The organism is Paenibacillus sp. SRL342, from assembly GCF_984798905.1.
The window spans coordinates 4,842,719-4,900,389 of record NZ_OZ481790.1 but is presented as its reverse complement, the minus strand read 5'-3'; the positions used below and the strand labels follow the sequence as shown (position 1 = coordinate 4,900,389).

At 46.3% G+C, this 57,671-nt stretch carries 53 protein-coding genes, 3 tRNA genes, 1 pseudogene and 1 other annotated feature (2 of these 58 running past the window's edge); of the genes and pseudogenes, 51 read left to right on the top strand and 6 right to left on the bottom strand.

Going from position 1 to position 57,671, the window contains the following annotated elements; translation table 11 throughout:
- From ftsZ to AC4E8D_RS21550, 13 genes are all read left to right on the top strand, one after another.
- Positions 1-825, top strand: partial view of a cell division protein FtsZ gene (gene ftsZ / locus AC4E8D_RS21610; protein ID WP_017687306.1) — the 3' portion only. 291 nt of this gene lie to the left of the window's left edge; only the last 825 of its 1,116 coding nucleotides appear in the window; its start codon lies beyond the left edge, outside the window; it ends in the stop codon at positions 823-825.
- A gap of 261 nt (positions 826-1,086) precedes the next feature.
- The gene (gene spoIIGA, locus AC4E8D_RS21605) at positions 1,087-2,067 is read left to right on the top strand and encodes a sigma-E processing peptidase SpoIIGA (protein ID WP_017687307.1); all 981 of its coding nucleotides are present in this window, start codon (positions 1,087-1,089) and stop codon (positions 2,065-2,067) included.
- Between the two features lie 11 nt (positions 2,068-2,078).
- Positions 2,079-2,801: an RNA polymerase sporulation sigma factor SigE gene (gene sigE, locus AC4E8D_RS21600; protein WP_017687308.1), complete on the top strand. Its 723-nt coding sequence runs from the start codon at positions 2,079-2,081 to the stop codon at positions 2,799-2,801.
- Between the two features lie 111 nt (positions 2,802-2,912).
- On the top strand, positions 2,913-3,695 hold the full coding sequence (gene sigG, locus AC4E8D_RS21595; protein WP_017687309.1) for an RNA polymerase sporulation sigma factor SigG: 783 nt from the start codon (positions 2,913-2,915) through the stop codon (positions 3,693-3,695).
- Between the two features lie 174 nt (positions 3,696-3,869).
- Positions 3,870-4,262 (top strand): YlmC/YmxH family sporulation protein, encoded by a 393-nt coding sequence (locus AC4E8D_RS21590; protein ID WP_017687310.1) that lies wholly within the window; start codon positions 3,870-3,872, stop codon positions 4,260-4,262.
- A gap of 51 nt (positions 4,263-4,313) precedes the next feature.
- Positions 4,314-5,213, top strand: a complete 900-nt coding sequence (gene pgeF, locus AC4E8D_RS21585) for a peptidoglycan editing factor PgeF (protein ID WP_490205204.1) — start codon at positions 4,314-4,316, stop codon at positions 5,211-5,213.
- Positions 5,214-5,219: 6 nt separating this feature from the next.
- The gene (locus AC4E8D_RS21580) at positions 5,220-5,921 is read left to right on the top strand and encodes a YggS family pyridoxal phosphate-dependent enzyme (RefSeq protein WP_490205203.1); all 702 of its coding nucleotides are present in this window, start codon (positions 5,220-5,222) and stop codon (positions 5,919-5,921) included.
- On the top strand, positions 5,912-6,379 hold the full coding sequence (locus AC4E8D_RS21575; protein ID WP_036614853.1) for a cell division protein SepF: 468 nt from the start codon (positions 5,912-5,914) through the stop codon (positions 6,377-6,379). Before AC4E8D_RS21580 ends, AC4E8D_RS21575 begins: the two co-directional genes overlap by 10 nt.
- Positions 6,380-6,386: 7 nt before the next feature.
- Positions 6,387-6,656: a YggT family protein gene (locus tag AC4E8D_RS21570; protein WP_260632824.1), complete on the top strand. Its 270-nt coding sequence runs from the start codon at positions 6,387-6,389 to the stop codon at positions 6,654-6,656.
- A 15-nt stretch (positions 6,657-6,671) separates the two neighbouring features.
- Positions 6,672-7,454 (top strand): YlmH family RNA-binding protein, encoded by a 783-nt coding sequence (locus tag AC4E8D_RS21565; protein WP_091014083.1) that lies wholly within the window; start codon positions 6,672-6,674, stop codon positions 7,452-7,454.
- Between the two features lie 240 nt (positions 7,455-7,694).
- Positions 7,695-8,204, top strand: coding sequence for a DivIVA domain-containing protein (locus tag AC4E8D_RS21560; RefSeq protein ID WP_017687316.1), 510 nt, complete (start codon positions 7,695-7,697; stop codon positions 8,202-8,204).
- Positions 8,205-8,261: 57 nt separating this feature from the next.
- Positions 8,262-8,554 (top strand) — a binding site (T-box leader).
- Between the two features lie 341 nt (positions 8,555-8,895).
- Positions 8,896-11,994, top strand: coding sequence for an isoleucine--tRNA ligase (ileS, locus tag AC4E8D_RS21555; RefSeq protein WP_490205202.1), 3,099 nt, complete (start codon positions 8,896-8,898; stop codon positions 11,992-11,994).
- A 165-nt stretch (positions 11,995-12,159) separates the two neighbouring features.
- Complete coding sequence (locus AC4E8D_RS21550) at positions 12,160-12,519, top strand: DUF5665 domain-containing protein (RefSeq protein WP_017687319.1); 360 nt, start codon at positions 12,160-12,162, stop codon at positions 12,517-12,519.
- Positions 12,520-12,550: 31 nt separating this feature from the next.
- Here AC4E8D_RS21550 and AC4E8D_RS21545 read toward each other — a convergent pair whose 3' ends face one another.
- Positions 12,551-13,288: a TraR/DksA C4-type zinc finger protein gene (locus AC4E8D_RS21545; protein ID WP_076211518.1), complete on the bottom strand. Its 738-nt coding sequence runs from the start codon at positions 13,286-13,288 to the stop codon at positions 12,551-12,553.
- A gap of 221 nt (positions 13,289-13,509) precedes the next feature.
- Here AC4E8D_RS21545 and lspA point away from each other — a divergent pair, with 221 nt between their 5' ends.
- From lspA to AC4E8D_RS21505, 8 genes and pseudogenes are all read left to right on the top strand, one after another.
- Positions 13,510-14,004: a signal peptidase II gene (gene lspA, locus AC4E8D_RS21540; protein ID WP_091028497.1), complete on the top strand. Its 495-nt coding sequence runs from the start codon at positions 13,510-13,512 to the stop codon at positions 14,002-14,004.
- Complete coding sequence (locus tag AC4E8D_RS21535; RefSeq protein WP_445252480.1) at positions 13,997-14,959, top strand: RluA family pseudouridine synthase; 963 nt, start codon at positions 13,997-13,999, stop codon at positions 14,957-14,959. The genes lspA and AC4E8D_RS21535 overlap by 8 nt, the downstream gene beginning before the upstream one ends.
- A gap of 110 nt (positions 14,960-15,069) precedes the next feature.
- On the top strand, positions 15,070-16,323 hold the full coding sequence (locus AC4E8D_RS21530) for an LL-diaminopimelate aminotransferase (protein ID WP_036674844.1): 1,254 nt from the start codon (positions 15,070-15,072) through the stop codon (positions 16,321-16,323).
- Between the two features lie 203 nt (positions 16,324-16,526).
- Positions 16,527-17,367, top strand: a pseudogene (locus AC4E8D_RS21525) (decaprenyl-phosphate phosphoribosyltransferase).
- Between the two features lie 18 nt (positions 17,368-17,385).
- A complete protein-coding gene (locus AC4E8D_RS21520) occupies positions 17,386-18,018 on the top strand; it encodes an HAD-IB family hydrolase (protein WP_036614827.1) in 633 nt (210 codons plus the stop codon).
- A 26-nt stretch (positions 18,019-18,044) separates the two neighbouring features.
- Positions 18,045-18,335, top strand: coding sequence for an EamA family transporter (locus AC4E8D_RS21515; protein WP_197997836.1), 291 nt, complete (start codon positions 18,045-18,047; stop codon positions 18,333-18,335).
- Entirely contained in the window at positions 18,322-18,642 is a 321-nt protein-coding gene (locus AC4E8D_RS21510; RefSeq protein ID WP_336886750.1) for an EamA family transporter, read from the top strand. Before AC4E8D_RS21515 ends, AC4E8D_RS21510 begins: the two co-directional genes overlap by 14 nt.
- A gap of 219 nt (positions 18,643-18,861) precedes the next feature.
- Positions 18,862-20,085, top strand: coding sequence for a DUF6080 domain-containing protein (locus tag AC4E8D_RS21505; RefSeq protein WP_490205201.1), 1,224 nt, complete (start codon positions 18,862-18,864; stop codon positions 20,083-20,085).
- Between the two features lie 181 nt (positions 20,086-20,266).
- Here the strand turns inward: AC4E8D_RS21505 and AC4E8D_RS21500 are convergent, their stop codons facing one another.
- Positions 20,267-22,942, bottom strand: coding sequence for a YhgE/Pip family protein (locus AC4E8D_RS21500; protein ID WP_490205200.1), 2,676 nt, complete (start codon positions 22,940-22,942; stop codon positions 20,267-20,269).
- Positions 22,943-23,649: 707 nt separating this feature from the next.
- On the opposite strand from AC4E8D_RS21500, the gene pyrR reads away from it, so the two are divergent.
- The 21 genes from pyrR to AC4E8D_RS21395 all read left to right on the top strand — a co-directional run bounded on the left by pyrR (position 23,650) and on the right by AC4E8D_RS21395 (position 45,278).
- Positions 23,650-24,213 carry a bifunctional pyr operon transcriptional regulator/uracil phosphoribosyltransferase PyrR gene (gene pyrR, locus AC4E8D_RS21495; protein ID WP_017687330.1) on the top strand — a complete coding sequence of 188 codons (564 nt, stop codon included), beginning with the start codon at positions 23,650-23,652 and terminating at the stop codon, positions 24,211-24,213.
- Entirely contained in the window at positions 24,213-25,124 is a 912-nt protein-coding gene (locus tag AC4E8D_RS21490) for an aspartate carbamoyltransferase catalytic subunit (RefSeq protein WP_490206499.1), read from the top strand. Before pyrR ends, AC4E8D_RS21490 begins: the two co-directional genes overlap by 1 nt.
- Before the next feature lie 126 nt (positions 25,125-25,250).
- A complete protein-coding gene (pyrC, locus tag AC4E8D_RS21485) occupies positions 25,251-26,555 on the top strand; it encodes a dihydroorotase (RefSeq protein WP_490205199.1) in 1,305 nt (434 codons plus the stop codon).
- 466 nt (positions 26,556-27,021) lie between these two features.
- Positions 27,022-28,164, top strand: coding sequence for a glutamine-hydrolyzing carbamoyl-phosphate synthase small subunit (gene carA, locus AC4E8D_RS21480; RefSeq protein ID WP_047843735.1), 1,143 nt, complete (start codon positions 27,022-27,024; stop codon positions 28,162-28,164).
- A gap of 1 nt (position 28,165) precedes the next feature.
- Positions 28,166-31,384: a carbamoyl-phosphate synthase large subunit gene (carB, locus tag AC4E8D_RS21475; protein WP_047843734.1), complete on the top strand. Its 3,219-nt coding sequence runs from the start codon at positions 28,166-28,168 to the stop codon at positions 31,382-31,384.
- Positions 31,385-31,487: 103 nt separating this feature from the next.
- Positions 31,488-32,228, top strand: a complete 741-nt coding sequence (gene pyrF / locus AC4E8D_RS21470; RefSeq protein ID WP_490205198.1) for an orotidine-5'-phosphate decarboxylase — start codon at positions 31,488-31,490, stop codon at positions 32,226-32,228.
- A complete protein-coding gene (gene pyrE / locus AC4E8D_RS21465) occupies positions 32,225-32,866 on the top strand; it encodes an orotate phosphoribosyltransferase (RefSeq protein ID WP_336761831.1) in 642 nt (213 codons plus the stop codon). Before pyrF ends, pyrE begins: the two co-directional genes overlap by 4 nt.
- A gap of 271 nt (positions 32,867-33,137) precedes the next feature.
- Entirely contained in the window at positions 33,138-34,085 is a 948-nt protein-coding gene (locus tag AC4E8D_RS21460) for an ABC transporter ATP-binding protein (protein ID WP_336761829.1), read from the top strand.
- Positions 34,048-35,157: an efflux RND transporter periplasmic adaptor subunit gene (locus AC4E8D_RS21455; RefSeq protein WP_339305005.1), complete on the top strand. Its 1,110-nt coding sequence runs from the start codon at positions 34,048-34,050 to the stop codon at positions 35,155-35,157. Before AC4E8D_RS21460 ends, AC4E8D_RS21455 begins: the two co-directional genes overlap by 38 nt.
- Positions 35,157-38,081 carry an ABC transporter permease gene (locus AC4E8D_RS21450; RefSeq protein WP_339305003.1) on the top strand — a complete coding sequence of 975 codons (2,925 nt, stop codon included), beginning with the start codon at positions 35,157-35,159 and terminating at the stop codon, positions 38,079-38,081. The genes AC4E8D_RS21455 and AC4E8D_RS21450 overlap by 1 nt, the downstream gene beginning before the upstream one ends.
- Positions 38,082-38,083: 2 nt before the next feature.
- Positions 38,084-38,947, top strand: a complete 864-nt coding sequence (locus tag AC4E8D_RS21445; protein ID WP_036614799.1) for an ABC transporter ATP-binding protein — start codon at positions 38,084-38,086, stop codon at positions 38,945-38,947.
- A 21-nt stretch (positions 38,948-38,968) separates the two neighbouring features.
- Positions 38,969-40,420, top strand: coding sequence for an ABC transporter substrate-binding protein (locus tag AC4E8D_RS21440; protein WP_339305001.1), 1,452 nt, complete (start codon positions 38,969-38,971; stop codon positions 40,418-40,420).
- A 104-nt stretch (positions 40,421-40,524) separates the two neighbouring features.
- Positions 40,525-40,716: a hypothetical protein gene (locus AC4E8D_RS21435; protein WP_047843730.1), complete on the top strand. Its 192-nt coding sequence runs from the start codon at positions 40,525-40,527 to the stop codon at positions 40,714-40,716.
- A gap of 71 nt (positions 40,717-40,787) precedes the next feature.
- Positions 40,788-40,861, top strand: a tRNA-Met gene (locus AC4E8D_RS21430).
- Positions 40,862-40,917: 56 nt separating this feature from the next.
- Positions 40,918-40,991, top strand: a tRNA-Ile gene (locus AC4E8D_RS21425).
- A gap of 176 nt (positions 40,992-41,167) precedes the next feature.
- Complete coding sequence (locus AC4E8D_RS21420) at positions 41,168-41,593, top strand: hypothetical protein (protein ID WP_336761819.1); 426 nt, start codon at positions 41,168-41,170, stop codon at positions 41,591-41,593.
- A 242-nt stretch (positions 41,594-41,835) separates the two neighbouring features.
- Positions 41,836-43,392: a tetratricopeptide repeat protein gene (locus AC4E8D_RS21415; RefSeq protein WP_490205197.1), complete on the top strand. Its 1,557-nt coding sequence runs from the start codon at positions 41,836-41,838 to the stop codon at positions 43,390-43,392.
- A 141-nt stretch (positions 43,393-43,533) separates the two neighbouring features.
- Entirely contained in the window at positions 43,534-43,701 is a 168-nt protein-coding gene (locus AC4E8D_RS21410) for a hypothetical protein (protein WP_237174403.1), read from the top strand.
- 171 nt (positions 43,702-43,872) lie between these two features.
- On the top strand, positions 43,873-44,547 hold the full coding sequence (locus AC4E8D_RS21405) for a hypothetical protein (protein WP_490205196.1): 675 nt from the start codon (positions 43,873-43,875) through the stop codon (positions 44,545-44,547).
- A 116-nt stretch (positions 44,548-44,663) separates the two neighbouring features.
- Positions 44,664-44,789 (top strand): sporulation protein YjcZ, encoded by a 126-nt coding sequence (locus AC4E8D_RS21400; protein ID WP_083657089.1) that lies wholly within the window; start codon positions 44,664-44,666, stop codon positions 44,787-44,789.
- Between the two features lie 159 nt (positions 44,790-44,948).
- A complete protein-coding gene (locus AC4E8D_RS21395; protein ID WP_339177921.1) occupies positions 44,949-45,278 on the top strand; it encodes a DUF1904 family protein in 330 nt (109 codons plus the stop codon).
- A gap of 40 nt (positions 45,279-45,318) precedes the next feature.
- Here AC4E8D_RS21395 and AC4E8D_RS21390 read toward each other — a convergent pair whose 3' ends face one another.
- Both AC4E8D_RS21390 and AC4E8D_RS21385 read right to left on the bottom strand, forming a co-directional pair.
- Positions 45,319-46,542, bottom strand: a complete 1,224-nt coding sequence (locus AC4E8D_RS21390) for an MFS transporter (RefSeq protein WP_449004871.1) — start codon at positions 46,540-46,542, stop codon at positions 45,319-45,321.
- A 144-nt stretch (positions 46,543-46,686) separates the two neighbouring features.
- Complete coding sequence (locus AC4E8D_RS21385; protein ID WP_145323098.1) at positions 46,687-46,875, bottom strand: DUF6199 family natural product biosynthesis protein; 189 nt, start codon at positions 46,873-46,875, stop codon at positions 46,687-46,689.
- Between the two features lie 314 nt (positions 46,876-47,189).
- On the opposite strand from AC4E8D_RS21385, the gene AC4E8D_RS21380 reads away from it, so the two are divergent.
- Both AC4E8D_RS21380 and AC4E8D_RS21375 read left to right on the top strand, forming a co-directional pair.
- Positions 47,190-48,338: a sensor histidine kinase gene (locus AC4E8D_RS21380; protein ID WP_449004870.1), complete on the top strand. Its 1,149-nt coding sequence runs from the start codon at positions 47,190-47,192 to the stop codon at positions 48,336-48,338.
- A gap of 109 nt (positions 48,339-48,447) precedes the next feature.
- Positions 48,448-48,930, top strand: a complete 483-nt coding sequence (locus AC4E8D_RS21375) for a NucA/NucB deoxyribonuclease domain-containing protein (protein ID WP_449004869.1) — start codon at positions 48,448-48,450, stop codon at positions 48,928-48,930.
- A 193-nt stretch (positions 48,931-49,123) separates the two neighbouring features.
- Here AC4E8D_RS21375 and AC4E8D_RS21370 read toward each other — a convergent pair whose 3' ends face one another.
- Entirely contained in the window at positions 49,124-49,348 is a 225-nt protein-coding gene (locus tag AC4E8D_RS21370; RefSeq protein WP_017687353.1) for a hypothetical protein, read from the bottom strand.
- 207 nt (positions 49,349-49,555) lie between these two features.
- On the opposite strand from AC4E8D_RS21370, the gene AC4E8D_RS21365 reads away from it, so the two are divergent.
- The 3 genes from AC4E8D_RS21365 (at position 49,556) to AC4E8D_RS21355 (ending at position 53,525) form a co-directional block, all read left to right on the top strand.
- Positions 49,556-50,005, top strand: coding sequence for a general stress protein (locus AC4E8D_RS21365; protein WP_253501886.1), 450 nt, complete (start codon positions 49,556-49,558; stop codon positions 50,003-50,005).
- A gap of 236 nt (positions 50,006-50,241) precedes the next feature.
- Positions 50,242-50,327 (top strand) — tRNA-Leu (locus tag AC4E8D_RS21360).
- 276 nt (positions 50,328-50,603) lie between these two features.
- Positions 50,604-53,525, top strand: coding sequence for an insulinase family protein (locus AC4E8D_RS21355; RefSeq protein ID WP_449004868.1), 2,922 nt, complete (start codon positions 50,604-50,606; stop codon positions 53,523-53,525).
- Between the two features lie 154 nt (positions 53,526-53,679).
- Here AC4E8D_RS21355 and AC4E8D_RS21350 read toward each other — a convergent pair whose 3' ends face one another.
- The gene (locus AC4E8D_RS21350; RefSeq protein ID WP_221825411.1) at positions 53,680-54,387 is read right to left on the bottom strand and encodes a helix-turn-helix domain-containing protein; all 708 of its coding nucleotides are present in this window, start codon (positions 54,385-54,387) and stop codon (positions 53,680-53,682) included.
- 248 nt (positions 54,388-54,635) lie between these two features.
- Here AC4E8D_RS21350 and AC4E8D_RS21345 point away from each other — a divergent pair, with 248 nt between their 5' ends.
- The 4 genes from AC4E8D_RS21345 to AC4E8D_RS21330 all read left to right on the top strand — a co-directional run.
- Positions 54,636-55,856, top strand: coding sequence for a MalY/PatB family protein (locus AC4E8D_RS21345; RefSeq protein ID WP_339177901.1), 1,221 nt, complete (start codon positions 54,636-54,638; stop codon positions 55,854-55,856).
- 240 nt (positions 55,857-56,096) lie between these two features.
- Positions 56,097-56,765, top strand: coding sequence for a uracil-DNA glycosylase (ung, locus tag AC4E8D_RS21340; RefSeq protein WP_339177899.1), 669 nt, complete (start codon positions 56,097-56,099; stop codon positions 56,763-56,765).
- A 19-nt stretch (positions 56,766-56,784) separates the two neighbouring features.
- Entirely contained in the window at positions 56,785-57,204 is a 420-nt protein-coding gene (locus AC4E8D_RS21335; protein ID WP_017687369.1) for a hypothetical protein, read from the top strand.
- Positions 57,205-57,435: 231 nt separating this feature from the next.
- A protein-coding gene (locus tag AC4E8D_RS21330) for an LOG family protein (protein ID WP_339177898.1) crosses the window boundary here: on the top strand, positions 57,436-57,671 show its beginning. 349 nt of this gene lie beyond the right edge of the window; the window shows 236 of its 585 coding nt (coding positions 1-236); it begins with the start codon at positions 57,436-57,438; its stop codon lies beyond the right edge, outside the window.

The window sequence follows — 57,671 nt, the reverse complement described above, 5'->3', positions numbered from 1 at the left end:
ATGGTATTTGTTACAGCCGGTATGGGCGGTGGTACAGGTACAGGTGCGGCTCCGGTTATTGCCGAAATCGCTAAAGAGTGTGGTGCACTTACCGTTGGTGTCGTAACTCGTCCATTTACATTTGAAGGACGCAAGCGTTCCAGCCATGCAGAGCAAGGTATTGAAGCTCTCAAGGAAAAAGTCGACACACTGATCGTGATTCCTAATGATCGTTTGCTCGAAATCGTAGACAAAAAGACTCCTATGCTTGAAGCGTTCCGTCAAGCGGATAACGTACTTCGTCAAGCTGTACAAGGTATCTCTGATTTGATCGCTGTACCGGGTCTGATTAACCTTGACTTTGCTGACGTCAAAACGATTATGCACGAACGTGGTTCAGCCCTTATGGGGATTGGTGAATCAACTGGTGAGAATCGTGCCGCAGAAGCAGCACGGAAAGCCATTATGAGTCCTTTGCTTGAAACTTCTATTGAAGGTGCTCGCGGCGTAATCATGAACATTACGGGTGGCGTTAATCTGTCCCTGTATGAAGTGAACGAAGCGGCAGAGATCGTAACGTCTGCTTCCGACCCGGAAGTGAACATGATCTTTGGTGCCATCATTGACGAAGACCTGAAAGAGGAGATTAAGGTTACGGTTATTGCAACCGGTTTTGAAGATAAACCTGCTCCACCACCACCAGGACGTAAACCAGCTCCAGCAACAGCGGAGACGACGGATACACGTTCGCCGAACCTGCGTCCTTTCGGAAATCAGCCGAGCAATGATCAGTTGGACATTCCGACATTTTTACGCAATCGTTCACGCAATAATAACAACGATTAATTCGCAAATCAATTTATTGGAAACCCGGTACTCCTTATGGAGCGACCGGGTTTTTTCTGTTTATTTAGATATCATAGCATACAGCAATGAACAAATTCTGAACAAAGGGCCTGAGCAATTCCGACAAAAAAAGTTGGAACCACACCCCCATGATTAGACAGACTTTGAACAGGGGGCTCCGTATACTTGTGAATATGCTCATGAATATCAGGATATCGGGTACCGGTATTTCGATATGTTGCGCGCAGGCAGGTGAAGACTTTGGTTGTTTATGTGGATCTAATTTTTTTGACAAACCTGTGTATTGACGGTGCACTCATCGGAATGACCGCCTGGATGCGTAAGACAAAGCTGGTTTGGTGGCGGTGGTTGCTGTCAGCCATTGTGGGCGCATTATACGTGGTCATGATGTTTGTACCGGAGTTTGATTTTATGTTCACCTTTCTGATCAAGTTCGGGTTCTCGCTGGTCATGCTTACGATTGCTTTTGGTTTTAAAGGTCTGCAGGCTTTTGCGAGGACGCTCGGTACCTTCTATGTGATTAATTTTGTCGCTGCCGGAGGTATTCTGGGTGTGCATTACATGCTTCAGAGCTCCGGTGAGTTGTTTAACGGCATTTGGTTCACGGCTTCTGGCGGTATGTCATTTGATCTGAAAATTGCTTTCTGGTTTACGTTTATCGTATTTTTTGCTGTCCTGTTTTTATTCAAAACTGTGCAGAGCTCAAAACGGAAAACGGATCGCATGACGACCTATTTGGGTAAAGTTGAGGTCTGCATCGATGAGGTAGTCATTTCTTGTACAGGCCTTCTGGATACGGGCAATCAACTTACAGATCCCTTATCGCGCATGCCGGTCATGGTGATGGAGGTTTCGTTATGGCAAGACATGTTACCCGCTTCATGGAAGGGTAGACTCAAGGACGAGGCGCCGGACAACCTTATTCTGGAGCTTGATCAGGAAAGTTTTCAGTGGCAGGATCGACTGCGGCTAGTGCCTTATCGGGGCATTAACAAAGGGACTGCGTTTATGCTGGCAATGAAGCCGGACCGGGTGAAGGTGACCATGGAGGAAACATGTTATGAGACGACAAGAGTACTTATTGGGCTGGATGGAGGTGTTTTGTCGTCGGATGGGAAATACCAGGCCGTGATTCATCCTGAACTTGTGCAAGACGCTGCTTCTGCGCAGTCTACGGCTCTCTCTGCGGGAGCAACAGAAAAGCCGCTGAATGTGGTATAGGAGGAACGTACATGCTTGTGAAATGGAAACTGGTGGCGCAGCTGCAATATTACCGTCTGTTATTTTTGTTGGGGCTCAAGAGTGAAGAGATCTATTACATTGGGGGTAGTGAGGCACTTCCGCCGCCATTGACAAGGGAAGAGGAAGAATTTTTGCTGCAAAAATTATCCTCGGGAGACTCGGCCATTCGCGCGATGCTCATTGAGCGCAATCTGCGCCTGGTGGTGTACATTGCACGAAAGTTTGAAAACACAGGAATCAATATTGAAGATTTGGTCTCCATTGGAGCCATCGGATTGATCAAGGCAGTTAATACATTTGACCCGGAAAAGAAAATCAAACTGGCAACCTATGCTTCACGTTGTATCGAAAATGAAATTTTGATGTACCTGAGACGTAATAGTAAGATCCGAACTGAAGTTTCTTTTGATGAACCGCTCAACATTGATTGGGATGGAAATGAACTATTATTATCCGATGTATTGGGCACAGAAAACGATACAATCTATCGGAATATTGAAGAGCAGGTAGACCGGAAACTTTTGCACAAGGCACTGGAAAAATTAACGGAGCGCGAGCGAATGATTATGGAGCTTCGTTTTGGCCTGACGGATGGGGAAGAAAAGACACAAAAAGATGTAGCGGATCTCCTCGGAATCTCCCAATCCTACATCTCTCGACTCGAAAAAAGAATCATTAAAAGACTCCGCAAGGAGTTCAATAAAATGGTCTGAAATACATCTTTGGTCAGAATGGGTATTACTGGCAAGGGTGCCAAGTACGAATAAAAAAGCCTGCCCCGGAGATAATGTACATTAATGTTTCTCCTTGGGAGGTAAATCACGATGACCCGAAACAAAGTCGAGATTTGTGGCGTGGACACCGCAAAATTGCCTGTCCTCACCAACACTGAAATGCGGGAATTGTTTCATTCCCTTCAGCAACACCATGATCGCTCAGCAAGAGAGAAATTAGTGAATGGCAACCTGCGTCTGGTACTCAGTGTCATTCAGCGTTTTAACAATCGGGGGGAGTTTGTCGATGATCTGTTCCAGGTTGGTTGCATCGGCCTGATGAAAGCCATTGATAATTTTGATTTATCCCAGAATGTCAAATTTTCAACCTACGCGGTGCCGATGATTATCGGTGAAATCCGTCGATACCTGCGTGATAATAACCCAATTCGGGTATCTCGCTCCTTGAGGGACATTGCTTACAAAGCACTTCAGGTCCGTGACAGCCTGACGAATAAAAATTCCCGGGAACCGACGATATTTGAAATTGCGGAAGTACTGAATGTGCCGAAGGAAGATGTTGTTTTTGCATTGGACGCCATTCAGGACCCGGTCTCGCTCTTCGAACCGATTTATCATGATGGTGGAGATCCGATCTATGTTATGGATCAGATCAGCGATGACAGAAACAAGGATGTGTCATGGATCGAGGAAATTGCACTTCGTGAAGCGATGCATCGTCTTGGTCAGCGGGAAAAAATGATTCTGTCGATGCGGTTTTTCGAAGGGAAAACCCAGATGGAAGTGGCTGATGAAATTGGCATTTCCCAGGCTCAGGTATCACGTCTGGAGAAATCAGCGATACAGCAGATGCAAAAACATGTAAAGTCATAACACGATGCAAGGGCAGAAGGACGATCAATCGGGGCAGTGTATACCGTTGGTCGTCTTTTTGTTTTGGACCGTTTCCACATTCGATGAAAAACAGGACATTTTTCGCCCCTGAAACATATATTGTATAGAAGCGTGAAGAACGGGCAGAAGAGGAATAACAGGGGGCGGGAATGAATGAAAGTAAATACGAGCGAAGTAGCGGCACGAGGCATGAAAATCTCGGACTTTCAGACAAAGGATGTCATTAACATTACGGATGGTAAACGCCTCGGTCAGATCAGTGATTTGGAGCTGGATCTGAAACAGGGACGAATTGAAGCGATTGTTGTGCCGGGGTACAGCCGTTTTATGGGTCTTTTTGGCGGGGGAACGGATCTGGTGATTCCCTGGCGAAACATTGTGAAGATTGGTTCAGATGTGATACTGGTGAAGATGGATGAGGTGAAGGAAAATACGTATGACGAGCGTGATCGCGAAGCGCGCCTGTATGATGAACAGCAACATAACCGCACAGAGAGAGTGGAACGCATTGAACGGTCGGAACGTAATCAGCGTCGAACGATATAAATGAGACAGAATGTGGCTCATTTGGTACACTGGAAGTGGTGAGGTGAGATAATGGAACCCTTTGTATTGGATAAGGAATTACTTGAACGGACCAAGAACCCAAATTCAGATTTCGGTCCTGATCCGTTATTATTATATGTTGAGCCTTGGACACAGCAATTTGAACAGCTGTCAGTCGGGTTTACGACGAGACATGGTGGAGTTGGAAAAGTTCCGTATGCCACGCTCAATTGTGCTTATCATGTGGGGGATGCCCCTGAAGTTGTACTTAACAACCGCAGGCTTGTAACCGAGAAGCTTGGTTTTGCAGCAGAAGCATGGACCTGTGGAGAGCAGGTGCATGGCAAACATGTAGCTGTAATTACCGCTGAAGATCGGAGCAGAGGATTACTTGATCGTCAATCTGCGTTGCAGGATACGGATGGATTGGTCACGAATGTGCCTGGTGTGCTGTTGACTTCTTTCTATGCAGACTGTGTTCCGCTTTATTTCTATGACCCTGTGCAGCAGGCGGTAGGTCTTGCTCATGCCGGCTGGAAAGGTACAGTCGCGGGTATCGCTGTATCCATGGTGGAGACGATGGAACGGGAGTATGGCAGCCGTAGGCAGGACATTCGAGCTGCAATCGGTCCGTCGATTGGGGATTGCTGTTATGAAGTGGATGAGGCGGTCATGCAGCATGTACGGGTTTGGTTTGATGATTCCACGGTTAATGATAAATACGAGGATTCTGCTTCTAAACAAGCATATCGAGCCGTGAATAACGGTAAAACGATGTTAAACTTGAAAGAATGTAATCGACACATTATGATGAAAGCAGGAATAATGCCGGATCATATCGAATGTACAACATGGTGTACAAGTTGTCATCCCGAACTATTTTTCTCCTATCGGAAGGAAAATGGTGTTACAGGACGGATGGCGAGCTGGATTGGACTGGAAGAGAGGTGACCCTCTGTGTCATTGGAGGAGCGTGTACAACAGGTAAATCAGAAGATCGAGGATGCATGTCGGCGCAGTAACCGTCATCGTGATGATGTGAATGTGATTGCGGTCACGAAATATGTCTCACTTGAAACAACGGGATCGGTGCTGGATCATGGTCTTGAGCATATTGGAGAAAACCGGTGGCAGGATGCACAGGCCAAATGGGAAGCTTTTGGTCAGCAGGGTACCTGGCACTTTATCGGTCATTTGCAGACAAACAAGGTGAAAGACGTGATTGGCAAGTTTCGTTACATCCATTCACTGGATCGTTTGTCATTGGCGAAGGAGTTGGATAAAAAAGCAGCTTCACTTGGCATCCAAGTGGAAACGTTTTTGCAGGTGAATATTTCGGGTGAAGAGAGCAAGTATGGCTTACAGCCTGAACAGGCAAGTTCTTTTTTGCGTGATATTCGTTCGTTCAACAATCTCAAGGTCGTCGGCCTGATGACCATGGCACCTCATGAGGAAGATCCGGAGCTGACGCGTCCCGTATTTCGTGGATTGCGTGAGCTGAGGGATCAATTGAATGGACAAGCCCTGACAGCAGAGCCATTGACTGAGCTGTCGATGGGGATGTCCAATGATTTTGAAGTGGCCATTGAAGAAGGTGCAACCTGGGTACGGCTAGGATCGATTCTCGTAGGAAAAGAGGAGGGTTCACGATGGGCGTAATGAATAAATTTATGAATTTCCTCGGACTTCAGGAAGAGGAAGAGATTGTGGAACGTGAACGAATGGCTGCGCAGGAGGAAAATGAGGCTGAACATCAGGAAGCTGAAACCTCCAGTCTTGATAAACGTAGAAACCAAAGGGGGAATAATGTGGTGAGCATTCATTCCCAGAAAAATGTTAAAGTTGTCCTGTATGAACCGCGTTCTTATGACGAGGCTCAGGAAATTGCCGACCATCTGCGTTCGCATCGTACCGTTGTGGTGAACTTGCAACGAATTCGTCAGGACCAAGCGCTGCGCGTTATTGATTTTTTGAGTGGCACGGTATATGCATTGGGTGGCGGTATTTCCAAAATCGGCGGAAACATTTTTCTCTGTACGCCAGATACGGTTGAAATTCAGGGATCAATTACGGAAATACTGGCTGACAGCGAGCAAGATTATAACAGAATGAGGTGAGCCACTTTTGTATCAGATTGAAAGCGTGTTGTACACGTTATACCAGATTTACTTTTACATGGTCATTGTCTACATATTGATGTCTTGGCTTCCCAATGCGCGGGAAAGCTTCATCGGTGAATGGCTGGGCAAATTAGTGGAGCCATATCTAAGACCATTCCGTCGATTTATCCCCCCTTTGTTCGGTGTGCTGGATATTTCCCCGATTGTGGCGCTGATCGTTCTGCAACTCGCGCTTAACGGGTTGATCTCTATACTTCGGTATTTTGTATATTAGGGTAGGGTGACATAGATGAGCGGTGAAATTTACGAACATTTTAGCCATGATGAGCGAGATTTTGTAGATAAGGCTTCGGATTGGGTTGAGCGGGCAGGTAAGTATCATGACATGAAGCTAACTGACTTCCTTGATCCAAGACAGGTTTTTATATTACAGACTCTTGCCAATCGTCGTAATGACGTTCAGATTCGTCTGGATGGTGGTTACGAGGCTGCTGAACGCAAGCGTGCGCTGGTTGCACCTGATTATATGTATCTGGATGATGAGGATATGGGAATGCAGGTGCTCAGTATCACGTCTGATGATCAGAAAATCTCGGAGCTGGAGCATGGGGACTATATGGGTTCCCTGCTCGGGCTTGGGATGAAACGTGGAAAGATCGGGGATATCCAAGTGCTGGAGGACGGTTGCCATACAGTGGTGGCGGCGGAAACCGGCGCTTTTTTATCGCTTCAACTGAATCAGGTGCATCGGTTACATGTGTTCACAGAGTTACTTCCTTTGGATCAGATGCGGTGGTCAGAGAGTAAACTGGAGACGATGGACATTACGGTCGCTTCTCTTCGTTTGGATGGAATCTGCGCAGATGTGTATCGGCTTAGTCGCAGTAAAGTGCTGGTGCCAATCAAAGCTGGTCGCTGCCGTGTGAACTGGAAGGTTGAGGAAGATCCCTCCAAATCGCTAAAAGCGGGTGATGTCGTATCCATTCAGGGATTTGGCCGTTTCAAGGTTATGGAACAGGATGGGATGACCAAAAAAGGGCGCTGCCGAGTGAAAATCGGCAAATTTGCCTGAGTCTGTTGCAGGAAAATCTGCTTTCTTGTCGAAATGTTTATCATAAAGGTGTAGAAAATACGCGGTGTATCCGATATACATTAAGTCAAAGCTTTACATGAACGTTGGAGGGTGCAATTCGGATCCTGCATTCCGTATACGTTGCCAAAGTTAGGCAACAACGATACGGCCCCTTGGGTGGTACCCATATGCTGCAAACCTTCTCTGGACGGGAAGGAACTTTAACAGGAGGTGGACAGCATGCCATTAACGCCGCTGGACATACACAACAAGGAATTTTCCCGACGTTTGCGCGGGTATGACGAGGATGAAGTCAATGAATTCCTGGATCAAGTCATCAAAGATTACGAAGGCGTCATTCGCGAGAACAAAGAGCTGAGCAATCAGTTGCTGTCCGTTCAGGAGAAACTGGATCATTTTTCTACAATTGAAGAGACACTTAGCAAAACGATCATCATTGCGCAGGAAGCTGCTGATGATGTGAAGGGTAATGCGAAGAAAGAAGCGCAGTTGATCGTGAAGGAAGCAGAGAAAAATGCAGACCGGATCGTGAACGAATCGCTGGGCAAATCGCGTAAAATTGCTTTGGAAGTGGAAGAACTGAAAAAGCAGGCCTCGATTTATCGTGCCCGTTTCCGCACGCTTGTTGAAGCGCAGCTTGAACTGTTGACTCAGGATGGTTGGGAAGTGCTGGAGAGCCGGGAGCAGGAAGTGCGTGACCGTGAGCGGGAGATGAAAGAAATTTATTAGTCTGTCGCCTGGTTGACTTTTGTCTGCAAAGAGGCTATAACTATATTCATAATGAATAGTGATTCCATGACGGGTTCAGTACGTTATGATCTCATCCCTCAGAGAGTTGGTGGTTGGTGCAAACCAATGGATGAGTTATAGCCGAATATCTCCCCGGAGAAGTGACGCTGAAGCGGTGATCTTGATTGCCGTGTGTAAGCCGAACCGTAAGCCGTACGTTATAACGGCACCCTGCAGTAGTTTAGCGGGGCATAAGCGCTGTTGATGACAGAGCATACCCAGGCTTGCCTGGATGTGGTTTGTGATGAACAGAATTAGGGTGGTAACGCGAGTATAGCCTCGTCCCTTTCCAGGGACGGGGCTTTTTTGTGTCCAAAAAAGGCGAACGTTCATGAGGCCCGAAGGGACCTCAAGGAGAGAGCCCACCCGCCGGGAAAGCGAAGCACCCGGCAACACCCGCCTCGCGGTAAGGCCATGCGGCGTTCACGCAGGGAATAGCCGCAAAATGGCCGCCACTACGCACATCCCCCCCTCACCCATAAGCGCCACCGATCCCCCACCGACAACCCATCCCGGGTGTCCAGAGGGCGGAGCGCCTATGGGGTCCCCCTTGGCAAGGGGGATTTAGGGGGATTGAAACGCTTTTTGTGGACGGTCCACAATCTAACCAAAGAAAGGGAAGTTGATCATCATGCAACGAGTTGACGTCAAAGAGAAGGCACGTGCCAGAGAATTACGCGTGTTAGATAAATGGAAAACGGAGAATACATTCAAAAGGTCCATCGAAAACCGGGAGGGTAAGCCAAACTTCGTATTTTATGAAGGGCCGCCTACAGCAAACGGTAAACCGCATATCGGTCACGTACTGGGACGGGTAATCAAGGATTTCGTTGGACGGTATAATACGATGAAGGGTTACCGCGTCGTTCGTAAAGCGGGCTGGGATACACATGGTCTGCCTGTAGAACTGGGTGTACAGAAGAAGCTTGGCATCTCCCATAAGTGGGAAATCGAAGATTACGGCGTGGAGAAATTCATTAACGAATGTAAAGCGAGCGTATTCGAGTATGAGCAACAATGGCGTGATCTGACGGAAGGTATCGGTTATTGGACAGATATGGATAACCCGTATATCACCCTGGATAATAACTACATCGAAAGTGTATGGAACATCCTGGCGACGATCCATGAGAAAGGACTGTTGTATCGTGGTCACCGTGTGAGCCCGTATTGTCCGTCTTGTCAGACGACACTGAGTTCCCATGAAGTTGCACAAGGGTACAAAGACGTCAAAGACTTGAGCGCTACAGCGAAATTCAAACTGAATGACAGTGGAGAATTCGTACTTGCCTGGACGACGACACCTTGGACACTGCCTTCACACGTCGCACTTGCCGTGAATCCGGATATGGATTACTCCCGTGTTCGCCAAGAGGATGAAGTGTACATCATGGCTACCAATCTGGTTGAGAAAGTGATGAAAGATACCAAAGGTGAGTATGAAATCATTGGTGCACTGAAAGGTGCCGATCTGGTTGGCAAAACGTATGATCCTCCGTTCAACTACGTACAGGCTGAGAAAGCCAACATCATTTTGGGCGCAGGATTTGTAACGGATGCCAGTGGTACGGGTATCGTACACATGGCTCCTGCCCATGGTGAAGATGACTACCGGGTATGCCGTGAGAATGGCATCAGCTTTGTCAACATGGTGGACCTGGAAGGCAAATTTGTCGCAGAGGTTACTGACTTTGCCGGACGTTTCGTGAAGGATTGTGATATTGATATCGTGAGATATCTGTCCGAGAAGGGACGTTTGTTCAGCAAAGAAAAATATGAGCACAGCTATCCATTCTGCTGGCGTTGTGATACACCACTTCTGTACTATGCTATGGACAGCTGGTTTATCCAAACGACAGCCATCAAGGATCAACTGATTGCCAACAACAGTGAAGTGGACTGGTACCCGGGTCATGTTCGTGAAGGTCGTTTCGGGAAGTTCCTTGAAGATCTGGTGGATTGGAACATCAGCCGTGACCGTTATTGGGGAACACCACTGAACATCTGGGTATGTGAGGAGACTGGCGAACAATTTGCTCCACACAGCATTGCTGAATTGCGTGCTCGTGCGGTAGGCGACGTGCCTGAGAATCTTGAATTGCACAAACCATACGTGGATGACGTTAAAGTCATGAGCTCTTGTGGCAAATATGAAATGAAACGTACACCGGAAGTGATTGATGTCTGGTTCGACAGCGGTTCTATGCCGTTTGCCCAGCAGCACTATCCATTTGAAAATAAAGAAGTATTCGAACAGCAGTATCCTGCAGATATGATCTGTGAGGGGATCGACCAGACACGTGGCTGGTTCTACAGCTTGCTGGCAGTTTCTACTCTTTTGACAGGCAAGGCGCCTTACAAAGCGGTTATGGCTACAGGTCACGTCCTCGACGAGAACGGACAGAAGATGTCCAAATCCAAAGGTAACGTTATCGATCCTTGGGAAGTGATTGAAGAATACGGTACAGATGCATTCCGCTGGGCATTGCTGTCTGACAGTGCACCGTGGAACAGCAAACGTTTCTCCAAAGGCATCGTAGGCGAAGCGAAATCCAAAATGGTGGATACGCTGGTCAACACCCATGCATTCCTGACGCTTTACGCGACCATTGACGGATTTGATCCACAGGAGCATCCGTTCCAACTGTCCGCTCACAAGCTGGATCGCTGGATTCTGTCGAGACTGAACAGCCTGATCCTGGTTGTAGAAAAAGCGTTGTTGGTTAACGACTATCTGAACTCTTCCAAAGCGATTGAAGCGTTTGTTGATGAGTTGAGTAACTGGTATATCCGTCGTTCCCGTGACCGGTTCTGGGGAAGTGGCCTGACAGAGGATAAATTGGACGCTTACCGTACATTGACTGAGGTGCTGGTGACTACTGCGAAGCTGGTTGCTCCGTTCACACCGATGCTTGCAGAGGATATCTATCTGAACCTTGCAACAGGTGAGAGTGTACACATGGAAGACTATCCTGTAGCCAATGAAGCGCTGATTGATGCAGGACTGGAACAGGATATGGAGACGGCTCGCCGCGTGGTTGAACTTGCCCGTAACGTTCGTAACGAAACAGGCATCAAGACACGTCAGCCGCTGTCCGAATTGATCGTTTCCCTGGATAAAGGCTTTGACCTCGCAAGTTATGAAGAGATCATCAAGGAAGAGATCAATGTGAAGGGAATTCGTACAGAGCATAATGATGCGGAATTCGTTGACTTTACATTGAAGCTGAACCTGAAGGTCGCAGGTAAAAAATACGGCAAAAACGTAGGTTTCCTGCAAAACTTCTTCAAGGGGATGTCCGCAGATGAGACACGTAAAGTCGTTTCGGAAGGTGTGCTGAATATCGTTTCTCCGGAAGGCGAAGAGCTACAAGTGACGAGCGAAGAATTGTTGGTTGATAAACAGGCCAAATCAGGCTTTGCCTCAGCATCTGGTTACGGTCTGACGGTTGCGCTCAATACCGAAATCACGACAGCATTGGAACAGGAAGGCTGGGTCCGTGAAGTGGTTCGTGCCGTGCAAGATACGCGGAAACGACTGGACCTGCCGATTGAGAAAAGAGTACGTTTGACGCTGGATGTGGATGCAGCACTTCAGGAAGCTATTCAGGCGTTTGATGATGTTTTGCGTGAAAATGTACTCGTAACCGAAGTGACATTTGGCACGAATGAGGCCATGGAACGTGTTGAAGCCGGAGGCAAATCGATCGGTATTTACATCGAAGCGTAATTCGGAGCATTTCCCATTCAACAGTGACAAAATATAGAGCATAAACTAACGAGCCGCAGAGGCAGGGACATATTCCCTGTATCTGGGCTCGTTTGGTTTTTAGGCAAAAAGGAAATGATTCTATTGTACAGTCAATCTATATTGATCAAAGGAACTGAGCAAAACATGAGCGAACATGACAAGCAAACCGCATCCACTTCACAACAATCAACATCAGATAATCTGAATTCCCATGACAAAATTGAAGAGTTACATACCCTGACGAACCGTCTGGCGAATGAACTGGAACGTTCACGAATAGCGCAATACACAGAATTGCTGAACAGACCATGGAAATTGATTGGACTTAACCTGTTGTCAGGAGCCGCCCGAGGTGTGGGGATCGCGATTGGGTTTACCTTTTTCGCAGCAACGATCATTTACGTTTTGCAGCTACTTGGGGCGCTCAATCTTCCCATTGTTGGAGACTACATCGCTGATATTGTGCGCATTGTCCAGCGTCAGCTTGATATGAACACCTATTAAGCGATTAAAGGTGAAGGATATCAAAGTGCATTTAGTACATGTCATCCGTCTCCATATCTGGTTCTAACAGACCCTCGCCCTCACGGTTCTCCAGGTACTGGCGATATTGCCGATTGCGCACGATGGAGACGTCATGACCATAGATGTCTGTTGCAACAAAGCTTTCGTACGCTTCAACGCAGCCTTCCACTTCATCGGTGGCTTCAATCGCCATAACATCATAGCTGTCGATATCACGCCCTTCAGCCATGGCTGGTGAGTTCGATGTGCCCCAGCTCTCAACGATCTGCCAGGCATCCTCGCCATCGAAGCCATTTTGGTCATCACGTTCGTCCAGACTGGTTCGACCAAATGCCGGGGCAAGGAATTCTTCCTCTACAGGACGGTTCTCAGAGACAACGGTTTCCGGTTGATGTTTTTTGCAGTATTTGGTGTAGGGAACAGCTTCCATGCGTTCATAAGGGATGGGTTGCTGGCAGACCGCACATGTACCGTAATGTCCTTCTTCGATGGAGTGCAGTGCAGAATCGATACGTTCCAATTGGAATTCATCATGTTCCAGCAGGGAAATATCTTTCTCGCGTTCATACACCTCCGTGGCTATGTCACCAGGATGGTTATCAATTGGTGATAATTCACCTGTCTGTAGTTTAAGGGAATCTCCAAGGCCATAATGCTCGTTTTCCGAAAGTCTATGTTCAATATCGCGCTTATCGGACATCAGTTGGGAACGTAAAAATTGCAGTTGTTCGTTAGTAAAATGTGACATGATTTTCCCCTTTCTGCTTTCATGCTGGAATCCGGATTTTGACTCTATTGTAGGATGTGCCATTAAGGGCAAGATTACAGAAGGGAAATGTTATCGTTTTTGCCATAAGCATTGCGATGTAGCACGTCGTGGACGATTTCCAAACAGCTGTGCTACAATAAACAAGTCTGGCGTAAGCCTGGTATCGTTTGGAAAAGACAAGAACGGAGTGACAAACAAACGTGGTGTATTATATCCTCGCTTTTATCGTATTTTTATTGGATCAGGGAACCAAGTATCTGATTGCAACCCGGATGGAACTCAGAGAAGAAATTCCGGTCATCGGCAATTTCTTTGTCATCACATCACATCGTAATTCAGGGGCAGCATTTGGCATTCTGCAAGACCAGCGTTGGTTCTTTATCGTGGTTACGTTGATTGTGGTCGTTGCCTTGATTTGGTATTTGCAAAAGGTAAAAGATACCCCGCACAAATTGCTGCCTGTGGCGCTTAGTCTGGTGCTTGGTGGAGCAATTGGCAACTTCCTTGACCGGGCATTGACCGGAGAAGTTGTAGATTTTGTACAGCTTAATTTTGGAAGTTATACGTTTCCCATTTTTAACATCGCCGATTCGGCAATCTGCATCGGTGTAGCGTTGATCATTGTGGAGACGTTGCTTGAAGGACGGCGCGAAAAAGCAGCCGCGAAGATTGAAGGGAATGAACATCATGAGTAATCCGAATAAGGAACAGATTAACGACGAAGAACTAATGAATGGCAATGAACGTATGGAATGGACCGTTGCCGCTGAACATAAAAAAGAACGAATTGACAAATATATTACGGAAGCCGTGGATAACGTATCTCGCTCCCAAGTTCAATTGTGGATCGGAGACGGAATGGTTACGGTAAATGGTACTGTAGTCAAAGCCAATGCCAAGTTATCCGAAGGGGATCTGGTTGAGTTACAGATTCCAGAACCAGCTGCTGTGGAGATCATTGCCGAAGATATTCCGCTGGAAGTGGTATATGAAGATAGCGACCTGATCGTGATCAACAAACAGCGTGGTCTTGTGGTGCATCCGGCACCAGGACACACGTCGGGTACCCTCGTTAATGCACTCATGTATCATTGCAAAGACCTCTCGGGTATTAATGGGGAGTTGCGTCCTGGTATTGTGCATCGTATCGATAAGGATACATCTGGCCTGATTATGGCTGCCAAGAACGATCGTGCGCATGCATCACTGGCTGCTCAGTTGAAGGAACATACGGTGAATAGACGGTATATTGCGCTTGTTCATGGTCATCTTAACCATGATCAAGGGACCATTGATGCACCGATTGGACGCGATACCAATGACCGCAAAATGTATACGGTCACAGAACGTAACAGTAAACATGCCGTTACGCATTTTACCGTTACAGAGCGGATTAATGATTACACCTTGCTGGAATTGAAACTGGAGACAGGACGTACTCACCAGATTCGGGTTCACATGAAATTTATTGGTCACCCACTTGTAGGAGATCCAACTTATGGACGGAATAAAGGCATCAAAATGCAAGGACAGGCTCTTCATGCGGCCATTCTTGGATTTGTGCATCCAACAACGGGAGAATACCTTGAATTTTCAGCTCCGATTCCGCAAGATATGGAAGACGTGCTCGCCTCGCTACGCAGTCGTTAACAGCTCCAAGAAAGTACAAATGTTCGGATACTTTGTCCATGGCTTTGATCACGCAAATGCTTCATATTAAAGTGTAGAAATTTGCGTCAAATGAGGAGATGAACAACGTTATGAGTATCGATAAATACCAAGAAACTTACATTCAGACTAATTTTGCCGACCGTATCGGTGGCTCCAACTATGGTAAAGACACGAACATTTATAAATTCGAGAAAATCAAACGTGCCAAAGCTTCGGCCAAAAAAGATTTTCCCGATGTGGAACTGATTGACCTTGGTGTAGGTGAACCGGACGAAATGGCTGATGCAGGCATTGTAGCTGCACTTGCAGAAGAAGCTTCCAGACCTGAGAACCGTGGTTATGCTGACAATGGTATTCCTGAATTCAAAGCTGCTGCTGCTTCCTACCTGAAAAACGTATTCAACGTAGAAGGTATCGATGCAGATACTGAGATCGTGCACTCCATTGGTTCAAAACCGGCTTTGGCGATGATGCCTTCATGCTTCATCAATCCGGGTGATGTGACGATCATGACCGTTCCAGGTTACCCGGTTATGGGTACACATACGAAGTATCTGGGTGGAGAAGTGTTCAACATCCAGTTGACGAAAGAGAACAACTTCTTGCCTGATCTGACGGCTATTCCGGAAGACATCGCAAAACGTGCGAAGTTGCTCTACCTGAACTATCCGAACAACCCAACAGGTGCAAGTGCAACAGTGGAGTTCTTCACTGAAGTCGTGGAGTGGGCGAAGAAATATAATGTTGTGGTTGTACATGATGCTCCATATGCAGCATTGACGTATGATGGCAAAAAACCGTTCAGCTTCCTCTCGGTACCTGGTGCGAAGGATGTCGGCGTAGAGCTGCACTCTCTGTCCAAGTCCTACAACATGACAGGTTGGAGAATCGGATTTGTAGCGGGTAACCCGCTTGTAGTCAAAGCATTCAGCGACGTGAAGGACAACAATGACTCCGGTCAGTTCATCGCGATTCAAAAGGCTGCTGCTTATGGATTGAATCACCCTGAGATCACGGAAAAAATTGCAGAGAAATATTCCCGTCGTCACGACATGCTCGTTGCCGCACTGAACGAACTGGGCTTCCAGGCTGAAAAACCTAAAGGTTCATTCTTCCTGTATGTTGAAGCACCAAAAGGTGTGGTTGGTGGACGTCGCTTCGAATCCGGCGAAGATTTCTCCCAATTCCTGATCCGTGAGAAACTGATCTCATCCGTACCTTGGGATGATGCGGGTAACTTTGTTCGTTTCTCCGTAACCTTTGAAGCGAAGGGTGAAGAGGAAGAGAAACGTGTTATTGCTGAGATCAAACGTCGTCTGAGCGACGTACAATTTGAATTTTAATCGCAGTACCCAATAGTTAAATCATGTACTAACGAAGAGACCGGATACGGTCTCTTTTTTTATGCCCATATTAGATTTTTTTCATTTACTCCCTTTACAAAATTATACAAGCAACATATGATTAGATCTTTACGTTATTTGTTATATACAGAAGTTGTTTTTGAAGGGAGTTATTTCAATTGTTATCATCACGAACAAGTACGGTGTCCTCACCGGCAACAGGAACAGGTAGTACAGTGTCAGGATTATTCAGATTGTTAAGACCCAAACAGTGGACCAAAAATCTGCTGTTATTTGCTGCGTTACTATTCTCTTTTGAGGAGATTCGGACTGAAACCATTCTTGCGACGTTGCTTGGTTTTATTCTATTTAGCCTCGTTGCAGGCTGTGTGTATATTTTAAATGACTTTGTAGACCGGGACAGGGATCGACAGCATCCGGTGAAAAAGTATCGTTCTTCTATTAATCCTTTCCGTAGGAACGGCCTTCATGATGAACCCTCTATTCGGGGTGTTATGTATCGTCTATTTCCTGTTGAATGTGTCGTATTCATTTGTGCTGAAACATCTCGTTATCCTGGATATGATGACCATTGCAGCCGGGTTTGTACTTCGTGCCATTGCAGGTGGTGTGCTGATCCATGTGCCATTCACACCGTGGTTTTTGATCTGTACCATGCTGTTGTCGTTGTTTTTGGCTATTGGCAAACGCAGAAATGAACTTACGTTGCTTGAGGGAAATACGGGATCACATCGTAAGGTTTTGGATAACTACTCCATTACGTTACTGGATCAATTCAATACGATTGTGACGACAGCTACGATTATCAGTTATTCCCTGTTCACATTCACTTCAGATCGAACCATTCATCTCATGTGGACGATTCCATTGGTCATTTACGGCATGTTCCGTTACCTGTATCTGATCCATATGAAGAACCAGGGAGGCTCGCCCGATCGTGTGCTGTTTGAGGACAAGCCCATATTAATTACGGTTATGTTGTATGTGATAAGTGTTGTTACAATCTTTGCAATCTTTGAATAAAAGCTGAGGGGGATCAGGGTGAAAAGCACGAAAGTCGCCATTTTTGATATTGATAAAACGATCATACGCAGTGATTCCATGTTTCAATTTGTGCATTACGGTGTTCGCCGTTACCCATGGCAGGTATGGAGATTACCTGTCATCGCATTACATACCGTGTTATTCAAGGCAGGCTTCATGACGGTTGAACAAGTCAAACGATCCTACTTTCAAGAAATTGAGCGTATGTCTGAAAAAGATCTCGAACATTTCTTTGATACCCGCTTGCGTACGTCCATTTTTGCCGAGGCCAGTGTAGAGATGCAACATCGCAAAGAAGCAGGTTATCATGTCTTGCTGGTAACTGCATCTCCGCATGCCTATATGAAATACTTTAATAATTTTCCCTGGGTGGATCATGTAATTGGAACTGAACTTGTCCGTCATGAGAATGGTTACACATGCAGAGTTGATGGCAGCAATTGCAAAGGGGAAGAGAAGGTACGCCGAATTCAGGCTTATCTGAGTGAGAAGAATATGGTCATTGATTATGACCAGTCCTGTTCCTACTCGGATTCTTTATCCGACCTTCCAGTCATGCAACTTGTAAGTCAACGATACTTTATTAACAAGCGTGTTCCGGACATGGAGGCATTAACGTGGGGGAAATAAAATCGCGTCATACTGGTAAATGGTTGATGCTCGTTTCCGCTTTTCTGACAGCAACGGGTCAATTGTTCTGGAAATGGGGACTAACCGAGTGGATTTACCTGGGTGTTGGTTTTCTGTGTTATGGACTTGGAGCGATTTTGATGATTAAAGCTTTTGCTCTGGAAAAACTCTCTGTTGCTTATCCTCTGATGTGTGCCAGCTATGTATTTGCCTTAATCTATGGGTATTTTTTGCTTGGGGAAGAAATTACGGTGCAGAAGCTGGCAGCAGTTGTGCTGCTTGGAATCGGGGTGACATTAACCAGTGTTGATCGATAGCTGGATGGTTGCCGTATTAATTGTCATGACGTTGTGTGGTGCACTGGGCGGGGCCGGACTGAAAGCTTATGCCTCCAGTCGCAATCGTCTGCATGTACTCATGGGACTTGGATTCTACGGAACGGGCGCGTTGCTGAATATTGTATTGTTGAAGTTTCTTCCATTAACCGTAGTGTTGCCTGCAAACGCATTAACATATGTGTGGACTCTTATCATAGCGCGACTGGTATTTAAAGAGACAGTGGGCCCTTTACGCTGGATCGGTGTGGCATGTATTATGGGTGGCTTACTATTACTGGTGTTCTAATTTTAACTAACGATTATTTACACGAGTACTACGATGACAGAATAACCTTCCAATCGCTGTTATCCCCAGATTTTTTTGATCCCTTTTCAAGGGGAAATCTGGTGATAAAGGCGAACGCTCCCGCTTCTTCAGGTTTTTTCTGTCTTCTCCGTTTTTGTATAAATGATTAGTTCAAATTATGATAGTTTTTATAAAATTTATTGGATGTGAAATGAAAGCATGAACTTTTTAGATTACTTATTTTATAATCGCAGAGCCAACTGGACAGCCTTTTATCTGTTTGCAGGATTTGCTCTGTTCTATGGTTTAATGAACGGCTCGTATGTTCTGTACATTGAAAATAATGCAGAGATGCTTGGGGCGTATAGCCCATTTAATACGACGCTGTTTCCAATCAATTTATTCAACTTTGATCCTTCAATGTATTATGGGGACAACAGTTCTTCCGTGATCCATCCGCTGATTTCCTTTCTCGCAGTCACCCTTGCGGCTGTAGCGAAACTTCTGGGAGGCAACTGGTTCTTTCTAATTTTGCAATCGCTGGTGAATGCGGGTTCGGTGGTGCTGGCGTATCTGTTCCTGAGTCAAAAAGAAGATAAACCGACCATCGTACCGCTGCTGTTTGCCTTACTGTTTGGTTTCAGTTCCTACCTGATGTATACCGCGTTGATCCCGGATTCGTATCCTTATGTACAGTTCGTTATTCTGTTCTCAGTGGTTTACATGCAGTATACTCGTGAGCGTCAGGACGTACGTTATGTACCTAATGCATTGCTTGCATCGATTAACTTTGGACTAACCTCGACAAACATCGTACCATTTGCTGCTGCCACTTTCTTCAATATGCATGCATGGCGCAATAAGGCGAATTTGAAAAAATACATCGGCATCATGGCACTGGCGGTTCTGATGATCGTCGTATTAACTGGCATTCAGTACGTTGCCTTTGGAGGTCGCAGCTGGGTTAGTAACTGGTTGATGGGCATTCAAAATGGTGGAACCAGCTATGCAACACCTTTCCAGTTTGCTGTTCATTGGAAAGTATTGAACATGTTAACTATTAATCCGATGCTGACACCGAAGATGCATTTACTGGACCCGGGCATGGCGGCCTTTGTTACCGATCTATCCCGTTCCAATCCAATCTATGTGCAGATGACAGGTATCTTTATTTTACTACTGGCATTCATGGGCTTCATTAAAGGCTTTCGTGAACGTGAAGTATGGACCCTTGCGCCATACATTTTGTTTGCCTTTTTGCTTCATGTCGTCGTGGGTTTTGGTCTGGCTGTATTTCAATATGATATGTACCTGTATGCGGGGCATTATCTGTTTGCATTCTTCCTGTTGGGTGGAGGTTTTGTCATCAGCCTTCGTCTGGGATTGGGGAAAAAAAGTGGTTATAGGCTTGATCATGTTATGTGTTATCGTTACGGCAAGTAACAATATCTATCGCCATGTAGAAACATTAACAACAATCAAGCAATCCTATAATCAGTTGGAACAGGAACGCTCAGTGAAATAGTCAAATAATCAAAATGTATCGATTCATATAAGGAAATAAAAAAAGGCCATTGGATGGAAAGTCCAATGGCCTTATCTATTTTAGTATCCAGCACATGAGTTAAGCAATAATTTTGGTTTTCTTGGCATTCTCGGCTGAACGTTTGGTGAGACTGCTGAGTGGGCGTTTCAAAGCAAGTGCAACGATGAGACTCAGCGCGATGAACATACACAACCACAGAATATCCTTGATGGCAGTAGGCCACAATATGCCGCCGACCGACTCACGCAGCAGACTGATCGCATACGTGAAGGGCATGAACGGATTCAATGCCTGGAAAAAGGGGGATGTCATGCTGATTGGGAACGTACCGCCGGAGCTGGAGAACTGGAACACCATGAAGATAATGGCGATCCCTTTTCCGATATTCCCAAAAACGGACAGCAGGGTGTATGTTATGGTGACAAATACGGCACTCACCAGCATGGCAAACAGGACAAACCACAGTTTATCTGCGACATAGGTACCCAGGATTAAGATATCTCCCAGGGTGACGCATATCGCCTGAAGTAACCCAATGGTCAGAAAAGTAGCGAGACGTCCAAGATACAGTTCATATCCCCGGAACTTACCCCCTGGATTCTCAGCTTCGGCACGAAGCAGAGAAATCAGCAGTGTTGAGCCAACCCACAAGGACAACACGCTATAAAATGGTGACATGGCCGATCCATAATTCGGAATCGGATAAAGCTGTTGTTCTTTGATTTTCACGGGACTCGAAAGGAAAGCACTCTCTTCCTCAATGTCGCCGCGCAGAAGCTTTGCAAGTTCGGCAAACTGGTTATTACCTTCAACTTCCCTGAGCTTGTCCGCAGCCTTGCTGATAGCACTTTTCAATGCTGGCAGATCATCACGTACAAGCGCGGCAACACGGTGAACTCCTTTTTCGACCTCCGGCAGCTGGTTCTGGACAAAATCCGATGCCTTGCCTATCTGTTTCTCGGCATTAGGCAGATCATTACGAACAAAATCAGCGGCTTCGTTCAGTTTGTTTCCCAGCTTGGGCAGATCGTTTCGAATTAATGAAGACACTGTGTTCAGAGCTTGGATAAAACCTTCACTTTTGTTCGCGAGTGTCTCTGATATCTCATGGATCTTAGATTGTATTTGGGGCAGTTCGCTCTGGATTTTTGTCAACTCAGTCCGCCCAAACATAATTCCTTCTTTGGCAGACGCAAGAATGTCCGCAATATCCGGAATACGATCTTTTGCTCCTTGTAGAGTTTCTGCTGAAGTGGAGAGGATAGACCTAAGCTTGTCCGTACCAGCTGCAAGTGCAGGCGATATTTCACTTTCATAGGTGTTTAAGATATTGCCAATCCCGCTGCTGATGTCCTTTGAGAGAGTATTTAACTGAGCGATGACGTCTGTCGGTGGAGTTGTATTACGACGCATGGCATCACTGATGATGCTAGCCAAGCGGATTTGCAACTGAAGTTTATCTGAAATGGAGTTCAGTTGTGTAATTTTATCGGCAAGTGGTTGGCTTGGAAGCAAGTTATTGATGTTGCCCAGTAGTTCTGCCATACTGTCCACGAGTTTTACCGCAATCCCTAAACGCGAAGCAATCCGGTCGAGATCTTCTGCTGTAGGAAGGTTACTAAGATCCGAATGTTGCAATTGTGCAAATACGTCTCCTGCAGCGTTAGTAATCTGCTGCACCAGCAGCAGATTTTGGCGGATCGCCGGGCCAATTGTCTGAAACACTTCTTCACTGGAATCCACGAACTGATTTAATCCCTCTGCAAGCTCAATCCCGTTGCCAGCGATTTGTGATACTTTGTCCAAATCTTGCTCTGCTGCCGTTACGATAGACAGAGCTTTGTTGGTTTTATCCAACGCCGTTTGGATGACATCTGCTACCTGGCCAAAGTTTTCATCCACTTCTCGAATGCGTTCTACCGCTTTTTGTATATCCGGTATCCGCCCTTGAATAGCCAGCACTTCGGAAGCCGCATCATTAATTTGTGGCCAATACTCCTGCACCTTGAGCACATACTGTGCTGCTTCATTGATTTCAGGCAGTTTTTTCTCGATTTCAACGATCTTTTGAGCATCTTTTACAATCTCAGGCATGGCTTTTTCTACTTCCAGAACCTTTTGACCAGCGGCTTGAATAGCCGGAAGATTTTTCTCCAGCGTAAAAATGCCATTCTCCATCTTGCGCAATGTTGGAAGCTGGGAATTAATCTCAACCCCGGCTTCATTCAACTTGGTTAGAACGGCCTCACTGACGGCTTCAGTGAAATTTTCATTGATTTGTGTTGTTATGGCAGATACACCAGAGCCTGTGATTTTAGGAGCAATGGCATTTACCTTTTCATTAACGGTATAGATTACCTCTGGGCGTTCCAGCTTTCCGTCAACGATACCTGTAATTTTGGACGAAAAGTCTCCGGGAATGAGCAGGCTGGCATAATATTCTCCTGTTTGTACCCCGCGACTAGCCTCAGCTCGATCTACAAAAGTCCAGCCCAGCTTTTCGTTGTTTTTGAGGCTAGATACCAGTTCGTCTCCGATATTAATATTGGTTCCTTCAACAGTCGTACCCGCGTCCTCGCTTGTCACTGCAATTTTGATCCCCTGGGTATTACTGTACGGGTCCCATACGGACTTCACGTTGACCCAGTCATACACCCCGGGAAGTAAAATAATAGCCACAATTAGAAATATACCTGTGGGAACCTTCAGAATATGCAACCAGTCTGTTTTGTAAACGTGCCAAATGTGACGCATGACTTCCTCCTAAATGTACATAAATGTAGGCGTATCTTATTTCTATGTCGCATATTTGTGAATCTTATGTATATCGGCATTATTGCAGCATCTATGAATGGGTTCATGTTTATAAACTGTACCCATTTCACTCGGTACTAATTCGGAGTCTTCATATATTACTTAAATGAACTCACCGTTTGTTCTAAAAAGAAGTGTTTTGTCTCTACTTGAGTATAGTCAGAGGTTTATTTTGGTTATATCAAATTTCTCATTTGCCTATGGATAATTATGCAGAAATGTTGTATAATTATGAATAACCAATGAGATGTATTGTGCATGGATGTTTTTCAGCCTAACTGCTGATTCTAAGAAGAACGTAGCAGAGGGTTTTCACCTGCGATGGTGAGGTGTTGACAGGGGGTTGTCTTTCTGTCATAATTCATGAAGACAAACGGACATATTGATTACAGAACCCTGTGAGGTCCTGCAATATGAACGACATGAATAGCACCTTTAAATCAGTCCCGTGAGACTGGCAAGGTAACGTGAACGATACATCGTTTTTTTGCTGCGGCAAATGAAGCGATGCATCCCCGAGAGTAAACTTTCTTCAGAGCGGTCTGAAGTTCGGAGACTCCTTGCCAATAAACACGGCAAGGAGTCTTTTTTTTTCTCCTCGTCACGGGGCCATGATGCTGAAGGGAAATCCTGAGGAGGCTGAACGCATGAGCACAGAGACACATGTCATTATGGATGAGACGGCGATCCGCCGCGCATTAACACGGATTGCCCATGAGATATTGGAGAAAAACAAAGGAATCGACGATTGTGTGTTGGTCGGTATTCGTACACGCGGGGTTTACCTGGCAGAACGGATTGCCGCCAAGATTGAAGAAATCGAAGGCGCCAAAGTCCCCTGGGGAGAACTGGATGTGACTCCTTACCGCGATGACCGCTTGGACGAAAATAAAGCGAATCGCAAGGAAATGTTGATTATGACACCTGAATCACTTTCGATCCACAACAAAAAAGTGATTTTGTTCGATGATGTGCTCTATACCGGACGGACGATTCGCGCAGCGATGGATGCCCTGATGGACTGTGGAAGACCGCAGAACATTCAGCTGGCTGTACTCGCAGACCGCGGACACCGGGAACTTCCGATCCGACCTGATTTTATCGGCAAGAATGTGCCGACTTCCAAATCAGAGGAGATCGAGGTTGCACTCATGGAAACAGACGGACAGGACGAAGTCAAAATCACTCAGAACCGGGGGGAACAAGCATGATGATTACACAACCAGCATTGAGAGACCGGAGCTTGCTTGGACTGAAGGAACTTAGCCGAGAAGAAATTGATTCGATTCTGAACAGAGCAGCTCACTGGGAAGCCCAGAAAGAGAAACTGGTTCCAGTACTGGAATCACGCTTCGTCGCCAATATGTTCTTCGAAAACAGCACACGTACCCGCTTCTCGTTCGAAATGGCAGAGAAACGCTTGGGCGCACAAGTGCTGAACTTCACGGCAGCGGCATCCAGTGTGGAAAAGGGAGAGTCCATCTACGATACGGTACGCACACTTGAGTCGATGGGCATTGATGCAGGCGTGATCCGGTTAAAACCGGCAGGCGTTCTGCAACAATTGGCTCAGAAAGTGAATGTACCACTTGTTAACGCCGGAGATGGTAACAATGAGCATCCCACGCAGGCACTACTGGATCTCTACACAATGCGGAAAGCATTCGGCGAACTGAAGGGCTTGCGTGTCTCCATTATTGGTGACATTCTGCATAGTCGGGTAGCACGCTCCAACCTCTGGGCGCTGCAAAAGTTTGGTGCAGATGTACGATTCTGTGCACCACCAACGATGCAAGCATCGGAACTCGCAGAGCATGCTCCTTATGTCGGTCTTGAAGAAGCGCTGGATGCAGATGTAGTCATGATGCTCCGTGTTCAATTGGAACGTCATCAACATGGCTTGATTACTTCAGCTGAGGATTATCGCGAACACTACGGATTGACGGAAGAACGTGCGTCACGCCTAAAACCAAGTACGATTATCATGCACCCTGCTCCTGTGAATCGCAATGTCGAGGTAGATGACGCGGTTGTGGAGAGTGAAGCATCGCGGATCTTCCCGCAGATGGCAAACGGCGTTCCGATCCGCATGGCGGTTATGGAACGTGCGATGAAACTGTAACAGGGTCTGGCTGTGGGTCATAGGCTGATGGTACGGAAGTTCTTATAGAGCAATATGAGAGTACACGATAAAGAAAATCATCCGGCTTGCCTGGTAAGCCGGACAGAACCGAAGCGGAGGACAATTATGCTACAGATTATAAAAAACGCGAACATCTTGAACCAACAAGGGGAACTTGAACGGAAAACCATCATTATAGATGAAGGTAAAATTAAAAAGATCGCTGGTCTGGAAGACCAAGTTGTACTGGATGCCGAAAAGTCAGCGCATCATGTGACAGACGCATCAGGCAAACTGGTCATTCCCGGATTGATCGATATGCACGTGCATCTGCGTGAACCTGGATTCGAACACAAAGAGACAATCGAGACAGGTGCCCGTTCAGCAGCACAAGGTGGTTTTACAACAATCGCTTGCATGCCGAACACGAGACCAGTTACAGATACAGCGGAAGTTGTGAAACTGGTATTGGATAAAGCCAAAGAAGCTGATCTGGTGAAAGTGTTGCCTTATGCAGCCATTACAAAAAATGAACTGGGTCGTGAACTTACCGATTTTGCCGCATTAAAAGAAGCTGGTGCTATTGGATTCACAGATGACGGTGTAGGCGTACAAAACGCTCAAATGATGAAAGATGCCATGAGCCTCGCGGCAAGCATGGATATGCCCGTGATCGCTCACTGTGAAGATGACTCACTGGTTGTTGGTGGATATGTGACGGAAGGTGAGTTTTCGAAGCGTCACGGCATCAAAGGGATTCCAAATGAATCCGAAGCTATCCACGTTGGCCGTGATATCCTGCTCGCAGAAGCAACGGGAGTTCACTACCATGTCTGTCACGTAAGTACAGAGCAATCGGTTCGCTTGATTCGTCTAGCGAAGTCCATCGGCATTAAAGTAACTGCTGAGGTGTGTCCGCACCATCTGGTGTTATCGGATGAAGATATCCCGGGCATGGACGCCAACTGGAAAATGAACCCGCCTCTGCGCTCACCACGCGATGTGCAGGCTTGTATCGAAGGTTTGCTGGACGGCACGTTGGATATGATCGTAACTGATCACGCGCCACACAGTGAAGAAGAGAAAGCCAAAGGCATGGAGCTGGCACCTTTCGGAATCGTAGGATTCGAAACAGCCTTCCCGCTGCTGTACACCAAGTTTGTGGAAACAGGACTGTGGAGTTTGGAGTTCCTGGTGAAACGTATGACAGCTGATCCGGCGCGTGTATTCCGACTGGATACAGGCAAACTGGAAGAGGGAGCACCAGCGGATATCACGATGATTGACCTGAACGAAGAAAAAGCAGTAGATCCTGCAACGTTTGCAACCAAAGGAAGAAACACTCCATTCACAGGCTGGAAGCTGAAAGGCTGGGCCACACAAACATGGGTGGATGGCAAAAGCGTATGGAGCAACACTGTACAACAATAAAACGGTAATTTAGTAAATTGATAAATTAGTAACGCTATATCTTTAACTCTTTAAATCAGCAATAGTAACTCTTAACTTTTTTAAAACAATAAATCTTTTTAAATCTAACTCTAACTCTAACTCTAGCTCTAACTCTAAAACTTAATCTATAACTTTTACACCAGTAACATCTTTTCAACTAACTCGAGGCAAATCATGCCGAGAGTCTAACATACGAAACAAGCAAAGTTGAATGTCATGATCTTGAACTTTGGACACCAACGTAAATGCGGAGCGAACAGAAAAGACCCGAAGAAGCAAAGCGTTCGCCTTTATCACCGGATTACATCATTTGAAAAATGATAAAAAGTAATCCGGGGATAACAGCGATCAAAGGGTTTTCTGTACGCGGAGCCGCACAATCGTAACGTCCCCCATGTTCAACCCAATGCATTCAACGTTGATAAACACAGAGGAGTGAAATGGGATGCAGGCACAGGCAAGATTATTGTTGGAAGACGGCACACTGTTCACCGGGAAAGCATTTGGTGCTGAAGGTGAAACTACAGGTGAGGTCGTTTTTAATACGGGAATTACAGGCTATCAAGAGGTGCTTTCGGATCCTTCCTATTGCGGTCAAATCGTGACCATGACGTATCCACTGATCGGAAACTACGGTATTACGCGTGATGACTTTGAGTCGATTCGTCCATACGTGCACGGTTTCGTTGTGCGTCGTCATGAGCCAACGCCAAGCAACTGGCGTGCGGAATACAGCGTAGACAATCTGCTCAAAGAATACGGCATCGTAGGAATCAGCGAAATTGATACACGCATGTTGACTCGCCGGATTCGTCACCACGGCACAATGAAGGGAATTCTCACAACAGGATCGAAGCCTGTGGAAGAACTGCTGGAGATGATGGGAGACACCACCATTGCCGAGCTGCGTAACCAGGTGCCAATGACTTCTACAGAACATGTCTACAACAGCCCGGGAACGGCTGAGCGTATTGTGCTCGTGGATTATGGTGCTAAAACAGGAATCTTGCGCGAACTCAGCAAACGTAACTGTGACGTTGTTGTTGTTCCACACGATGTAACAGCAGACGAAATTCGTCGCCTGAACCCGGACGGCATTCAACTGTCCAATGGCCCTGGGGACCCGAAAGATGTACCTCATGCGGTTAACATGATCAGTGAACTGCTTGGCGAATACCCGATCTTCGGTATCTGCCTGGGTCACCAGTTGTTCGCACTTGCAGCAGGAGCAGACACCGAAAAACTTAAGTTTGGACATCGCGGAGGAAACCACCCGGTGAAAGAACTGGAGAGCGGACGTTGCTTCATCACATCCCAGAACCACGGATTTACCGTAAACGAAGAGTCTGTGAAGAGTACAGATCTGGAAGTTACACATATCAACAACAACGATAAGACCATTGAAGGTCTGAAACATAAATCATTCCCGGCATTCTCGGTTCAATATCACCCTGAAGCAGCCCCGGGTCCTTACGACAACAGCTATCTGTTCGACCGCTTCATCGAGATGATTCGCGAGCACAAAATCACTAACCCGCAAAAGCCGCGTCAAGCCGTATTGGCAGCCGCAGTGAAAGGAGCACAATAACATGCCGATTAACAAAGATCTCAAAAAAATCCTGGTGATTGGTTCCGGTCCAATCGTCATCGGTCAAGCGGCCGAGTTCGACTATGCCGGTACACAAGCTTGCCAGGCACTGAAAGAAGAAGGCGTGGAAGTTGTACTTATCAACAGCAACCCGGCGACCATTATGACAGATACAAACATGGCTGACAAAGTATACATTGAGCCCATCACCCTGGATTTTGTAACCCAAATCATTCGTCAGGAGCGTCCAGATGGCTTGTTGCCAACACTGGGTGGTCAAACAGGTCTGAACATGGCTGTAGAGCTGGCTCGTGCAGGCGTGCTGGAACGTGAAAATGTAAAATTGCTCGGAACACAGCTGACATCCATCGAGAAAGCGGAAGATCGTGATCTGTTCCGTGACCTGATGCGTGAATTGGAACAACCTGTACCAGAGAGTGTCATCGTAACGACACTTGAAGAATCACTTGAATTTGCAAATGAGATTGGTTATCCGATCATCGTGCGTCCAGCCTATACACTGGGCGGAACAGGCGGCGGAATCTGTGCGAACGAAGAAGAGCTGCGCGAGACGGTGGCAGCGGGAATTCGTTACAGCCCGATCGGGCAATGTCTGGTCGAGAAGAGCATTGCAGGTATGAAAGAAGTCGAGTATGAGGTTATGCGGGATAAAAACGATAACTGTATCGTTGTCTGCAACATGGAAAATTTTGACCCGGTAGGTGTTCATACAGGGGACAGTATCGTCGTAGCACCAAGCCAAACGTTGTCGGACCGTGAATATCAAATGCTGCGTTCAGCTTCCCTGAAAATCATCCGTGCCCTGAACATCGAGGGTGGATGTAACGTACAATTTGCACTGGACCCACACAGCTTCCAATACTATGTTATCGAAGTAAATCCACGGGTAAGCCGTTCATCGGCTCTGGCTTCCAAAGCAACGGGTTATCCGATTGCAAAAATGGCTGCCAAAATTGCCATGGGTTATACCTTGGATGAAATCGTGAACCCGGTAACAGGCCAAACGTATGCTTGCTTCGAGCCTACACTGGATTATATCGTGAGCAAAATTCCTCGCTGGCCGTTCGACAAGTTCATCTCGGCGAACCGTAAACTGGGAACTCAGATGAAAGCAACAGGCGAAGTAATGGCGATTGGCCGGACATTCGAAGAGTCGATCCACAAAGCAGTTCGTTCCCTGGAAATTGGCGTACATCGCCTCTACCTGAAGGATGCTGAAACGCTGGACGAAGCTACCCTGAACGAGCGTCTGATCAAAGCAGATGATGAGCGTATCTTCCTGATTGCCGAAGCATTCCGCAGAGGGTATACGCTGCAACAGCTACAGGATTTGACCAAGATTGACTGGTGGTTCCTGGACAAAATCGAAGGTCTGATCGCATTTGAAGATCGCATTCGCGAAGAATCTGAATTGTCTTCCGACATTCTGTATCAAGCGAAACGCCTTGGATTCACAGACCGTGCCATTGCTGAACTGCGTGCGCAAGGTCAACCAGGAGGCACATTAACAACTGAAGCGGAAGTTAGAACTCGTCGGGAAGCAGAGAATCTGCGCCCAGTGTACAAAATGGTAGATACATGTGCGGCTGAGTTTGAAGCAACAACGCCATATTACTACTCCACTTACGAGACAGAGAATGAAGTGATCCCTTCAGACAAGAAAAAAGTTGTGGTACTGGGTTCAGGACCAATCCGGATCGGTCAAGGGATCGAGTTCGACTACTCTACTGTACACGCAGTATGGGCATTACAAAAAGCAGGCTATGAAGCAGTCATTATCAACAATAACCCGGAGACGGTGTCTACGGACTTTAATACATCGGATCGTCTGTACTTTGAACCGCTCTTCTTCGAAGATGTCATGAACGTGATTGAACAGGAGAAACCAGTAGGGGTTATCGTACAGTTCGGCGGTCAAACGGCCATCAACCTGGCAGCACCACTGCGTAATGCAGGTGTAACCATTCTCGGAACGGATCTGGAAAGCATCGATGAGGCGGAGGATCGCAAGAAGTTCGAGCGTCTGCTCTCCCGTCTGGAGATTGCACAGCCAAAAGGTAAAACGGTCATTTCCGTTGATGATGCAGTAGAAACAGCTCAAAGTCTGGGCTACCCGGTACTGGTTCGTCCTTCCTATGTACTCGGCGGTCGTGCGATGGAGATTGTATACTCCGATGCTGAATTGCTGACATACATGGAACAGGCGGTTAAAATCAATCCGGAGCATCCGGTCCTGATCGACCGTTACATGATGGGTAAAGAAGTTGAGGTTGACGCCATCTGTGATGGTGAAACGGTATTGATTCCGGGAATCATGGAACATATCGAGCGTGCAGGGGTTCACTCTGGTGACTCCATCGCGGTATATCCTCCTCAACATCTGTCCCAGGATTTGAAAGAAAAAATTGTAGAGATTACCATCAAAATTGCGAAAGAACTGAAAACGGTAGGTTTGGTCAACATCCAGTTTGTTATCCATGATGGCCAAGTGTACATTATCGAGGTGAACCCACGTTCATCCCGTACCGTACCATTCCTGAGCAAAGTAACCAACATTCCAATGGCGAACTTGGCAACACAAGCCATTCTGGGTGTGAAACTGAAAGATCTTGGTTATGTCGATGGACTGTGGCCTGAATCGGATCATGTATCTGTCAAAGTTCCGGTCTTCTCCTTCGCGAAGCTGCGTCGTGTAGAACCAACCCTCGGACCTGAGATGAAGTCTACAGGTGAGGTTATGGGCCGTGATCCGAATTACGCTAAAGCGTTGTTCAAAGGTCTCATCGGTGCAGGAATGAAAATTCCGGCAACCGGAGCGATCGTAGTAACTGTGGCAGACAAAGACAAAGATGAAGCGGTTCCTTTGCTCGAAGGTTTCTACAGACTGGGTTACAAAATCATGGCTACCGGCGGAACAGCAGCTGCGCTTGAAGCAGCGAACATTCCGGTAACGACTGTGAACAAATTAAGTGAAGGTTCGCCGAACATTCTGGATATGATCCGTAGCGGCGAAGCAAACTTTGTCTTCAACACACTCACCAAAGGCAAAACACCGCAGCGTGATGGATTCCGTATCCGTCGTGAAGCGGTAGAAAACGGCATTGTATGTATGACTTCATTGGATACGATTCGTGCGCTGCTGATCATGCTGCAAACGATCAACTTCTCTTCGGAAGCAATGCCTGTCTTTGTAAAATAAATAACTCTCTGATGAAGGACATCAGTCAGCCTGCGGGCTGGCGGGATGTCCTTTATATCGGGCAAAAACGGAAAAAATGAGCAAGTGGAGGGGAGCGCTGGTGATGAATCAAGCGAGTTTCAATGAAATGGCTGGCCGTCTGATGGTGGCACTGGATTATCCTGGAGCGGAAGAAGCTCAAGAATTGGTACAAGCTCTTGAGGGCATTCCCTGTTATCTGAAGGTGGGCATGCAGCTGTTCTACGCAGCAGGACCGGACTTTATTCGGGAGCTGAAATCCAAAGGTTACTCCGTTTTTCTGGATGTGAAAATGCATGATATTCCTAATACCGTTCGTGGCGGTGCTGAGAGTATCACACGTCTGGGTGTAGACATGTTCAATGTACATGCAGCCGGTGGAACCCTCATGATGCGTGCTGCACGTGAAGGTGCTGAGGCAGCAATCGCTGCCGATCCTTCCCTTAGCAAGCCCGAGATCATTGCAGTCACCCAACTGACCAGTACAAGTCTGGAAACGATGAATAACGAGATTGGCATCCCGGGAAGTGTGGAAGCTGCTGTGGTCCGTTATGCAGGACTAGCCCAAGAGGCCGGACTCGATGGGGTTGTTGCTTCTCCACTGGAAGTGCCCGCAATTCGGGCAGCGTGTGGCAGTGCTTTTCATACCGTTACACCAGGAATTCGTCCAGCGGGTAGCGGTCTGGGAGATCAGACACGCGTCTTGACGCCAGGTGAAGCCATCGCCAGAGGCAGTCATTACATTGTTGTAGGCAGACCCATTACTGGCGCTCCCAATCCGCGTGAAGCGGCAGAAACCATTTTGAAGGAGATGTTGAACGCATGATCGAACTGAATGAGATTCCGAATCATATTGCTTCCCAACTGTTGAAAATTAAAGCCGTGGCGTTACGTCCGCAGCAGCCATTTACATGGACATCCGGCATCAAATCACCGATATACTGCGATAACCGTTTAACGATGTCCTATCCCGAGATTCGTAATGATATCGCTGAAGCCTTTGCAACGATTATTCGGAACCAATACCCGGATGCAGAAGTCATTGCAGGTACGGCAACAGCAGGTATCCCGCATGCTGCCTGGGTGGCCCAGAAGCTGAATCTGCCGATGGCCTACATTCGTGATAAAGCCAAAGGACACGGTAAGGAGAACTTGATTGAAGGTCTGATTGCCGAAGGGCAAAAAGTGGTTGTCATCGAAGACCTGATCTCTACAGGCGGCAGTTCGATCAAAGCGGCAGAAGCCGTACGCCTAGCAGGTGCAACACCTCTCGCCGTGCTTGCTATCTTCAGCTACCAGCTGGATAAGGGTGTTAAAGCATTCGAAGACGCAGGAATTCCACTTCAGACGTTGTCCAATTACACGGCTCTGATGGATGTGGCTTTGGCTCAGGGAACGATTCAGGAGAGTGACTTTGAATTGCTCAAATCTTGGCGTGAAGATCCTTCTTCATTTGGTAAATAATATCATTGATAGCTCAAAAAAATGTTCATGACTGAACAGTATCAAAATTGTAATACTTGCTGTCATAACGGCAAAACCATCGAATATCAAGAGGCATCCCGCACTTTGGGATGCTTTTTTCGTTTGTTCATCAAAATATTAACTTTTTCCCTCTACCGTTGTAAAAAGCTTGTAACTTTTAGTTGGGATCGGTCGTTTATAATTCAGTGTAGGATGGAACAGATTTCTAATTTTAGGTTTTTTGAAGAAATGAACGGGATTTTAAGAAAGGATGAGCGTGATTGCTGGCATGAAGAATTTATTTTCCAGAAAGAGATCTGCCAAGAGCCAGTCAGGCGATGAACATCAACAGGAGGAAACACCGTTGGAGGCATCGACGGAGTCGGGGGAAAATACATACATAAGTGAACCTGCGCACCCGACAAGTGAAGCATCTTTATCTGAAAATGAAATTGGTTCGGATGAAGTGGCTGCAACGGCTGTCACTACCGTTGATGAACCCCAGAAGAAGATCAAACCAAAGAAGGATATGCTGCCTCCATATGATGGACCTGTACTGGAAGTTCGTAATGTACATCGCAGTTTCCAGACAGGCAGTCGCATCATCCATGTGCTCAAAGGCATTGATATGGAAGTGAATCCGCAACAACTGGTCATGCTGAAGGGGCGTTCAGGTTCAGGCAAAACAACGTTGCTGAATATGCTCGGTGGATTGGATCAGCCTTCAAGTGGAGACATTCTGTTCTCCGGTCAGCCTCTTCAGGATTGGGGAGACCGGCGGCGAACCGCTTTGCGGCGCAAGGAGATTGGTTTTATTTTTCAGGCGTATGCACTAATGCCCTTATTGTCTGCTTGGGAAAATGTAGAGTTGTCGCTTCGAATGGCGGATGTGCCACGAGCGGAGTGGAAGGACAGGGTTGGTCACTGTCTGGATCTGGTTGGACTCTCCAAACGGGTGAAGCACCGACCTTTCGAAATGTCGGGGGGAGAGCAACAGCGGGTGGCTATAGCCAAGGCGATTGCCCATAGACCCAGATTGTTGCTTGCGGATGAGCCTACAGCGGAACTGGATTCCAAGATGGGCGCTCAGGTCATGGCCGTATTCCGCAATATTATTGAAGTAGAACAAGTAACAATATGTATGACTACACACGATCCTACAATTTTGGAGGTTGCGGACCATGTTTATGAAATGGCGGACGGCAGATTTATCAAGTAAAGGGGCCGCTCCGAAGAGGGGGAAACGCGCAGCACTTGTTGTGCTTGGTGCAATAATGGCTGCAACGATGTCCGGCTGCTCATTGCTGCCGTCAGAAACAGAGGAAGAAGTGCTTCCACCTATTACACCACCAACGATCTCCAAGAAACCGGAATATGAAGTCCGGACGGAAACGTTGGAGAAAAAAGTAAGTGGCAGCGGCAAGATGATGAGTCAGCGGGAAGAGAAGGTGTACTTCACGCTTGATGGCATGCATGTCAAAGAGTTAAATGTTAAACCAGGGGATAAAGTGAAAAAGGGTCAACTTCTTGCTGTCCTCGATGTGGAGAGTGTAGAGAAGGAGATCCGTGGCAAGAAACTGGCTATTCGCAAATCCGAAGTTCAAATGAAGGAAACACTCCGCAAGAAGGATGAGATGGACCCGGTAGAGTTCGAAGAATCAACGATTGCGTTTGAAGAACTACGCCAGGAACTCGCTGATCTGGAGGAACAACTGGGCAAAGCCACGTTGACCGCTCCGTTTGGTGGCACCGTTATTGCTGTGCAGGTAGAGAAGGGTGCAGCCGTGAAAGCGTATGATCCGATTGCTACGATTGCGGATACATCCAATCTGGTTGTGGCAGCTACCTTTGCCAAGGAGGATCTGGAGAAGTTCTCCGCGGGTATGAAGGCAGAAGTAGATATTAATGGAGCTGGTAAAGTCGCTGGCAAAATTAAAGTCATGCCTATCGCGGAAGCATCGGGAAGCGGTAGTGGCGAAGGGACGGGTGAAGGTGGTACGCCTCCAACCAAGGAAACGCTGGATAAGTATGTCATCGTTACACTTGCAAAAATGCCAAAAGGCGTCGAACGTGGCACACCACTATCGGTCTCGATTGTAACGCAGCGTACCGAGAACGCAATTGTGATTCCTGTATCCGCTTTGCGCTCCATCGGCTCAAGAACGTACGTACAAGTGGTGGAGAGTGATGGCAGCAAGCGTGAAGTGGACGTTGAAGTTGGACAGCAGACGTCGACAGATGTTGAGATTCTGAAAGGTCTGACCGTAGGCCAGAAAGTAGTGGGACGCTAATGGGGCTGCCATTGCTTCGGCTGCTGTTCCGCAAAATGTGGAACACGCGCTGGATGACCTTCAGCACACTGATCGGATTGATTGTGGCGGTAGCGTTCACCGTCAGTATTCCAATGTATGCCGATGGTGCGTTGAAACGGGTCGTCGCGCAAACGCTGCAGGATAACAGTGAAGGGTTGCCAGCCGGTTCGTTGCTTATGAGTTATCAGGCACCTGGTGGCGTGAAGACAGACACACGGGGTCTGGATGAAGTCGATCGTTATATTCGTGAGGATGTCCCTCGCGATATTGGTTTTCCTTTTCATACGTATGTGAATTCAAGATCTATTCGCAGCACAGAGGTGAGCCCGGAAGATCCAACCAAAGTGGATGCCAGCAGGGCGCGCAGTATGAGTCTGGGTACGATGAGTGGGCTGGATGCACAGGTGAATTACTCTGCCGGGGTGAAACCTGGAAACCAGGTCAAAGATGACACGATTGAGGCAGTCATGTTGGAAGAGGGCATGTATCGTAACGATCTGCATATCGGTGACATTCTGGAATATCCGGTGTATAGCGGTCTTGATATCACGTTACGTGTGAAGATTACGGGTTCCTTCAAGGCAGATGATCCGAACAGCCCTTACTGGGTACAAGGATTTGACGGCATGATGAATGGACTTTATGTGGATGAATCGGTTTTTAATGATGTTTTACTGAAGGAAAAAGGGATTTCACTTCAAAATTCACGTTGGTATTATGCCTTTGATCTGAAAGAAATTCAAACCAGCCAGTTATCAGGTCTGACTTCCATGCTGGAAAGGCTGGATATCGATCTGTACCAGCGGCTGAAAGATACAAAAGTGGACATCACCTTTGGTGATCTGCTTAAGCAGTTCCGCAGTCAGAGTCTGCAACTGCAGACGATGTTGTTTACCTTGGCAGCACCGATGATTGCGATGGTCTTTTATTTTATTGCGATGAATGCCAGACAGTCATTACAGAAGCAAGAGAGTGATATTGCGGTATTGCGCAGCCGTGGAGCTTCAGCTCGGCAGATATTCTCTCTCTACCTGCTTGAAGGCATATTTCTGGGGGTTATTGCGCTCGTTATTGGGCCGTTGCTTGGTTGGTTTATGGCCAAGAGTATCGGTTCAGCAAGTGGCTTTCTCTCGTTCGTAGATCGGAAGTCTATTCCGATCGGTGTATCAAAAGAAGCCATTCTCCTGGGCGTAGCAGCGGTCCTTGTTGCGATCATCGCATCCCTTATCCCTGCGATAACCTATGCACGGGCAACCATTGTTTCGGCCAAACGGCGGCAAGCACGAACAGATCGTGCTCCAGTATGGCAACGCTGGTTCCTGGACGTTGTGTTGCTGGGTCTGGCTGGATATGGATACTACCTGTTCTATGAACGTCAGATGTTGACCTTCCAGACGGGAATGACAACCGATCAGCTGCAGGTACAGCCGTTTCTGTTCTTTGTACCCGCACTCGCGATCTTTGCGCTTGGACTATTCTTCCTGCGCTTGTTCCCATGGATATTGAAGCTCATCCAGCTGATCGGTCGTAAATTTCTCCCGGTCCCGCTGTATCTGACATTAACACAGTTGTCGCGTTCATCTTCTTCATATTATCCGCTGATGATCCTTCTTGTACTGACACTGGGACTTGGGGTATACAACTCGGCTGCTGCTCGGACGATTGATTTGAATTCCACTGAGCGTACCTTGTACCGTTATGGTTCTGATGTGATTATGCAGACTGTGTGGGAAGGAACACCTGAGGTTAAACCTGGTGGTTCCGGACAGAATGGCGGTACGGGTGGAGGTCAACAAGGTGGTGGCAATGGAGGAGGAGGTTCTGCTGGAGGGGGTTCTGGCGGAGGAAATGGCGGTGGAGGTGCTCCAGGTGGTGGCGGTGGCGGTTCTTCGCAGCCATCCAAAGTCATCTACTCCGAACCTCCATTCGAAGTGTTCCGCAGATTAGATGGGGTTGAACATGCAGCACGCGTGCTGCAGACCAAGGGCAATATTATCGTTTCTGGTAAATCGGGCGGACAGGGGATGCTGGTCGGAATTGATAATGTGGACTTTGCTCAAGTGGCATGGTTCCGCAACGATCTGTTCCCGGCACATCCCTACAAGTACCTTGACTTGCTTGGTAAATATGAAGGGGCTGTGTTGATCTCTTCCAAATTTGCTGACAAGTTCAAACTCAAAACTGGAGATCTTGTCTCCATGGGTGTACAGGGACAGGCGATTGAATTCGTCGTGTTTGGGATCATTCCTTACTGGCCAGCCCAGTATCCGGATCAGATGCCATTTTTCGTGGCGAATCTGGATTATATCTATGATCAGGTGCCTCTGATTCCTTATGAGGTATGGCTGAAAATGGAACCGGATGCCAAAGTGGCTCCGCTTATGGAGAAACTTGCAGCAGAGGGCATTGAGTTATCTTCTGTGCGTGACGTCCGCACCGAATTGGTGTCTCAGGGTAAACATCCGTCAAGAGGTGGCGTATTCGGGATTCTGAGCCTTGGTTTCCTGGTATCCGTTATTATCTCGTTGATTGGATACGTGCTGTACTGGTTCTTCAACCTGTCCGGCCGAGTTGTGCAGTTTGGTGTATTACGGGCCATGGGGTTATCCCGGGCACAACTGAGCGGTATGCTGCTGCTGGAGCAGGTGTTCACAGCGGGGCTGTCGATCCTGCTGGGTATTGGGATTGGTCAGGTATCCAGTCGTTTATTCCTGCCATTCCTGCAAACGACGGATAATGTATCTGCTCAGGTACCTCCGTTCCGGATTGTGTTTGAACAGCAAGATATGTTGCAACTGTATGGGGTCACTGTGGTGATGCTGGTCATTGGTGCAACGATGTTGCTCTGGCAGATTCGCAGATTGCGGGTTCACCAGGCAGTCAAAATGGGAGAGGAGAGGTAAACGTGATCCAATGCGAAGGACTTGTCAAAATTTTTAAATCCAGCGATGTGGAAGTCGTTGCCCTTCAGGGTCTCAACCTGACTGTCAATCAAGGTGAAATGATGGCGATCATCGGTAACAGTGGTAGCGGTAAATCCACACTGCTGAATATTCTGGGTGGGCTTGATCGTCCTACGGCTGGTACGGCCGTTGTGGGAGACTGGGATTTGCTCAAGATGACAGATGCCCAATTGGTCGAATACAAACGTCATACGGTAGGTTTTATCTGGCAAAATAACGGTCGTAACTTGCTGCCTTATCTCACTGCACTGGAAAATGTGGAGACTCCCATGATTCTGGGAGGCAAGCGTGATCGTGCATACGCGAAACAGTTGCTCGAATGGGTAGGCCTTAAGGATCGGATGCATAACAAATTGCATCAATTGTCAGGAGGAGAGCAACAACGGGTAGCGATTGCGATCTCATTATCCAATCGGCCCAAAATTCTGCTTGCAGATGAACCAACCGGTTCGGTCGATTCCGAGACTTGTGATACAATCATGGGCATTTTCCGAAGAATGAACAAGGAACTTGGCGTTACAATTGTCATCGTTACCCATGACTTGACGCTTGCTGGCAAGGTAGACCGGATCGTTGCGATTCGGGACGGCTTGACCAGTACCGAGTTTGTGAAGCGCAATCCAAATTTGGATGATGAGCATAACTTGTCCGAAGCGGGTATGCCGGACATTCACGAAGCATTTGTCATTATTGACCGTGCAGGGCGGCTTCAGGTGCCAAAAGAGTATCTGGAGGCCTTATCCATTGATAATCGGGCTACATTGGAATTTGACGGTGAACGTATTGTTATTACGCCGCCAAGATAATTAATGAGGGGGAATTGGAAGATGAAGAACAGGTTGTGGGGAAAACGTGTGCTGGCTGTCATCGCTACTGCGACGCTGGCACTGCCGCTGATTGCCGGCTGTACGGCAAGTGAGGCCAAGGATACGGAACAGCGTGTATTACGTGTGGCAACGTTGTGGGGAGGACAGGATGATAGTTACTTCCGTCAGCAGTTCACCGATGCTTTTGAATTGACACATCCCAATGTAACCATCGAAATTGTGGCTGCTGTTGATCAGAGCAGCATGTATGGGTATGGCAACACGGAAGAACAGCCGGAAGTTCCGGATACGATGGAGAGTCTGAAGAAGATTATGACTGGGGATAACCCGGTTGACGTTATCGTGGCTGATACCGCCACAGTGAAATCATTAATTCAGGAGAATCTGGTGAAACAGCTGGACCCACTGATGCAGGAAGATAAGTTTGATACCAGTGATATCGTGCCTAGTGTACTGGAGGGAATTAAGGACCTTGGGGATCAGAGCATTTATGCATTGACACCAACGTTCTCCTCATCGGCTTTGTTCTATAACAAGGGTATGTTTGCAAAAGCAGGCGTGGAACCGCCAACGGACAACATGACATGGGATGATATTTTCAATTTGGGTACCCGTCTAACGAAAGGTGAAGGTAAAGATCATGTATTTGGTTTCTCCTTCACGACATATCAGGGTGGTTCGCCGTACTACTCCATGCAGCAGTACTACAGCTCGTTGCAGCTGAAGACGTTTGATGACAAAGCAGAGAAGATGACAGTAGATTCTCCTCAATGGGAGAAAGTGTGGAGCACCATCAGCAAACTTGCGATTGACAAAGTTATTCCTAAAGGCGACGAACCACAGGATCAGGATCCGAGTGGGCGTTATGATCCAGTACAGGGTGACCTATTCCTGAGTGGCAAGTCAGCCATGGTTATTGGTGATTACAGCTATATTAATCAATTAATTGATGCCAATAAAAATGCGGATAAAATGAAAGACTTTACGAAAGTGGATTGGGATGTGGTAACACCGCCAGTTCACCCGGAAGCTCCTGAAATTGGAGGCAGCATCTATCTGAGCAACCTCATGGCGATTAATAGTGCGGCTCAGAACCCGGATGATGCGTGGGAACTGATCAAGTACATGAACAGTGAGGACTGGGCTAAGATCAAAGCACGTAGCAGCTACGAGATGGTATCACGGAAGAGCTTCATTAAACCCAAAGACGGCCTGGATTATAACATTCAAGCATTCTATGCGCTGAAGCCGATTCCGCCAACCAATACCAACCTGGATAAAATGTATCAAAAATCCCCAGGCTTATGGCAAGTCAATGAAAAAGGTATGGAATATTTCAACCAAGTGCTAGAGAATAAAAAGACACCAAAAGAAGCGCTTGGTGAGTGGGCAGCTAAAGGAAACGAGATGCTGGAGAAATTGAAAAAGGATCCTAAAGCTACGTTTCAATAAGATTTGATGAAGTAGTCATATCATGATAGGGATAGCCGCTGAAGATTTTAATCTTTGGCGGCTATTTTTATGAAAATGGGGTATTCTACAAAAAGCAGGAATAAATGACGACTCCGGAAAGGACGAGCGGTATGCACTGGGTATATTTCAGCAAGTTGTATGCAACCAAATTTCAGGCAGGATGTCTGGCCAAACGTATGGAGCAGGATGGGTGGATTTACGGTCATAATGAACCAGCGGAAGTGGAAGTTTATCGATCACGTAAAGGACGTTACGGTGTACGTTTTATTCCCTGACATTACCCCTTGACTTATAGGGTGGTGATAGTGTATATTAATTAAGTCGCTGTTTTAATATTTCTTACTGACGCGGGGTGGAGCAGCCCGGTAGCTCGTCGGGCTCATAACCCGAAGGCCGCAGGTTCAAATCCTGCCCCCGCAATTTAGTTTCACTTGGATGATTCACAGCCATCATCTGCACGTTATACATTATGTCTAGGGCCCTTAGCTCAGTTGGTTAGAGCGGTCGGCTCATAACCGATTGGTCACAGGTTCGAGTCCTGTAGGGCCCATATTCTTGAAACCCTTGCTCAGCAAGGGTTTTTTTCTGTCTTCATTTAGGGGCTGGATTAAAAGGTAAAAGTCATCATTGTTGGTATGCCCTTTTTTGCGCATCTCAGTGTATGTCCACGCCGCACACCAAATCTCGCATATACTATCCTATCCCAACCCATAGGAGGTAGATTTCATGAGTCAATTTATTGATGCAAGAACCTCGCAGAATGCGAGTTTGGCAGGTTCTATTGCTATACCTATTCTGGTGATTAACACGCCTCAGTTATTTGGACAGATTGGTTTGATAACCACTGCTGGCATTGGGGCAAACCCGCGGGTGCAGTTCAAGGGAACTGTGTCTGTGCAACTTCCATTAGCGATCGCTGGTATAACCATTACAATTGTCAGAGGAACTTTGCCAACAGACCCTGTTATCTATTCCGCAACGTCTACGTTTAGCTTGAGCATCCTGGCACCTCAGATTATTACCTTCTCTGCCGATGACTTCAATCCGCCAATCACACCGCAATTGACGTACACTGCATTTGTGAGCTCTAACTTGTTGGGAACAGTCCGTGTTGGCCCTGAGAACTTCGACGGAGTTTTGTATTCTGATTAGTGTTGAGTGCACCTGCTCCAAAGTGGATTAGATCATTCATTTTCTTAAAATGAAGGACATCACAGGCCTGCCCTCAAAAGCAGGTTTTTTTCTTATTGAAAGGGAACACTGAACTCCATCGAGTCGACAAGGTTCTATGATATAATACATTACAGAGATTGGAATGGTATTCGATAATAAAGTGATACATGAACATCTAAGAATCTTATGAAATTATAGATAGAAAGCAGGTTTAACGTTTAATGACGTCAAATGAAAGTCAACGTTTTCGTTACAGCGAAGCTCCGGTCTGGGATTGGCAGAGAGCTTATTATGAACAGAAGGGGTTACAAGCTTGGACAGAGAACCAAGTACCTCAATATATTACCAGTAATCCGATGATTGCCACGACGTATGCAGAGATGATCTTTGGTTTTCTTCAGGACCTATCGAACAAAGGAAAGATCAGCGAGACCGTAACCATTCTTGAACTTGGAGCGGGTGTAGGGCGTTTGGCGCATCAAATTCTCCTGAAACTGCTTGAATTAAAGGAATTTGCCGGAATAGAGTTACCAGCTTTCAGATATGTGATGACGGATCTCGTAGCGGAGAATGTACTGGGTTGGCAGGAGCATCCATCCATGCAATCCTTTATTCAACAAGGTATAGTGGATTTTGCACGTTTTGACGCTGTAGCGGATACGGAGTTGAATCTGGCCGTTGCAGGTACGGTTATTCGGCCCGGTGATCTGAAACAACCGTTGTTGTTGATTGCTAATTACTTTTTTGACAGCATTCCACAGGAATTAATCTACATTGGGGATGGCGAGATCTATGAGTGCGATCTGCTTGTACAATCCCCGGATCGTCGTCTTGATCTTGAGCCTGCTGAGATGCTGAAGAACATGACGCTGAGTTATGAATATCGCCGAGCGCCGGAATACAGTGCGGATAACTATCCTTATCAGGAGCTTATCACATTGTACAAGGCGGAGCTGGAGGATTCACATATTCTTTTTCCTGCCATCGGCTTGTCCTGTCTTGAACGCTTGAACAAATTGTCACAGTCAGGTTATGTGTTGATTACCGCTGATAAAGGGGATCATCGGCTGGATAACTGGAAGTTCGCAGAGCCACCCGAATTCGTTCTTCACGGGAGTTTTTCTCTAACAGCCAATTACCATGCGATTCAATATGTCCTGGAACAAAAGGGCGCCTATACTCGATTCACGACACATCATTATAAAGATCTGAATGTTGGGTGCATGTTGATGGTGGAAGAACCGATGAATTATGTGAACACGCGGTTAGCCTATCATCGATTTGTTGAGCGTTTTGGACCAGATGACTTTTTCAGCATGAAACAATGGGTAGACTCTCGGATAGAGAGTATGGAGTTGAAGCATATTTTACCATTTTGGCGTCTGGGCGGATATGATGCTGAGTTCTTGATTCACAGTGCGACGCACATTTCCAGTCTTCTTCCTGATGCAAGTGATGAGGAAATGCTCGATATTCAGTCTGGGATTCATACGATGTGGTCGTCCTACTATGTGATGGAGCAGCAAGGAGGTCTCGCATTTCTGGCAGGGCAGCTGTTATATGAGATGTATATGTATGAGGATGCCAAACGGTTTCTGGAGATATCATTGGTTGCAGACCCGAGTAACCATAATCCAGCCGTCTTATACGATTTGGCTGTGTGCTGTTATGAACTTGAACTGGAAGAAGAAACCCTGTCATATACCCATAAAGTATTGGCTCTGGAACCTGATCATGAAGAGGCAGCAGCGTTGCTCCAGAGTTTCGAGTTGATCTGAACGGAACGATTGTAGTTTGTCTCCTGTATGCAGGGTGTAATTGGTAATGTTTATATAGAAATTGAAACCTTTAATTGAACTTCATCGTATTAATGGGATATTCAACCAATCATTTCTATAGTACATAAAGGAGACAGGGCTATGATGAAAATGTTATCCGTTGCATTTTATCCACTTGCTTGGGTGCTGGGGGCACTGAGTATCTTATCTGGAAATGCAGACAGCGCTCTATTCGCTAAGGATATCGCGACAGATCGAAGCTATGATGGGCAGGCGATATATGATAGTATTGAACGTAGAAATGCCTAACTACATATCATTCAACTGTAAAGGTAATTGTTTCAGCGAGCAATAACATGAGAACTAATTACTCTTGAAGCGAAGTACGGTGAGCAGGAGTTCTGTCCGTACAACCTTTAAGCCGGTTTCGTACCTTATTCAGGTATGAACCGGCTTTTATTTATGAATGGGGGATGCCAGATGAAGATTATCATTGGACAACCGAGGCTCGAACAGGATTTGTTGCAGCTTGAAGCCGAACTCAAGCAACATCCTGATGCAGATGTATTATTTTTTCCTGAAGGTTATCTGAACCAGAATGTTGAGGAAGCTTGCAGGTTGGCGGCTGAATATGGGACCATGATTGTATCGGGTCATCGCAGACTGAACGAACGTCCAAAGGACCGATCGATTATGATCAGTAAGGCTGGAGAGATTGTATCGGAGAAAGCAAAATATACACCTGCTGAGACGGCTCAGGAACAGGGTTGGGTAATAAGCACTTTGTTGTGTGATGAGCTGGTCCTGCAAGGATTTTGCAACGAGAATATAGGAAATGTGGACATTGTGATGCATTCCATTGGTGTGGGGATGTTCAGTGAAGAGCAGTACAGTGAGTGGGTCGAAGGGGCTCGGCAGATCGCCTTGCAGAATCAATGTATTGTCATGGGGACAAGCCATGCGGATGGTTCATACCGTGATAGCGGGATCTCCATTCCAATCGCTTATTGTATAACTCCTGATGGAGAGGTTGTTCTGGCATCCCGAAGTGATACACGTACTCGTACAATCCTTCTGATCAGAGGAAATACAGACCCTTCACCTCAGGAGTCACATGAAATACAACTGAGAATCTCCATCGACCCATCTGGTTAAGTTACCAGGCATGAATACCAGATGAATGGGCTGATGAACTTGCCGAATCGCCCGGTCACTTGCGCGGAATACGCATATGTTATGGCATACCTTGAAATTCAAAGGAGGCCAATCAAATGAGTCAAGTTGGATACGGTTGTGGTGGTAATGTTGGAGGATTTGGCGGCGGATGGACTTCTACAAGCGCAATTCTCGTACTGTTCATTCTGCTCGTGATCATCACAAAATCTTTCTGGCTGTAAGTCACGTATAGAAACGTGCAAACAGTAGCTCCGCTGAGACTTCAGCGGGGCTTTTCCTATTTATAAGAAGCCACATATGCCATCCGTGACATTTGACAACTGAAAACAATGTGCTTAAAATCACATAAGAGACTATTAACAGAGATTGAAGGGATAGCAATGCCGTTTATTCGCTTTAAAGGATTCACAGGTCCTCAGCTAGAGGAAGTTGTACCCCAAATTACAGAGCAGATGGCCCTAATTACTCATATTCCAAGGGAGAGAATGAAGGCAGAGCGTCATGATGTCCAATCGCTAACACCTTCTCCGGCTTCTATAGAGATTCTGATGTTTCAACGTGACCAGGAGATTCATAATCGGATTGCATCGTCGGTGCAAGCTATTTTGGAAGAAGCATACATGCCGGATGTGCATATTTTCTTCAATATATTGTCACCTAATTTGTATTATAAAAAAGGCAGGCCGCTGACAGATTATCGATTGGATTGAGATTGTGAGGGACGAGCAGAATGTTGCTCGTCTCTTTGATTTACATATTTTTCGTATGTTTAGTAATGGGATGGTTCCTGTGAACCCTGCTCAAGGATAATGAGCATATCGCAGATACAATAAACAAGGCTCCACCAATAAGGTATACCCACCGAACGCCCAGTTGATCGGCGACTAGACCAAAGATAACTATGGATACACTCATAACCGTGGATATCAGGACGCCATGGGTGGCGTATACCTTGGTTAGGGATTCGACAGGTACACTGTTCTGAAGCGCTGTCTGCTGAGCCACATCACGAATCTGATTAACTGGACCCATGAGTATACATAACACCAGAGCGAGCCACGGCAGGTTGTTTAGACCATAAACGACGGTCAGCAGGCTGAAGAGAAGAGAACCCATGGTCATACTAGCGATTAGATGTTTCTGAATACGTTTGGCCAGTGCAAGAGCCAGAATACCTCCAAGCATGGTTCCAGCAGCGTAACTCGAGTTCATGAGTCCCCACCAACCTTCTCCTCGTCCCAGAGCTTCTTTTGCAAAGGCCAGCGTAACAGCTCCGATCCAGATGGAACCCGCAAGTGCTTGGGCAATGTCCATAAGCGTAATCAGTCGTAATGATGGATTGTTCCAAAGTATACTCCAACCTTCCCTCAATACATTCCGCGATACAGCAGATTTCTGAGATTGTTCTACATTCCGTGTGAGCGAGCCCATGGCAATCATGAAGATTAGAACGGCCCAGGACAGGCTTGTAGCTGCCCAGAAGGTCTGTGACGCCCCCCAGTTCATCACGGCGAATCCCGTCATGGCGTAACCGACAATGGTTACAGTCTGATTGGAGAAAGATAGCAGGCTATTTGCTTTTATAAGGTCTTCACCTTGAACCAATCGTGGCGTTAAAGTCTTCAGTAACGGAGTTTCCCATCCGTCCAAAAAGGATAGTATGACCACTCCGATCAATAGAAGCGGCAATTGTGAAATCAAGTGATTCAACGAAATGGCTATACAGGTCATGATTAATGTTTTGGCTATGGAAATGCTGATCAATAGTCTGGAGAATGGGAAACGGTTCACAAGTAATGGCAAAGTGAAACCTGCTATTATGCGTGTAATGATCTGAATAAGTGGAAACATTGCAGCAGAGAGTACCGATCCAGTGAGACCGTATATATACGTAGTAATGACCATGATATATATGACATTAATAAGCGAGAGCAGCGTTTTGGCGGCCCAGTACGGATAAAATGCGATGTTCATGCCAATGATGTCCTTTCCGAAACGATATATCTATATTACGGGCATTGTCATCTTCGCACCACAAACAAAGTTATCATTTTCCCGTCATTTCAGCACAAAAAAAGAAACTGCCCAATAGGACAGTTGTCTTCGGATTTCTATAGTTCATGCCATAGTCAGAGTGAAGGCGATAAGCAACATCAACAAGCTGGTCATTCTGACCATAGTCATATAAGGCCTGCTGGGCTCCGTTTCACCCCGGGAAATCCAGCCATATCGTAGATACCAGCCGAATTTTGGGAAACAGAAATTGATGATGCACAGGATCATGAATATAAAAAAGAGGGTTCTCATACCCATCTTCCTTTCTTGACTTACATAACAGATCTCATCTCAACGTTTGCGTCTGGTAAAAAAGACTACAATCAAAATGATAATGATGATAATTAACAGAAATTTCATGTATGTTCCTCCTGATGAGTTGTTAGATTATTGTGGGATGTTAGTTATCAACTATTACCCAAGAACCACATGACTTGAATAACTGTGTTACAATTATAATATATTGGTTTTATATCAACACATACCATTCGGTTAGTTTTCTCTCCTTATAATGTACGATTGCAGAATATATAAACATTAATGTGTATGAGATGAAGGAGGAAGGCATGAGCCAACATAATCAACTCCCATTACAATGGGAATTTATCATCTCGAAAGTGAAATCCTCCGTGACGGTGGTCGATGCTACCTTGCCTGAGCTTCCGCTCATGTATGTAAACGAACACTTTACCCGGCTGACAGGATACACGTATGAAGAGTCTGTCGGACACAATTGCCGATTTTTGCAAGGGCAGGATACAGACTCCGAAACGGTAATGCAGATCCGTGATGCATTAAAGAAACAACAATCCATTAAGATTGATATCTTAAATTATACAAAAAGTGGTCAGAAGTTCTGGAACGAACTAAATATTGATCCGATCTTTAATGAATCCGGAGAGTGTTTATATTTTGTAGGCATTCAATACGATATTTCAGAACGGAAGTATGCTGAACAGCAATTGAAGTTTGCCGCTTCCATGGCTGAGATGAACAGCAGAGGGCAATTGGAATTCATCGGCAAGTTGAATCACGAGCTTCGTACCCCGCTTAACGGCATTATGGGTATGATCGAACTTGTCGGTATGGGTGAAACTACGGATGAACAGAAAGAATATCTGGAGTTAGCACGTCAATCAGGTGAGGCGCTACTTAACATCATTAACAATAGCCTGGATATGGCGAAACTGGGCAGAGGCAAAATGGATGTCGAAAACATTGAGTTTCAACCTCTAAAGCTGATTCAACAGATTGTAAAGACACATGAGCCTGCGGCACGGAATAAACACATACGCCTGCTCTGTCATGCTGATCTGAATGTTCCGGATGTGCTTATCGGTGATCCGCTAAGACTTCGGCAGGTACTGGATAATTTACTAAGTAATGCGATCAAGTTTACAGAACAAGGTGAAGTGCAGTTACAGGTGGATGTGAGGCAACAACTGATGGATACCGTTGTACTGATGTTCTCTGTGCGTGATACGGGGATTGGCATTCCCCAGCATCGGATCGAACAATTGTTTGATGCATTTACTCAGACCGACATCTCCCATGCGCGCCGATTTGGCGGAAGCGGTCTGGGTCTGACCATCTGCAAAGAACTGCTGGAACTGATGAATGGTCAGATTTCGGTGGAGAGTACCGAGGGGAAAGGTACTCAGTTTGACGTTACACTGCCATTGCTGCGTCAACAGGCCATTCCCAATGTAGGATAATCATTCAATCAGAACAGCCGGGCGGTCTCGGCTGTTTTTTTATTGTACTGTATTGTTTTACGAACGGGCGTTCTGGTATAATGCAAGTGGTGAATGGGGGAGACACAGCATGAGTAAGAGACGCACAAGACGAAAACGCAAAGGTAAGCAAGGCTTCAAAAAGCAGGTACTGACGTTGGTAGCGATGCTGCTGGTAGCCCTTTATGCCTGGGCTGGGGGAGAATGGCCGGAGGAGATACCATCTCCATTCGGTGGGACTAACAAGAGTGTAGACCATACCATTACGTTCCCTTCAGAGCGCTATCCCGAAACGGCCAACCATATTAAGGCTGCCATCAAGGCTGGGCATTCGGATGTATGCACCATTGATCGTAGTGGAGCAGAAGGGAATCGGGATTTGTCACTTAAGGGTGTTCCGGTCAAAAAAGGTAAGGATCGTGACGAGTGGCCCATGGCGATGTGCGCTGAGGGAGGAACAGGTGCAGATATCCAGTACATTACCCCGAAAGATAATCGTGGTGCAGGTTCATGGGTAGGGAATCAGTTAAGTACATATCCGGATGGAACACGAGTGAAGTTTGTAGTGAAGTAACAACAGGATAGGTCGGGCAGAAACAAGGATAGTCAGGCCTTTGTTGTGAGGTCAGTGGTAGCGTGGTACAGGATAAGTAGAAGAGAAAAACCAGACGTGCATGCGTCTGGTTTTTTGGTATAAAGTGCTGGCATCAATAGATCTAGTTAACGTATTTATACGGGAACTGGAGTTTCAAGGATTACAGAGCCGACTAAACGAGTTGCATTCCGCTTAAATGATGAGACCGGATGCTTAACAGACGCGTAACATGTTCCACCTCATCAAACGGTATCCACAGACTTCCGTGAACCGTACGTAAGGAGAGAATGGATGTATCAGCGGTACGCTCAGGAAATCCGGTTACCGTCTGACCGCTTGTATTACGAACCATGATCTGTTGTTTGCGCCGGATGGCAATTTCTACCTCTTTTTTCATAAGTCATTGCTCCTGATTATGAGATGTTAAATCCATATGTCAATGTTTTCAATGGTTAATTTGTCTTCTTTATCTAGTCTATCAGAACTAGGTATAGATTTCCAGAAGAGAAATCAACAATCTTCTAGGTGATTTGTCTTAGCTGTGGATGATCCGTTTTTGAATGCGGATTACGGGGTTATATTAGGGTAAAAGGAGGGGAACGGAATGACACAATTGATTATTGGGCTGGCCCGTACCGAGAACGAGGCTATAATTATGCTGAATCAAGTGAAAGAGGAAGGCATCAAGGATAAATATTTGGGAGCGGTGGCGAAGGAGCAGCTTAATCTGGAGCTGGTGAGCGAAAAGACGGGGCTGCCCAAACCTTTGAAGGGTGCCGGAACAGATGGTGCCTTTGGCGCTCTGAAAGGCATATTGGCTGGTCTGGGGAAGCGGATGGATCAGACGATGTCGATCGGAAATGCAGTGCGTAGACTCGCTGGTAATGAGATTGGGAGTGAGACCGATGATTTGGTGCTTACACTGACTGAAGCGGGAATCTCGGAAGAGGATGCGCGGTATTACGAAGATTGGCTGTTAAAGGACCATATCTTGGTTATCGTGGAGTGCAGTGAGGAAGAAGCGGCTCGTGTTCGACCTATTTTACTTTTTTAGTTTAATTTAAGGCTGATTTTAGGTTTCTTTAATGTTGGGGAGGTATTCTTATTTCACACCTCCCTTAATATAGATTGGTTTACCGGAAGTCCGGGACCGCAACTCGGACTTTCTAGGCACTGTGAGCTGACGCTTGCAGTGCCTGTTTCATTTTTTTTATTATTTTTAATAAAAGTGTTGCAAAGTTAATTAGTTCATGGTAAGATATTTCTTGTCGCCAAGAAATACATAATCCTGCCGGGGTGGCGGAATTGGCAGACGCACAGGACTTAAAATCCTGCGGTAGGTGACTACCGTACCGGTTCGATCCCGGTCCTCGGCATCTTAAAAAGAAAGATCGTATGACGCTTGTTAACCAAGCTGCATGCGATCTTTCTTTATGTTCATTAATATCAATGTCACTTCATTGCTGACCACTTCACCATGCAGTTCATAAACATAAACCCTGCATAATACATATCAGAAGGACATTCACCTGACTTTTATGAAGAGACGGAACAATGGTGTATACTATCCATAGGCATATATTACCTTTACCTTGCTGAACGATAAGTCACAAAACCAATAAAACAATCTTATGGACGGAGGACTCAAGTTTATGTTGAAACAGCTTAAGCCATACAAGGTGTTACAGGAGCGCAGAATCGAAGAACTGAAATCGGATGCGTATCTGTTGGAACACCAGAAATCCGGGGCCAAAATTGTACTTTTGTCCAATCAGGACGACAACAAAGTATTCAGTATCGGTTTCCGCACACCTCCGGAAGATGATACAGGGGTAGCCCATATCCTCGAACACTCCGTGCTCTGTGGGTCCAAGAAATTTCCGGCCAAGGATTCTTTTGTTGAGTTGCTGAAAGGTTCATTGAATACATTCCTTAACGCCATGACGTATCCCGATAAGACGATCTATCCGATCGCGAGTCGTAATGATCATGACTTCCATAACCTGATGGATATATATCTGGATGCGGTATTAAATACAAATATTTATGAGAATGAAAAGATATTTTTACAAGAGGGCTGGAACTACAACCTGACCTCTGCAGATGATGAATTAACCTACAACGGAGTTGTATATAACGAGATGAAGGGTGCCTTTTCTTCACCGGAACGAATGGTGCGCAGAGAAGTGCTGAACTCCCTTTTCCCGGATACCACATACTCCTCCGAGTCTGGCGGATTCCCGGAAGCTATCCTGGATCTGACCTATCAGGGGCTGCTGGATTTCCACACGAGATACTACCATCCTTCCAACAGTTACATCTATCTCTACGGGGATATGGATATGGAAGAGAAGCTGCAATGGCTGGATGAGAACTATCTGAGTGCATATGATCGCATCGAGATTGATTCGGCCATTCAACTTCAACCTGCCTTTGCAGAACGGGTAGACACGGTTAAGACTTACTCTGCGGGAAGTACGGAATCGGAAGTGGATAACAGCTTCTTGACCTATAACGCGGTGATCGGCACAAGTCTGGACAAGGAACTGAACATTTCATTCCAAATTTTGTTATATGCACTGCTGAACGCTCCGGGAGCGGTATTGAAACAGGCTTTGCTGGATAAAGGAATCGCGAAGGACGTCTACGGTTCGTATGATGACAGCCTGTATCAACCTGTATTCACTGTGGGATTGAAGAAGAGCAATCTGTCTAGCAAAGAGGATTTCCTGGGAACGGTCCAAGAAGTGCTCGAGCGTGTGGTAAAAGAAGGTTTTGATCCTAAAGCGCTGCTTGCTGGAATTAACTCGTATGAGTTCAATCACAGAGAAGCGGACTATGGCAGAATGCCGAAAGGCCTGATCTACGGATTCTCCTCCCTGCAAAGTTGGTTGTACGATGAAGATGCACCTTTCACCCATTTAGAGGCCAATGACGTATTTGCTGAACTGCGGACAAAAATGAACGAAGGTTACTTCGAGCAACTCATTGCGAAGTATATATTACAGAACACACATACTTCCTTTGTAGCGCTTACCCCGGATAAGGGGCTGAACTCACGCAAGGAGGAAGCGTTGAAAGAACGTCTGAAAACCATTCAGGCCGGTCTTAGTGAGGAAGAAGTCCAGACGTTGATTCAGAAAACAGAAGCGCTCGCCGAGTATCAGAATACACCTTCAACCAAAGAGCAGCAGCAGGTCATTCCGACGTTATCGATTGAAGATATTGAACAGAAGGCCTCTACGTTGCATCAAACGGTGAACCAGGTCGACGGAACAACCATTCTTCATCATAACCTCTACACCAACGGAATTGGTTATCTGAGACTGCTGTTTGATATCAAAGAAGTGCCACGTCATCTCCTGCCGTATGCAGGGTTGCTCAAGAATGTATTGGGTTACGTGGATACTCAAAACTACTCGTTCAATGAACTGTCCAATGAAATCCATATCCATTCGGGTGGTATTCATAGCGGGATAGGATCTTATGCTAACGCGCATAAGCACAATGAATTCAAGGCGACCTATGAGTTCAACGCAAAAGTGTTGTATGACAAGCTTGGATTTGCCTTTGATATGATCAAAGAAATCGTGTTCACGTCCCAATTTGATAATTCGAAGCGGTTATATGAGATCATCTCCCAAATGAAAGGTAATCTGCAACGTAATCTGATCAATAGCGGACATTCGGCGGGAATTGGTCGGTCTTCGTCCAAACATTCAGCGGTTGCGGATTTCAGAGAAGCTGTGAGTGGCATTGCCTTTTACCAGTGGCTTGAGGATCTTCAAGCGAACTTTGAGGCGAGAAAAGAAGAGTTATCTTCCAGCCTGCAAGAGTTGACGGGGTATATTTTCAGACCAGAGAACTTGCTTGTTAGTTATACTGCCGATGAACAGGGATATGAGGGACTGGAGCAACAGGTATCCGATCTGAAAGCGAAGCTGTTCACACATGAGGTTGCCAAGGAAGAGTTTACGTTCACACCTGCAACTCATAAGGAAGGATTCCGTTCCCCGTCAGAGGTGCAGTACGTGGTGCAAACGGGCAATTATATCGACAATGGATATCAATACACCGGTTCACTTCGGGTCTTGCAGGGAATCCTGTCTCTGGATTACTTGTGGACCAATATCCGCGCCAAAGGCGGAGCTTATGGCTGTATGTCAGGCTTCAGACGGAACGGAGACAGCTACGTTGCATCGTATCGTGATCCAAATCTCGATAAAACGTACAAAATATATGAAGAGATACCGCAATATTTGACCGATTTCCGGGCAGACGAGCGGGAAATGACGCGTTATATCATTGGTGCGATTCAGGATCTCGATACGCCGAGAACGCCTTATGGAGAAGGAGCTTTCTCCCTGGAGTGTTATCTGTCAAATGTGACTGAAGCGGATCTGCAACAGGAACGTGACGAAGTGTTAAGCACAAAGGAAAGCGACATTATCGGTTTTGCTGAGCTTTTATCGGCTATACTTGAACAGCAACAGCGCTGCGTGATCGGTAATGAGAACAAGATTGAGGAACAGAAGCAAATGTTTGACGAGACGCTGGATTTAATTAAAAACTAAGCGTTAGTCTCGTTTATTCCACGATCCAATAAGCGTCAAAGCAAAAGGCACTTTTATGAGAGCTGGTTTCAACAGCTTATAGAAGTGCCTTTTCTAATGGGGAGGAACTGTCTCCATCCCATATGATATGAGAATGTGTGACGCGCTGCGTTGTTCAAGTGACAGCGAGCATGTTGTATATTTTCAAGGTCCGCAGATCTTCCTTTGAGATTTTTAATTCATTATATAACTCCTGATTCTCGGGCAGCGGGGTTCTGGAGAATAACATTTTTAGCGCGATCGGCATGAAAGGTCTGAAGGAGACACCCGCCATCAGTCCCCACTTTTTCTCCGATTCCTGAAAAGACGCCAAAATATTAATATATAGGTTTTCCAGCGGCGTGGCCTGATTTTTCAAAATCAGGGTGGTGAGTGTGTCATAATGCTCGGTGTGGCCCCAATACATATTCTCGCACTCTTGATAGTTCTCAAAATCCTTCACATTCATATACATCACGGTGCGATAACGGTTGGCATCCGATTGAGCCATCATGTCAATGACACAACGAATGAGACTGTTGTTACGCCCATCATAGAAGTAGGAATAGAAACGGGTGGAGTTCTTGAAAAAGCTGGAAGGGACCGCATTCATCAGGGGAGAAGCATGTCTTGGCTCTTGGTACAAGAGTTGCTCCACCTGGATGTTGAGTGCGTTCGCAATGTGATGTAACGTCACCAGATCGAGTGTAATATCTCCGCTCTCATATTTGGACAGCGTGCCCTTGCTCTTGAAGATCTGATCCGCAAGCTGTTGAATGGTCATTCCCCGCCACTTCCGAAAGTTTCGTATTTTCTTGCCAACTTCCTGATTGATATTGTTCATAAACGGTTCTCCTTATGCAATGTTTCTTGAGAGTACGTGAAAATGATGAAAGTCATCATAAAAATGATGTTATATGAGAAATATATCACTTTTTCGTCGAAATACCTATTCTGGAGAAACAATTAACTTCATTTGTTTCGTCAGGATAGATTGTATTGCATTTGATGCAATTCCAGCGTCATGGAATAATGGATGTAATACGACATGAAACGACAATGAAATGTTGAGCAGACAGAGGAGCAGAAGCTATGAAATATAACTTTGATGAGATTATAGACCGCACAGGTACAAATGCTATGAATACGGATGGTTTCCGTCAATATATTTTTAAAGCCACAGAGGACATGACTTTTCCATTCAAGGATGAAGAATTTATTCGCATGTGGATTGCAGATATGGAATTTGCCACACCTCCCGAGATTCTGGATGCAGTTAAGGATCGTCTGGATCGTAGAATCATGGGTTACTCCCAAGTATTCGATCCCGCATACTACGAAGCTGTCTCCAATTGGATGAAAAGATACTATGACTGGTCCTTCGCGAAGGAGCATTTGGAGACCTCAAACGGGATCATTCCCGCTTTATATGAATTGGTGGAATATCTCTGTCAATCGGATGAGAAAGTACTGATCGTGACCCCGTCTTATGGTTTCTTCAAGTCAGCTGCGGAGCATAACAATCTTGAACTGGTCTGTTCGGATATGATCAATGAGCAGGGGCATTACTCGATTGATTTTGAGGATTTTGAAGCCAAAGCGAAGGATGAGAAGGTAAGGGTATGTATTTTCTGCAATCCCCATAATCCGTCTGGACGTGTCTGGACAACGGAGGAGCTGCAACGTGTGGGTGAAATCTGCCTGAGGAACAACGTATGGGTCATTTCGGATGAAATTCACTGTGATCTGCTGCGGACAGGCAAAAAACATACGCCACTCGCAAAGCTGTTCCCGGATACGGATCGAATCATTACATGTATGTCTCCGAGCAAAACATTCAACATGGCTGGTCTGATGTTCTCCAATGTCATCATTCCGAATAATGAACTTCGAGACATCTGGCAGGCACGCCATTATGGTTTCAAAAACCCACTGAGCATCGCTGCCACTCAAGCGGCTTACGAAACGGGTGATGAATGGCTGAAACAATTAAAAGGTTATCTAGACGCCAATTTCGCCTGTGTTGAACAGTATTTGAAGCAGCATCTGCCACGGGCTGTTTTTCACATCCCGGAAGCCACGTATCTGGCCTGGATTGATATCTCGGCATATGCTCCCCATAATGTAAGCTTACCATTATTCTTCGCTGAGCAAGCGGGTGTATTGCTCGAAGATGGTCATATGTTTGTAGCCAATGGTGAGGGTTGTATTCGGTTGAATCTGGCTTGTCCCCGTTCTGTCCTTCAGGAAGGGTTACGGAGAATTAGCAGTGTGCTTGTGAAAGAAGTCGAAGAGGTGCCCGTTCAAGTATAAATCATCAAGTCATCACGCAACAGCGAGGTGACTTTTTTGGATTGAGTATACTGAATGTAGCAAGAATACGATTTATTTCGAGGTGGACCTATACCTGATGCGCAATTCTGGTCTGCTGTCCCCGGTTATGTTAAAATGGTGGATAGTCTATGAGTTGCATGACATGCGGCTCTCAGAAGGAAGAGCCCAGTAGTTGGGCTGAACGAAACTGCATTCATCAGGGGAAAGGAGCCTATACATATGTTTGGAAACGATTGGGACAAGGTGCTTCAGGAAGAGACGGAAGCCGAATATTTTAACAAGATTCGTTACACTCTCGCCGCCGAGTACAAAACGCAGACGGTCTTTCCGCCCAAAGAAGACCTGTTCTCGGCACTGAAGCTGACGCCGTATCATCAGGTTAAGGCCGTTATTATTGGTCAGGACCCTTATCACGGAGCAGGACAGGCTCATGGATTAAGCTTTTCGGTTAGACCGGGAGTGCGTGTACCGCCTTCTCTGAAAAATATATATAAGGAACTTCATGCCGATCTGGACCTGCCGATTCCGAATCATGGATCTCTGGTTCATTGGGCACAACAGGGAGTCCTGCTATTAAATGCTGTTCTGACGGTTCGTGAAGGTCAGCCGAACTCCCATCAGGCACTGGGATGGCAGACGTTTACGGATGCGGTCATTCGCGCGTTGAATGAGCGTTCAGAGCCAATGGTATTTATGCTATGGGGCAGTCATGCCCAGAAGAAAGGTTCTTTTATTAACAGGGACAAGCACCTTGTACTGGAGTCTACACATCCCAGTCCGCTGGCTGCGCATCGTGGATTCCTCGGCAGTCGTCCCTTTTCCAAAGCCAATGACTTCTTGACCTCCAAAGGTATTGAACCGATCGATTGGAAGATACCTGAAAACTAGACAGATGGAGGTGAGAACATTGCGACATTGGATAGGACGAAAAGTAGCGGTATATCGTGCAACAGGCATACGGGAGCCATTGAAGGGAACGCTGGTCGAGTGGGATGAAGAAGCGGAATGTGTACGGATCGGACCGAAACGGATTAAGGTATCGTTTGACAATATCGCAATGATCAGACCTCTTCCCGAAGAGAGTCTTCCCTTAAAGAAAGCACGTTCTGAAGTACACAAGGTTGGATATGTGATGAAAAAGGCGATTCAGTTCGAAAATGCGATCTATTTCAAGTCACAGGTTATGATCTGGCGCCGGGCCAAAATTGTAGCGTTATCCACGACGATTCTGCGTCATGACGAGGATCAGGTTGAACTTGCAGATGGTCGGGTTCTTCGTAAAGACAAGCATATGTTTGTTGTACGTTCACGCCGTGGGATACGTTAGTTATACGAAGATTTAATATTCATTTCATGCAAAGATCATACGGATTTAATGTTCGGTCTGTATATTAGGTAATAACAACCCCTTCTAAATTGATGTGTATTGAAATGGGAGCCCGGCCGGCTGCAAACGGTCGGTTTTTTTTTGTCCATTGATTCTGTTAACCTATTGTACATACCCATTACATTCATGTTGTATACTATTAAAATAGATCACGAGAAGGAGTGAAACCCAATGAAACGTATAGCTGTTTTTGCAGGCTCCAATCCGGGAAATCACCCCGAATATACAGAGAAGGCTGTTCAACTGGGCAAACAGATTGCTGATAGTGGTTATGCACTGGTCTATGGTGGTTCTTGCATGGGCTTGATGGGTGCAGTAGCCGATGCTGCTCTTGAGCGAGGGGGAGAGGTTATCGGGGTTATGCCTACCGGATTGTTCCGGGGCGAGGTTGTTCATGGAGGGCTCAC

Coding starts and splice junctions, on each gene's coding strand:
- AC4E8D_RS21505 (WP_490205201.1), top strand. CDS start 18,862: ATGAACTTTTTAGATTACTTATTTTATAATCGCAGAGCCAACTGGACA.
- sigE (WP_017687308.1), top strand. CDS start 2,079: ATGCTTGTGAAATGGAAACTGGTGGCGCAGCTGCAATATTACCGTCTG.
- AC4E8D_RS21490 (WP_490206499.1), top strand. CDS start 24,213: ATGATTACACAACCAGCATTGAGAGACCGGAGCTTGCTTGGACTGAAG.
- pyrF (WP_490205198.1), top strand. CDS start 31,488: ATGAATCAAGCGAGTTTCAATGAAATGGCTGGCCGTCTGATGGTGGCA.
- AC4E8D_RS21345 (WP_339177901.1), top strand. CDS start 54,636: ATGAAATATAACTTTGATGAGATTATAGACCGCACAGGTACAAATGCT.
- AC4E8D_RS21515 (WP_197997836.1), top strand. CDS start 18,045: ATGCTCGTTTCCGCTTTTCTGACAGCAACGGGTCAATTGTTCTGGAAA.
- AC4E8D_RS21530 (WP_036674844.1), top strand. CDS start 15,070: ATGAGTATCGATAAATACCAAGAAACTTACATTCAGACTAATTTTGCC.
- carA (WP_047843735.1), top strand. CDS start 27,022: ATGCAGGCACAGGCAAGATTATTGTTGGAAGACGGCACACTGTTCACC.
- AC4E8D_RS21575 (WP_036614853.1), top strand. CDS start 5,912: ATGGGCGTAATGAATAAATTTATGAATTTCCTCGGACTTCAGGAAGAG.
- AC4E8D_RS21450 (WP_339305003.1), top strand. CDS start 35,157: ATGGGGCTGCCATTGCTTCGGCTGCTGTTCCGCAAAATGTGGAACACG.
- AC4E8D_RS21420 (WP_336761819.1), top strand. CDS start 41,168: ATGAGTCAATTTATTGATGCAAGAACCTCGCAGAATGCGAGTTTGGCA.
- pgeF (WP_490205204.1), top strand. CDS start 4,314: ATGGAACCCTTTGTATTGGATAAGGAATTACTTGAACGGACCAAGAAC.
- AC4E8D_RS21415 (WP_490205197.1), top strand. CDS start 41,836: ATGACGTCAAATGAAAGTCAACGTTTTCGTTACAGCGAAGCTCCGGTC.
- AC4E8D_RS21375 (WP_449004869.1), top strand. CDS start 48,448: ATGAGTAAGAGACGCACAAGACGAAAACGCAAAGGTAAGCAAGGCTTC.
- AC4E8D_RS21460 (WP_336761829.1), top strand. CDS start 33,138: ATGAGCGTGATTGCTGGCATGAAGAATTTATTTTCCAGAAAGAGATCT.
- AC4E8D_RS21545 (WP_076211518.1), bottom strand. CDS start 13,288: ATGTCACATTTTACTAACGAACAACTGCAATTTTTACGTTCCCAACTG.
- AC4E8D_RS21590 (WP_017687310.1), top strand. CDS start 3,870: ATGAAAGTAAATACGAGCGAAGTAGCGGCACGAGGCATGAAAATCTCG.
- AC4E8D_RS21390 (WP_449004871.1), bottom strand. CDS start 46,542: ATGAACATCGCATTTTATCCGTACTGGGCCGCCAAAACGCTGCTCTCG.
- AC4E8D_RS21400 (WP_083657089.1), top strand. CDS start 44,664: ATGAGTCAAGTTGGATACGGTTGTGGTGGTAATGTTGGAGGATTTGGC.
- AC4E8D_RS21455 (WP_339305005.1), top strand. CDS start 34,048: ATGTTTATGAAATGGCGGACGGCAGATTTATCAAGTAAAGGGGCCGCT.
- AC4E8D_RS21560 (WP_017687316.1), top strand. CDS start 7,695: ATGCCATTAACGCCGCTGGACATACACAACAAGGAATTTTCCCGACGT.
- AC4E8D_RS21350 (WP_221825411.1), bottom strand. CDS start 54,387: ATGAACAATATCAATCAGGAAGTTGGCAAGAAAATACGAAACTTTCGG.
- AC4E8D_RS21535 (WP_445252480.1), top strand. CDS start 13,997: ATGAGTAATCCGAATAAGGAACAGATTAACGACGAAGAACTAATGAAT.
- sigG (WP_017687309.1), top strand. CDS start 2,913: ATGACCCGAAACAAAGTCGAGATTTGTGGCGTGGACACCGCAAAATTG.
- ung (WP_339177899.1), top strand. CDS start 56,097: ATGTTTGGAAACGATTGGGACAAGGTGCTTCAGGAAGAGACGGAAGCC.
- pyrC (WP_490205199.1), top strand. CDS start 25,251: ATGCTACAGATTATAAAAAACGCGAACATCTTGAACCAACAAGGGGAA.
- AC4E8D_RS21405 (WP_490205196.1), top strand. CDS start 43,873: ATGAAGATTATCATTGGACAACCGAGGCTCGAACAGGATTTGTTGCAG.
- ileS (WP_490205202.1), top strand. CDS start 8,896: ATGCAACGAGTTGACGTCAAAGAGAAGGCACGTGCCAGAGAATTACGC.
- AC4E8D_RS21435 (WP_047843730.1), top strand. CDS start 40,525: ATGACGACTCCGGAAAGGACGAGCGGTATGCACTGGGTATATTTCAGC.
- AC4E8D_RS21410 (WP_237174403.1), top strand. CDS start 43,534: ATGATGAAAATGTTATCCGTTGCATTTTATCCACTTGCTTGGGTGCTG.
- AC4E8D_RS21440 (WP_339305001.1), top strand. CDS start 38,969: ATGAAGAACAGGTTGTGGGGAAAACGTGTGCTGGCTGTCATCGCTACT.
- pyrE (WP_336761831.1), top strand. CDS start 32,225: ATGATCGAACTGAATGAGATTCCGAATCATATTGCTTCCCAACTGTTG.
- AC4E8D_RS21380 (WP_449004870.1), top strand. CDS start 47,190: ATGAGCCAACATAATCAACTCCCATTACAATGGGAATTTATCATCTCG.
- AC4E8D_RS21395 (WP_339177921.1), top strand. CDS start 44,949: ATGCCGTTTATTCGCTTTAAAGGATTCACAGGTCCTCAGCTAGAGGAA.
- AC4E8D_RS21385 (WP_145323098.1), bottom strand. CDS start 46,875: ATGAGAACCCTCTTTTTTATATTCATGATCCTGTGCATCATCAATTTC.
- AC4E8D_RS21500 (WP_490205200.1), bottom strand. CDS start 22,942: ATGCGTCACATTTGGCACGTTTACAAAACAGACTGGTTGCATATTCTG.
- pyrR (WP_017687330.1), top strand. CDS start 23,650: ATGAGCACAGAGACACATGTCATTATGGATGAGACGGCGATCCGCCGC.
- AC4E8D_RS21365 (WP_253501886.1), top strand. CDS start 49,556: ATGACACAATTGATTATTGGGCTGGCCCGTACCGAGAACGAGGCTATA.
- AC4E8D_RS21370 (WP_017687353.1), bottom strand. CDS start 49,348: ATGAAAAAAGAGGTAGAAATTGCCATCCGGCGCAAACAACAGATCATG.
- AC4E8D_RS21355 (WP_449004868.1), top strand. CDS start 50,604: ATGTTGAAACAGCTTAAGCCATACAAGGTGTTACAGGAGCGCAGAATC.
- AC4E8D_RS21550 (WP_017687319.1), top strand. CDS start 12,160: ATGAGCGAACATGACAAGCAAACCGCATCCACTTCACAACAATCAACA.
- AC4E8D_RS21565 (WP_091014083.1), top strand. CDS start 6,672: ATGAGCGGTGAAATTTACGAACATTTTAGCCATGATGAGCGAGATTTT.
- carB (WP_047843734.1), top strand. CDS start 28,166: ATGCCGATTAACAAAGATCTCAAAAAAATCCTGGTGATTGGTTCCGGT.